This window comes from Acidovorax sp. Root217, assembly GCF_001428645.1.
GTDB lineage: Bacteria > Pseudomonadota > Gammaproteobacteria > Burkholderiales > Burkholderiaceae_C > Acidovorax.
The window spans coordinates 44,718-98,869 of record NZ_LMIH01000015.1 but is presented as its reverse complement, the minus strand read 5'-3'; the positions used below and the strand labels follow the sequence as shown (position 1 = coordinate 98,869).

The following is a 54,152-nucleotide window of genomic DNA, read 5'->3' as shown; positions in this document are numbered from 1 at the left end:
TACGCCGTACGAGTACCTGCGGCTGAAGTCCACGGCAGAACTGGCGGGGATTCTCGAACCCATCCTCGATCGCACCATCACGACCACCGCGGGCGGTACATTCAGCGGGCTGGTCGGGGCCACGGACGTGTTCAAGTCCACCATTCCAGCCCTCAACGGGACGACCATCACCGGCGATGCCTCGGACAACGATGTCCTGACCCTGACCACCGCCGGCACGGTCACCATCAACAACGGCAGCACCGGCGGCACCATCAGTGGAATCAAGGTGCTGAACCTGGCCGATGGCACCAACACCATCACCTACAACACCTCAGCGGGCTTCACCACCATCAATGGCGGGACGGGCGATGACACCTTCATGCCGAACACGGCCCTGTTCCCCATCACGGTCAAGGGCGGCTCCGGCACCGACACCATCGTCCTGGCGGCAGCCTATGCCGCAACCGCCTCCGGCAGCGGCGCCTTTGCCAGCAGGGTCACGGGTTTCGAGAAGCTGGTCCTCACCAGCGCGACCAGCCAGACCATCGACCTGCAGACCCTGGGCAACTACAGCGATGTGACTTTCTCCGGCGCGAACGGTCTCACACTGAGCAATCTGCCAAGCAACGGCAAGATCACGCTGACGGGCGCCGGCACCGCGTTCACCATTTCCAATGCGGCGTTTGTCGGCGGGGTTAATGACGTCATCAACCTCACGCTCACCGACGGCAGCACCTCCGGCGTAGCGTTCGCCACCACGGGGATCACGGCCAGCGGTGTCGAGACCGTGAATATCAGTGTCAAAGACACCCAGGCCACACCCACTGGTGTTTTCAACAACAACATGACCTGGCTGGGCAACTCGGTCAAAACCTTCAACGTCAGCGGCAACGCCGGTTTGACCCTGTCGTCCAGCAGCACCTCGCTGACCACGGTGGATGCCAGTGGCATCACCCTGGGCGGCTTCACCTGGACGGCCAGCGCCCTGACCGGCACGGCCACCGTCAAGGGCAGCGCCACGGGCACCAACACGGTCAACATGAACTCCGCAACGGCGGGCGTCAACTACACCGGCGGCTCCGGCAACGACAACGTCACCATCAATGCCACCGTCTCCAGCACGGCAGCACTGGGCAATGGCAACAACTCGCTGGCCCTGAACGGCGTCACCATCCTGGGCACCTACACTGCGGGCACGGGCACCGACAGCCTGGCGTTCTTTTCCTCCGTGCCGGACCTGAGCAATGCCGCCATCACCGGCTTCGAGAACCTGACGGTGACCAACAATGCCAACATCACCGCCACGATCGCACAGATGTCGCAGTTCACCGGCACCGTCAATGCGGCAGGCACCGAAACCCTGAACCTGACCACCGCCGGCACCTTCAACGCTTTCAGCACGATTGAAAAGTACAACCTTGCCAACGGCACCAACAACTTCACGTCGGCCAATGTCGCCGTGAGCGTGATTGGTGGGTCCGGTGCCGATACCCTGAATTTCACGACCAACCAGATCATCAACTTCCTGACGACGGTTGATGGCGGCAACGGCACCGACACCCTGAACATCGGCGCCACCACCACCCAGAACATCGACCTGAGCACCAAGGTCGCCAGTATCGAGATCATCAACATCGCAGGCAGCATCGGTACGGCGAGTGTCATCAACCTCAACGGTGCGGGTGTCACCCTCAACTACACCAAGAGCACCGGTGACAACACGATCACCCTCGGGACTGGCGGGCAGACCTTGAACCTCCTGGGCTCCAGCTCTGCCGCCACAACGGTCACGGGTGGAGCTGCGGTCGATGTGATCAATCTGCAATCTTCAGGCTCCGGGTCGGAGACGTTGATAGCCACAGGCGCCAACATGTCGAACCGGACGCAGGTCGACGTCGTGGGCAACTTCAATGCCACCGGGACTGACTATTTCAAGACCGGCGTGAATGCCGCAACCCTCTCGTCAAGGACGTTTGTCAATCTCAACACCGGCGCTTACCTGACCGCTATCGAAGCCGATCTGACTGCGCTTCTCAACAGCTCCGATCAGGCTTTCTTCATCACGATCTCGGGCGGCTCGGCCGCAGGCACCTACCTGGTCCAGAACACGGGCTCGGACACCAGCCAGTTCGATGACACCGACTTCTTCGTCCAGTTGACAGGAACTGTCGGCACCATCACTGTCGGCAACCTCATTGCATAAGAGGCTCATTCCCGAGGCCGCCCGAAGTCCGCTTTCAGGCATCAAGACGCCAGGGTTCAAGAAAATTGGGCTAAAGATCGGGTGATCGCATGGCCCGCAAGGCTGCATTGATTCGATCGGCGGTGTCCGCAGAGGTCGCCATCGGACTGAGCGCCGACACATGCGCTCGCCCGATGTTGCCCAGGGGCAGGCGCTGCAGCAGGTGCCCCAGCGGCACCAGCGCCAAGCGCAGCAGCTGGCCGAGCACCTCATTCCCGTCGTGCAACTGCAGAGCGTAGCGCAGCATCGCGGTGTGCGAGCGCCAGTGCAGGCCCAGCCGCGTCTGGCCCAGCACGTGGGCCGCCTCCAGCCAGGGCCAGCGCGTGGCCGGCGGCTCGCCTGCGCTGGCGTCGAAGCGGGCCAGGAGATGGTCGAACGCCTGGCGCTGCAGCGCGGGCGCCTGGGGTGGGTGGTCGCTCATGCGCATGCACCGGGGCCTTGCGCGCTGGGCTGGCGCAGCGCCAGTTTCAGCCACCTGCGCTGCCGATGGCGATAGAACACCCAGGCAAAGGCGGCGCTGATTGGCGTCATCACCCACGGCAGGTAGCGTGCCCGCACGAAGACCTCGTCGGTGTAGCAGGTGCGCCCAGGGGTCCCCGGCAAGCTGTGCACCGTGATGCGGTGGTCCCACACGCGCATGAGCTGGCCGGTACCGTTGTCGCGCAGCAGGGGCCAGGCGCCGGGTATGCCGTCGCAGGGGTGCAGGCTGATGCGTGCAGTCTGCCGGCCCATGGGCACGAGGCCAAAGAGTGCGAAGCGCAGCTCGGTGTCGCCCAGGGGCCAGTGCGTGGGCCAGGGGCCCTGCACGGTGGCAAATTGCAGCAGCGGGGCGGTGATGTAGCGAAACAGGGCCGTGGTCTGCAGCTGTGTGGCCACCCAATCGGCAGTGGCGGGCAGGGTGGTTGTCAGGCGGATGCGCACGCTGCCGGGTGGTCGCGGCAGGGTGCTGGCGGGTGGCCCCATCTCGGCGATGCCCATGGCTGCGGCCACGGCGACATCGGAGGTGGAGGAGGAGGTGGTGGCGATTGCGTCGCTGCTCATGCCTGGTTGCCCTGTGCAATCGCGGCCTTGCTGCCCAGCTCGGGCCGCAGCATGCGCAGGCCGTTGGCCACCACCAGCAGGCTGGCGCCCATGTCGGCAAACACCGCCATCCACATGGTGGCCTGGCCCGTGAGCGCCAGGCCGAAGAACACCGCCTTGATGCCCAGCGCGAGCGTGATGTTCTGCACCAGCACGGTGTGCGTGCGGCGCGACAGGCGCACCGTCTCGGCCACGCGGCGCAGGTCGTCGTTCATGATCACCACATCGGCCGTCTCCATGGCCACGTCGGTGCCCGCAGCGCCCATGGCAAAGCCGATGTCGGCCTTGGCCAGGGCCGGGGCGTCGTTGATGCCGTCGCCGGCCATGGCCGTCATGCCGTGCTTTTGCTGCAGCGCGGCGATGGCGGCCAGCTTGTGCTCGGGCAGCAGGCTGGCCTGCACCTCGGCAATGCCGGCCTCCTGCGCAGCGGCCTGGGCGGCAGCGGCGTGGTCGCCGGTAAGCATCACCGGCACGATGCCCAGGGCCTTGAGGTCGGCCACGGCCTGCACGGCCTGGGGGCGCAGCGTGTCGGCCACGGCGAACAGGGCGCGCACGGCACCGGTGTCGGCCAGCAGGGTCACGCTGCGGCCCTGCGCCTCGTGCGCGGCGGCGGCGGCCTCGACCGCATCGGTCCACAAATTGCGCTCCTGCATGGAGCGGCGGTTGCCCAGGTGCCAGGTGCTACCGCCAATGCGGCCCTGCACACCGCGCCCGGCCAGGGCCGTGAAGTCTTCCACCTCGGGCAGCGATGCCTCGGTTTCACCCAGGCCGGCCACGATGGCCTTCGATACCGGGTGGTCCGAGCGGCCCGCCAGCGCGCGCGCCACGTCGGTGGCGGCATCGTCGCCAAACTGCGCCTGCCCCACCAGCACCGGGCGGCCGGCGGTGATGGTGCCGGTCTTGTCGAAGGCCACGGCGCGGATGCCGCGCGCCTGCTCCAGCCAGGCCCCGCCCTTGACCAGGATGCCGCGCCGCGCGGCAGCCGCCAGCCCGCTGACCACGGTGACCGGCGTGGAGATCACCAGCGCGCAGGGGCAGGCAATGACCAGCAGCACCAGAGCGCGGTAGATGGCATCGAGCCAGCCCCAGCCCAGCAGCAGTGGCGCGCCCACGGCCACCACCACGGCCAGCACGAAGACGGCGGGGGTGTAGATGGCGGCAAAGCGGTCCACGAAGCGCTGGGTGGGCGCTCGGCTGGCCTGGGCTTCTTCCACCGAGCGGATGATGCGGTCCAGCGTGGTGTTGCCGGCGGCCGAGGTCACCTGCATCAGCAGCTCGGCCTGGGCGTTCAGCGTGCCGGCGTACAGGCGGTCGCCGGGGGCCTTGTCCACGGCCAGGCTTTCGCCGGTGACGCTGGATTCGTCCACCGCGCCGCGCCCGCTGGTCACCGTGCCGTCCAGCGGCACCCGGCCGCCGGGGCGCACACGCACCGTGGCACCCAGCGCCACCTCGGCCGCGTGTACGCTGCGCCACTGGCCATCGGGCTGCTGCACATCGGCCTGCTCCGGGCTCAGCGCCAGCAGCGAGCCGATGGCGTTGCGCGCGCGGCCCGCGGCCCCTTCCTCGATGCGCTCGGCCAGGGCATACAGGGCCATCACCATGGCCGCTTCGGGCCACTGGCCGATGGCAAAGGCGCCCGTGACGGCCACCGCCATCAGCGCACTGATGCCCAACTGCCCACGCAGCAGCGAGCGCATGCCGCTCTTGTACACCCCCAGGCCCGCCAGCAGGATGGCCGCTGCCGCCAGCGCCATGCCCGCGCCGTGCCAGATGGGCGTATCGGGGCCGAGCAGGTGGGCCAGCTCGGCCCCGGTGGCCGCCACCAGCGCCGCGCCAATGCGGCCCCAGCCGGGCAGGGCGCCGTGGTCGTGGCCTTCATGCCCGCCGCCATGCCCTTCCTGGTCGGCATGCGCCTTGTGGTCGTGGCCTTCGTGGCTGTGCGGCGCGGCAGGGGCCTTGGCCGGTGCCGCATCGCCAGAGCAACTGCTGCCGGGTGCGCAGCACGAGACATTGATCTGCGGCGCGCGGCGCGCAGTGCCCGCCTTGGGCATGGGCAGGGCCACGGGCGCTGGGCTACCGGGCTCGGGCGGGCCCTGGGATATGGTGGATCGGCTGGTTTCTGTCATGGCTTTTTCCTTTGCGGGGGCGGATTGCGATCCGCCATGCCATGATTGGAATCCTTGAAGTCACTTGAAGGTCAAGCGCATGCCAGCAGACACAGCCAGGTTACGCATCGGCGAGGCCGCCCAGCGCTCGGGCGTCTCCACCGCCAACATCCGTTACTACGAAAAGGAAGCGCTGCTCGCCGCCGGCCCGCGCAGCGAAAGCAGCTACCGCCTCTACACCGATGCCGACATCCACCAGTTGCGCTTCATCCGCCTGTGCCGGGCGATGGACATGTCGCTGGACGAGGTACGCACCCTGCTGGCGCTGGACCGATCGGCCGCCGGGGCCGACCACACGGCCTGCGACACGCTGGACGAGCACCTCACGCACGTGCGCATCCGCCTGCAGGAATTGAAGACCCTGGAGCGCGACCTGATCGCCCTGCGCCGCCGCTGCGATGGCACCGACGGCCACTGCCATGTGATCGACGCGCTGCACGAGCGCGCCGATGCCGAGCCCGTGGCGCCGCCAGGGCCGGCGCCGGCCAAGCGGCATGTGTGATGAGACGGCCAGGGACTGACTCAGCGCACGGTCGCCCGTGAAACTGGCTTGGCGTGCGCTCGCAAGTGGTTGCAGACTTTGTTCAGGTCACTTTTCGGGTCAGGCTTGCCTCGCGACAGGGCGCGCTCGGTTTGCACCACCATGTCCTCGAAGCGCGGGTTGGAGGCAAGGTACGCCAGGATCAGCCGGGAGTAGCCGGTGTCGCCATCGAAATGGCATTGCGTGGCCTCTCCCATCGCGCTGCCAGAGGGTGGGTGGCCGTTGACCAGCGCCTCCAGCGCCACCAGGTCGTGCAGCCGGGCCAGCCATGGCGAGAACGCGCTCTGGAGTTGTGATCGGCATGCGGCCACTTCGGCGGGGGTTGTCAGTGCACTGTCCCCATCCAATGCGCCTGACCAGCGCAGCACCGCCGTCTGCGTGGCGTGCAGCTGCGGCACCGCCTGGTGCATCAATCCGTCCACATACCGGTTGCACACTTCGGCGCGCACGTCGAAGTACATGACTCCTATTTCCGGCGTCGTCGAGTGGCGCAGGTACACCTGGATCCGTTCATGCTCGGTGGTCTTGGTGAAAAGACCGGGGCGGCTGGCGTCCTCTTGCACGTAGCCTGCGGCCTGCAGCACAGCCGACGCAGCGCGCACGAGTTCGCCCAGTGTGGCATCGATGTCCGCGAATTTCCGGTCGAGCCGTGTGAACACGGGTGCAGGCCCGTTTTGCCGCCCACCGTGCCGAAAACCGCACACCTCTTCAGCAAGCGCTGCAGGGACGCCGAAGACGGCATCGTGGCCGTGCTCTGCACGCGATTGGAGCGCTGCCTGCAGCAAGGGCGCCAGCGCCCTGGGCGCAACGCCTTCGATGCCGAGGTGGTCGCCGCCCTCCGACAGGACATGGGAGACCGTCCACACCCGCGCCCCATCGCGGCAGAGAAACGCCATCGAGGCGTTGGTGCTCTCGTCCTCGGCGCACCCGACGACGATGCAGTTCAGCGACAGGACTTTCATCAACAGCGGATCGATCATCGGATGAAAGAACTCGCTGAACACGATGACGTACGTGCCGTTGGCCAAATGTGCGCCCGCCAGGGGCACGGTACCCGGCTGCACAGGCTGTGCACTGTCGGTCAAACCCAGCTCGGCAAGAACGTCCGCGCCGGCCTTCGCTGCCACGCTGATCCAAGAAACCCTGTAACCCATCGCCACCCCCTGGCACTGCTGCTGGACATGCGGCGAGTTTGCACTCTTTTTTTCAGTGCCCGATCAATGTCCGCCGAACACGTCCACAGGGGGCGGGGACACATGCCGCCGCAGTTGGCCGTCGGCGACTTCGAGTGCCTCCGGGTAGCTGGCCCAGGGCCCCCTCACGGTGAGGACCGGGGAGCCTTCTTCGTCGAAGATGAAGATGCTGTGGGGCACCGGCGCGCGCTGCCGCAAAGTGACGGGCCTCACCATGTAGACAGAACCATGAAGTTCGATGTTGGGAGGCCAAGGGGTGTTCATGCCGGCACCTGTTGCAAATGTTTCAACTGCGGCCATGCTATGCCCAGAAGCGCCATCTGGGTGATCGCTAGCCCGGGTGAGCGTGATGTACTGCACGGATGCAGTCCGCATGTTGCAGTGCTCTCTACACCACCGATCAATCCCCATCCCCCACCACCAGCACCCCATTCAACCGGACCAGGCCATCCTGGCTGCCCAGCACCGCCGTGGCGTCGTTCACCAGAATGTAGGTGTTGCCGCCGTAGCCAAAGGCAATGGCCTTGTTCGCGCCGGCCGTACTGGCGGCCAGGGCGGCCGGCCTTGCCTGCCATGTGCACGTCGCCCCCGTGCACGATGGCCATGATGACAGGTGCAGGTCCCAGGGCGTCAGCAGGTACTCATGGCGAACAGGCGCCTCTTGGTCCGCATGTGGGGGCGGGCCGCCGTGCACGCTGCGCGCTAAAATTGTATGATACGTATCATGCGAAATAGCAAGACCACTGCCAGAAGCGCTGCCAAGGAGGCCACGCACGAGCGCATCGTGTCCGTGGCGGCGCGCGCCATTCGCCGCAGTGGCTACGACGGCACGGGGGTCGCGGACATCATGAAGGAGGCGGGCCTCACGCATGGCGCCTTCTATGCGCACTTCGATTCCCGCGAGGCCATGCTGGCCGAAGCTGCGGCGAAGGCATGCGCGGAGTCCGCAGCCGCTGCCGCCAATGTGGTGGCCAGCGTGCCGCCAGGCGCGGCCCTGGCGTCCATGCTCGCCAGCTACCTCTCCCGGGGGCATGTGGAACAGGTGGAGCTCGGCTGTCCCCTGGCCGCGCTGGGTTCCGAAACCGTGCGCCAGGCGCCCGAGGTGCGGCGGGTCGCCACCCGGCACATCAAGGAAGTGGTCGATCTGATCGCCCGCCAGTCACCGGACTGGGGGCAGCCCGCCGCCCACGAGCGCGCATTGGCCACCGTGGCCACGATGGTGGGGGCCTTGCTGCTGGCGCGTGCGGTGGACGAGCCCGCGCTGTCGGACGGGCTGCGCGAAGCTGCGCTCAAGCACCTGGCGCCTTCCGCGCCCTGAACCGCACGTGCAGGCCGTGCGCCTTTTTTTGCCATTTAATATGATGATCATCATTCGAAATACGCCAACCCGCAAGGACACACCATGAAAGCCTTCCTTCTTGAGCGCTACGGCAAACAGCGCGCATTGCGCCTGGCTGACGTGCCCCGGCCGCAATTGCGCGATGACGAGGTGCTGGTGGAGGTGCATGCGGCGGGGGTGAACCTGCTGGACGCCAAGATCCGCAATGGGGAGTTCAAACCCATCCTGCCCTACCGCCTGCCGCTGGTGCTGGGCCACGACGTGGCTGGGGTGGTGGTGGAGGTCGGCCCGCAGGTGCGCCAGTTCAAGGTCGGCGACGAGGTCTATGCCCGGGCCGATGATTTCCGCATCGGCACCTTCGCCGAATTCGTGCCGGTCAAGGAATCTTCACTGGCACCCAAGCCCGCAGGCCTGTCCATGGTGGAGGCCGCTTCCATCCCCCTGGTGGGGCTCACGGCATGGCAGGCCCTGGTGGAGCGGGGTGGGCTCCAGCGCGGGCAGAAGGTCTTCATCCAGGCGGGCTCCGGGGGTGTGGGCACCTTCGCCATCCAGTTGGCCAAACACCTGGGCGCCAGCGTTGCGACCACCGCCGGCGCAGCCAGTGCACAGGCCATGAAAAGCCTGGGCGCCGACCTCGCCATCGACTACCGCACGCAGGACTTTGAAGCCTTGCTGCGCGGCTATGACCTCGTTCTGCACAGCCAGGACGGCAAGGCCCTTGAAAAATCCCTGCGCGTGCTCAAGCCGGGCGGCAAGCTCATTTCCATCTCCGGCCCGCCGGACCCGGCATTCGCCAAGGGCAGCAAGGCGCCCGGCATCGTGCGGCTGCTGCTGCGCCTGATCAGCGCCGGCGTGCGGCGGCGGGCGAAAGGCCTGGGCGTCGGCTATTCCTTCCTGTTCATGCGGGCCGAGGGCGGGCAACTGCGGGAGATCACCCGCCTCATCGACACCGGAACCATCCGCCCGGTGATCGACAAGGTGTTCCCGTTCGACGCTACCAACGAGGCGCTGGCGTATGTCGAATCGGGCCGCGCCAAAGGCAAGGTCGTCATCCAGCTCAAGTGATACGGACTTGCCTTCAACCGTCTAGCGTCGTTGGTTCGCCTTGCCGTGCCGCAGCACTGTCTGCGGCTACCGCCTAGCTAGCCGATTGAATGCAATTCCGAATGAGCCCTTTCGCATCCATCCCTGGAGTTCCCATGAAAATCGAAAATGCCGTCGTCCTCATCACCGGTGCCAATCGCGGCATCGGCCTGGCCTTTGCCCGTGAGCTGCTTGCCCGCGGTGCGCGCAAGGTGTATGCCGGTGCGCGCGATCCTGCCAGCATCACCCCCCAGGCGGGCGTGCAGGCCCTGCGGCTGGACGTCAACCACCCGGGCGAGGTGGCGGCAGCCGCAGCGCAGGCGCAGGACGTCACCCTGGTCATCAACAATGCCGGCATCGCCCAGCCCGGCGGCTTTCTGGCGCCCGACAGCGAAGAGCTCGCGCGGCGCATCTTCGAGACCAACTTCTTTGGCGTGCTGCGCGTGAGCCAGGCCTTCGCGCCCATCCTGTCGGCCAACGGCGGCGGCGCCTTGCTCAATGTGCTGTCGGTCGCTTCCTGGGTGAATGGCGGCGAGCTGGCCGCCTACTCGGCCAGCAAATCGGCGGCCTGGTCGCTGACCAATGCCCTGCGCCACGAGCTGGCGGGGCAGAAGACGCAGGTACTGGGCCTGCACATGGCCTATGTCGATACCGACCTCACGCGCGGCTTCGACGTGCCCAAGACCAGCCCCGAGCAGATCGTCAAGCGCGCGCTGAACGGCCTGGAGTCGGGCCTGGACGAGGTGTTGGCCGATGAGCTCACCCAGCACGTCAAGATTGGGCTGACGGCGCCCCGGCCGAGCTACCTGCCGCAGGCGGCCTGAACTGCCCCAATCCAGTTGCGGCTCTGTGCCGTGGCGCGGGTCTCCTGCGGCGCGAGGAGCTTGCGCGACCGGTTCGGGATGCCGGACCGGCGTTTCGCCGGGTGCCATCCCGGCCAATCGGCCGTCCCGGTTGCCTTCGATGAAGAAGCGGGCCGAAAGGCGGCCCTGGGCCGCACCGGTTACCCAGCACCCGTGGTCCCCTGAACGGGTCGAATTGCCAGCCCCACGTTCTCGACGAGTGCGACCACCGATCTTTGATCCCCCTGGACGAACTTGCTGCGCCTGGGCAGGGCAACCCTGAACAGGCCTTGCCCTGGGCCACCCGTCAACCCGTTATAAGTTCGTTGATCAAACTATGTCGGGTTTGTCCCGATGTATTGCACAAACTGGGGCTTCCATAATTTGTTCGTCGTCCGCACTAAATGACTTCATGCCCTGAAGAGGCTGCCTGGGCAAGCTGGGCGCACAGGTCCTGCGGGAGGGCCGGCGGCACGACAAGCATGAACGCCAGATTCAGCAACCAAGGCCCGCACGAGGCCAATCACGGAGACAAAGATGAAACTGAAGACAACGTTGACGGCCCTGGCGCTTGGCTTGGCCAGCGTCGGCGCTTTCGCCCAGGTCGTGGGCGTGAGCTGGTCCAACTTCCAGGAAGAGCGTTGGAAGACCGACGAGAAGGCCATCAAAGACCAACTGGCCAAGCTGGGTGCAAGCTACATCAGCGCGGATGCGGGCGGATCGCCGGAAAAGCAGCTCTCCGACGTGGATTCGCTGATCGCCAAAGGCGCCAAGGTGCTGATCGTGCTGGCGATGGACAAGGACGCGATCCTGCCGGCCGTCAACAAGGCCGCGCAGCAGAAGATCCCGGTGGTGGCGTATGACCGCCTGATCGAGGCGGCCGGGGTGTTCTACATCACCTTCGACAACGTCGAGGTGGGCCGCATGCAGGCGCGCGCGGTGTTCGAAGCCAGGCCCAAGGGCAATTACGTGATGGTCAAGGGCTCGCCCACCGACCCGAACGCCAACTTTCTGCGCGCCGGGCAGCAGGAAGTGATCGAGGCGGCCATCACCAAGGGCGACATCAAGATCGTTGGCGAGGAATACACCGAAGGCTGGAAGCCCGAGGTGGCGCAAAAGAACATGGAGCAGATCATCACCAAGACCGGCGGCAAGATCGACGCCGTGGTGGCCTCCAACGACGGCACCGCCGGTGGCGTGGTGGCGGCGCTGACGGCCAAGGGCATCAAGGGCATTCCGGTGTCGGGCCAGGACGGCGACCACGCCGCGCTCAACCGCGTGGCCCAGGGCTCGCAGACGGTGTCGGTCTGGAAGGATGCACGCGACCTGGGCCGCGATGCCGCATCGGCCGCTGTCTCCTTGGCCAAGGGCCAGAAGATTGCCGGCGCGCAGGCCTGGAACGGGGGTGAGAAGAAGGTGTCCTTGCAGGCGCAGTTCCTCAAGCCCGTGCCGATCACGGCGAAAAACCTGGACCTCGTGGTCAAGGCGGGCTGGATCAAGAAGAGCGACCTGTGCAAGGGCGTGGACGCCGCCAAGGGGCCCGAGGCGTGCAAATGATGGCGTTGCCTGCCTGACGGCTGAAGGCTCCCGGACCGTGAGCCGCCCTGGCTTGCGGTCCCTTTTTGTTTCTGGTGGAGTGCGCTTGTGAGTCCTGTTCCCAATGCCCTCAGGCAGTTGGCCATCGATTGGCGGCTGGTGCTGATGGGGGTGGTCCTGGTGGCCACGGCCATCGTGTTCAACATCCTCTCCGGCGGCCTGTTCCTGTCGCCCGAGAATCTCTACAACATTGCCCAGCAGACCGCGGTGGTCGGCATCGTGGCCACGGTGGTGGTGCTGGTCATCGTCGCACGCCACATCGACCTGTCGGTCGGCTCCGTCATGGGGTTTGTGGGTGTGCTGATCGCCACGCTGATGTACACCGCCGGCTGGCACTGGGTCGAGGCCTCCCTCGCCGGGCTGGCCGTCGCCATCGGCGTATCGCTTTACCAGGGTGCGCTCACGGCAATGCTGGGGGTGCCGTCTTTCGTGGTCACGCTGGGTGGGCTGATGTCGTTTCGCGGCGCGGCCTTTCTGGTGGCCGATGGCAAGACCCAACCGGTCAGCGACGCATTCTTTCAAAGGCTGGGCGGTGGCTTTGATGGCGCCATCGGCGTGCAGGCCAGCTGGTGGCTGGCGCTGGCGCTGGTCGTGGCCATGGGGGTCAAGACCTGGCTGCGGCGCCGGGCCAAGGCTGCGTATGGTGTGCCCAGCCCGCCGCTGTGGCTGGATGCCCTGGTGGCCGCCGTGCCAGCGTTGATTGCCGTGGTCTTTGTCGCCACGATGAACGCCTACCAGATCCCCACCAAGGACGCGCCCCAGGGCGTGCCGATCCCCGTGCTGATCTGGGGCGGCGTGGCCGTGGTGCTGTCGTTCATAGTGCGCCGCACACGTTTTGGCCGCTATGTGTTTGCCATGGGGGGCAACCCGGAGGCCGCCGCGCTGGTCGGTATTCCGGTGCGTCGCGTCACCCTGATGCTGTTTGCTCTGATGGGGGTTTTCATCACCATCGCGGCCATGGTCTCGATTGCACGGCTGAACGCGGGCACCAATTCACTGGGCACCGGCATGGAGCTGTTTGTGATCGCAGCGGCCGTGATCGGCGGCACGGCGCTCTCCGGCGGCAGTGGTTCCATTCTGGGATCGGTACTGGGCGCGCTCATCATGCAAAGCATCGACAGCGGCCTGTTGTTGCTGGACATCTCGATTGGCCTGCGCTACGTGATCATCGGCCAGGTCCTGATTGCCGCCGTGGTGTTCGACGTGGTCTATCGCCGCTTGACCGGAGACGCGGCATGAACGCGCCCCTGGTGGAAATGCGCCACATCGGCAAGTCGTTTGGCGGCGTGAAGGCGGTGGACGGTGTCAGCCTGAACCTGCACCCGGGCGAGGTGGTCGCCTTGCTGGGGCACAACGGTGCAGGCAAGTCCACGCTGATGAAGATGCTGGCGGGCGCCTACCCGATCGACAGCGGAGAGGTGCTGGTGCAGGGGCAGAAATCCCACATCCGTACGCCCGTCGATGCCCAGCGCCTCGGCATCGAATCGATCTACCAGACGCTGGCGCTGGCCGACAACCTGGACGCGGTGGCCAACCTGTTCCTGGGGCGTGAGCTGCTCACACCCTGGCGCACGCTGGACGACCACCGCATGGACGCCGAAGCGCGCAAGGTATTCGAGCGCCTGAATAAGAACTTTCGCAACGTGCGCACGCCGGTGCGGCGCCTGTCGGGCGGCCAGCGCCAGGTGGTGGCGATCTCGCGCGCCATCTACTTCAACGCACGCATCCTGATCATGGACGAGCCCACTGCCGCGCTCGGTCCTGAGGAAACCGCGATGGTGGGCAACCTGGTGCGCCAGCTCAAGGCCGAGGGCGTGGGTATCTTCCTGATCACCCACGACATGCCCGACGTGTTCGGGCTCAGCGACCGCCTGGCGGTGATGAAGAACGGGCGCCTGGTGGGCACCTACCGCACGGCCGAGGTTACCGAGGACGAGGTTCTGGGCATGATCATCGCCGGCAAACAACCCGAGGGAAAAGCGCAGGCCCACAGCCTTTGAAAACCGGCGCTCCGAAGACCACACCATGAAAACCACCGGCGACCAGCAACTTGTCAAACGCATCAACCGCAGCGTGCTCCTGCGGTTGCTGCGCCAGCGGGGCGGCCTGTCTCGCGCGCAACTGGCCAGCGAGAGCGGCCTGACCAAGTCGACCGTGAGCCTGCTGGTGCGCGAGTTGATCGAAGAGGGCTGGATCACCGAAACCAGCCTGGCGCCCGCGCAGGGCCTTGGCCGCCCCTCCACACCCTTGCAGCTGGACGGCAGCCGCCGCGCCATGCTGGGCGTGGAGATCGGGGTCGAGTCGCTGCGCGTGGTGGGTGTGTCGCTCACTGGCGAGGTACTGTGGTCTGCAGAGGAGCCCCTGGCCGACCGCGCGCCTGGAGCGGTGTGCGGCCAGGTTGCGGCCCTGGTGGTGCGCGCACATGGCGAGCTTGCGGCCAGGCCGGTGCTGGTCTCTGGCATGGGCATCGGTGTGCCCGGCGCGTTCGACGAGGCCACCGGCACCATCCGCTTCGCGCCCAACCTGGGCTGGCGCGATGTGGCCTTCCAGCCGCTGATGGCACGCGCCCTGGCCGAGGCTGGCTGCCCGTCGGTGGCAATGCACGTGCAAAACGAAGCCGACACCGCAGCGCTCAGCGAATACGAGTTTGCCGGCGGTGAGGCGACGGATTCGCTGATCTTCGTGACCTGCGGCGTGGGCGTGGGCGCTGGCATCGTGCTCAACGACCGTCTGTTCACCGGGCTGCAGGGCATGGCTGGCGAAATCGGCCACAGCATTTTGCAGATCGACGGACCGGCGTGCTCCTGCGGACGCAAGGGGTGTGCCGAAACCTTTCTTGGCGCCCGCGCTCTGGAGCGGCAGGCCGAGCCAGCGCGCGGCGGTGTCTACCTGGGCGTGGTGCTGCAAAACCTGTGGACCACCTTCAACCCGGGTGCACTGGTCGTCGGTGGACCGTCTTGCGAGCGCTATCCCGGCATCCTGCGCGTGGCCCGAGAAACGCTGGAGGGCTATGCGGCCAGCGCAGGCATGGCCGCGCCCAGGGTGCGCTCGGCCCGCTACGGGTTGCTGGCCTCGGCCGTCGGCGCAGCCGCACTGGTGCTGCACCACGAGCTTCGGCCCATGCATGCGCCTGCGGTCACCGCGCCACCGGACGAGTCCGAAGACCGGCAGGGCGAAGCAGCGCCCCAATTCCTTCACTGATTGATTGCAGCAACCCATGTACCTCGGCATCGACATTGGCACCTCCGAAGTCAAGGCCCTGCTGCTGGGGCCTGACCAGCGCGTGGTGGGCTCGGCGGGCGTGGCCCTCACGGTGTCGCGGCCCCACCCGGGCCACAGCGAGCAGGACCCCGCTGACTGGTGGGGCGCCACGCAGGCGGCCCTGGCCAGCCTGCAGGCGGCGCACCCGGGCGAGTATGCGGCGACGCAAGCCATCGGCCTTTCTGGCCAGATGCATGGCGCCGTGCTGCTGGATGCGCAAGACCGCGCACTGCGGCCCGCAATCCTCTGGAACGACACGCGCAGCGCCGCAGAGTGCAGCGAGATGATGCACGAGCTTGCGGCCCTGAGCGATCTGGGCGGCAGCCTGGCGATGCCGGGCTTCACCGCGCCCAAGCTGCGCTGGGTCGCGCGCCACGAGCCCGAGGTGTTCCGGCGCGTGGCCAAGGTGTTACTGCCCAAGGACCATGTGCGCCTGATGCTCACAGGGGAACACGCCAGCGACATGTCGGACGCCAGCGGCACGCTCTGGCTGGATGTGCAGCGCCGTGACTGGTCCGACCCACTTCTGGCGCTGACCGGCCTTGCGCGCCGGCACATGCCCCGGCTCGTCGAAGGCAGCGAGGTCAGCGGGCGGCTGCGGACCGAGGTCGCGCAGTCGCTGGGCCTGCCGCCTGGCACCGTGGTGGCGGGTGGTGCGGGCGACAACGCGGCCAGCGCCGTGGGCATGGGCGCGGTGCAGCCAGGCCAGGGCTTCCTGTCGCTGGGCACCAGCGGCGTGCTGTTCGTGGTCACGCCCACTTACCAGCCCAATGCCGCCAGCGCCACGCACGCTTTCTGCCATGCCGTGCCCGGTCGCTGGCACCAGATGAGTGTGATGCTCGCGGCGGCCAGCGCGCTGCAGTGGGTCGCCAAGCTGCTGGGTACGCCCCACGTCGCAGACGTGGCGGCACGCGCGGCGGCGCTGGATGCCGCGGGTCGAGAGGCCGCGCCGCTGTTCCTGCCGTACCTCAGCGGCGAGCGCACGCCCCACAACGACGCCGCTGTGCGGGGCAGCTTCCACGGCCTGGACTTCGATACCGATGCCGCGCGCCTGGGCTACGCGGTGATGGAAGGCGTGGGCTTTGGCTTGCGCGATGGCCTGGCCGCATTGAACGCCGCTGGCAGCGAGGTCACGCGCCTGTCGCTGGTGGGCGGTGGCGCCCGCAGCGCCTTCTGGGCCCAGATGCTGGCCAGCGCGCTTGGTGTGGAGATCGTCACCCACGGTGGTTCAGCCGTCGGCGGCGCCCTGGGCGCCGCCCGCCTGGGCGCCCTGAGCGCGGGGGCCCCGATGGCCTCTACCTGCCTGCCTCCCCCCGTGGACACCGTCTACCAGCCCGACCCGGGCGAGAGCGCGCTGCTGGCGCCTCGCCACGCCCTGTTCCGCAGCCTGTACCGCAGGCCCTGACGTCCTTAGCCGAGAAACCCATGAGCACCTATTTTTCCGACATTGCCCCCATCGCCTACGAAGGCCCTGAGTCTTCCAACCCGCTGGCCTTCAAGTGGTACGACAAAGACCGCCTGGTGCTGGGCAAGCGCATGGAGGAGCACCTGCGTTTTGCCGTCTGCTACTGGCACAGCTTCTGCTGGAACGGGTTCGACCCTTTCGGCTACGACGGCACCTTCGAGCGTCCTTGGCAGCGCACGGCCGACCCCATGGCCGCTGCGCGCATGAAGGCCGATGCGGCGTTTGACTTCTTTGTGCGCCTGGGCGCGCCGTACTACTGCTTTCACGACCGCGACGTGGCGCCCGAGGGCAGCACACCCCGCGAAAGCGTGAACCACCTGCACGAGATGGTCGATGTGCTGCAGGCCAAGCAGGCCGAGACGGGCATGAAGCTGCTGTGGGGAACGGCCAACCTGTTCAGCCACCGCCGCTTCATGTCCGGCGCCTCGACCAATCCCGACCCCGAAATCTTTGCCCTGGCTGCCCTGCAGGTGAAAGAGGCGATGGACGCGACGCTCAAGCTGGGCGGGGAGAACTATGTGCTGTGGGGTGGCCGCGAGGGCTATGAGACCCTGCTCAACACCCGCGTGGGCCACGAGCTGGACCAGATGGGCCGCTTCTTGAACATGGTGGTGGAGTACAAGCACAAGATCGGCTTCAAGGGCCCGATCCTGATCGAGCCCAAGCCGCGTGAACCCTCCAAGCACCAGTACGACTTTGACACCGCCACGGTCTATGGCTTCCTGGCCCGCTATGGGCTGGACAAGGAGATCAAGGTCAACATCGAGGCCAACCACGCCACGCTGTCGGGCCACAGCTTCGAGCACGAGATCGCCACCGCCATTGACCTGGGCATTTTCGGCTCGATCGACATGAACCGCGGCGACATGCAGTGCGGCTGGGACACCGACCAATTCCCCAACAACATCCCCGAGACGGCCCTGGCCCTGTACCTGATCCTTCAGGCCGGCGGTTTCACCACCGGGGGCCTGAACTTCGACGCCAAGGTGCGGCGACAGTCGCTGGACGCCGAGGACATGTTCCACGGCCACATCGGCGGCATGGATGTCTCGGCCCGGGCGCTGCTGATTGCCGAGAAAATGATCACCGACGGGCGCCTGGCCCGCCATGTCGATGCCCGCTACGCCGGCTGGGGTGATGCGTTTGGCCAGGACCTGCTGGCCGGCCGGCTGGGGCTGGACGAGGTGGCGGCCCGTGCGCTGCAGCGCAACCAGGACACGCGGCCGGTTTCCGGGCGGCAGGAGCTGCTCGAGAATCTGCTCAACAGCTATCTTTGACCCGCCGTTGTGAACGGGGAGTGCCCATGAAACCCGTGGTGTGGGGTGTTCTGAGTACGGCCAGGATCGGCATCCAGCATGTGATTCCCGCCATGCGGGCCAGCCCGCTGGTCGAGCTGCGCGCCATCGCTTCGCGCTCGCTGTCCGCTGCCGAGGAGGCCGCGCGATCGCTGGGCATTGCCCAGGCCTACGGTAGCTACGAGGAACTGCTGGCCGACCCGGCCATCGAGGCGATCTACAACCCCCTGCCCAACCACCTGCACGTGCCGCTGACCCTGCAGGCGGCGGCCGCTGGCAAGCATGTGCTGTGCGAGAAGCCGGTGGCGCTCAGCGCTGCAGAGGCCGAATTACTCCGGGCCGCCAGCCGCCGCGTGCACATCGAGGAGGCCTTCATGGTGCGCCACCACCCGCAGTGGCTGCGCGCCCGCGAACTGGTGCGCGCGGGGCGCATTGGCAAGCCGCAAGCGGTACAGGTGTTCTTCTCGTACTTCAACGACGATCCGGGCAACATCCGCAACCAGCCCGGCATCGGCGGTGGGGCGCTGTTCGACATTGGTTGCTATGCGGTTCTGGCGGGACGCTATCTGTTCGAGTGCGAGCCTTTGCGCGCCGTTTCGCTGGTAGACCGCGACCCGCAACTGGGGACCGACCGGCTCACCAGCGCACTGCTGGATTTTGGCTCCGGCAGGCAGGTGGCATTCACGGTCTCGACGCAGAGCGCCCGGTTTCAAAGGGTGCAGGTGGTGGGCACGCGCGGACGCATCGAACTTTTCATCCCCTTCAATGCGGTGCGGGGCGGCGAGATGCGCTTGGCGGTGGACGACGGCGGGCAGCTCGATGGCAGCGGCACCATCGTCGAAACCCTGCCGGCCTGCGACCAGTACCGGCTGCAGGTGGAGGCTTTTTCCCGCCGGGTACGCGACGCAGCGGGGCCGCAGCCCGATGGCCTTGATGACGCGGTGGCCCAGGCGCGGGTGATCGATGCCCTGTGGCTGTCCGAGCGCACGGGGCGCTGGGAGCCGGTAGCCTGAGGCGCATCGGCTGCAACGCCCGATAGGCCGGTGTTGCCGGGTTTTACCTCCGACCTGCGGGGGAGCACCCTGCGTCTATCGGTACTGCGGAATGTCCCGTCCCCTGCGCAAATGCCCGGTGGGCCGCGCGGGCCATCGGCACTCCGGCTTACTCCGGCTGAATCCCCGCCTCCTTGACCACCTTGCCCCACTTGGCCAGGTCCGACTTGATCAGCGCCGCATACTCCTGCGGCGTGCCGCCCTGGATCTCGATGCCGGCGGCCTCCAGCTTGCTGCGCACGTCGGGCAGCTTCAGCGCCGCGTTGATCTCGGCGTTGAGCTTGGCGACGAAGGCCTTGGGCGTGCCGGCCGGTGCGAGAAAGCCGCCGTTGGTGTTGGCGTCGTAGCCCTTGAGGCCCTGTTCGTCGGCCGTGGGCACGTCGGGCAGGGCGCTGGAGCGCTTGCGGGTGGACACGGCCACGGCGCGCACGTTGCCGCCCTTGACCTGCGGCAGGATGGCGCTGATGGTGTCGATGTACAGCGCAGTGCGCCCGGCCAGCAGGTCGGGGTGCGCGGCCGACGAGCCCTTGTAGGGCACCAGCAGCATCTGAGCGCCGCTGGCCATGCGGAACATCTCGGCGGCCATTTCCTGGGCGCTGCCCCGGCCCGAGGTGGCAACCTTGGCCTGGTCGGGGTTGGCCTTCATCCAGGCCACGAATTCGGGCAGCGTCTTCGCAGGGATCTGCGGGTAGATGGCGAAGACCAGTGGCACCTCGTGGGTGTAGACGATGGGCTCGAAGCTCTTTTCCGGGTCCCAGCCCAGGTTCTTGAACAGGTACTTGTTGATGTTGTGGCTGCCGCCCACGATGCCGATGGTGTAGCCGTCGGGCGCCGCCTTGGCCAGCACGTCGGTGCCCAGGTTGTTCGAGGCGCCGGGCCGGTTGTCGACGATGACCGCCTGGCCCAGGGACGTGGCCAGCTTGTCGCCGACCACGCGGGCAATGGTGTCGATGGCGCCGCCGGGCGGCGCGGGCACGATGATCTTGATGGCGCGCGTGGGGTAGGCGGCCGCCTGGGCAGATGCCAGTTGCGGCGCTGCGGCCAGCAGGGCCAGCACCGCCGTACGGGCCAGCGCCTTGATGCTTGTGGATGGGGTTTGCATGGTGTTTGTCTCCTTTGTGGTCTTGTGGAATCGGGTCGTCGCCAGGCCTCAGCCGCGCCCGACGAAGGGCATGGCGCTGGCCATGATGGTCATGTTCAGCACGTTGGCCGACAGCGGCAGCGCGGCGATGTGGCGCACCGCATCGGCCACATGGGTGGCGTCCATCATGGGCTCGGGCGCCACCGTGCCGTTGGCCTGCAGCACCCCCCGGGTCATGCGTTCGGACAGCTCGGTGAGCGCATTGCCGATGTCGATCTGGCTGGCCACGATGCCGAAGGGGCGGCCATCGAGCGCCAGCGCCTTGGTCAGGCCCGTCACCGCGTGCTTGCTCAGGGTGTAGGGGGCCGTGAAGGGGCGCGGCGTGTGCGCCGAGATCGAGCCGTTGTTGATGATGCGCCCGCCTTGCGGCACCTGGCGGCGCATGAGCCCGAAGGCCGCGCGTGCGCACAGGAACACGCCGCCCACGTTGGTGTTGAGCACACTCAGCCACTTCTCCAGCGGCAGCTCGTCCATGGGCACGGCCGGGGCGTTCACCCCGGCGTTGTTGAACAGCAGGTCCAGCCGGCCAAAGCGCTGCTCGATGGCGTCGAAGAGGGCCTGCACGCTGGCCGGGTCGGTCACGTCGGTGGGCACGGCCACAGCCGACTGGCCGCGCGCGGCGGCCTCGTCCGCCAGGGCCTGCAGTGGTTCGGCGCGGCGGCCCGCCAGCACCACAGTCCAGCCGTCGCCCAGCAGGCCGAGCGCGGTGGTGCGGCCAATGCCGCTGCCCGCCCCGGTGACCAGGGCGATGCGAGGGGGTGAAAGGGTGTTCATGCTCAAGGTCTGTCTCCGTCAAATGGGAGAAATCGCCGATGGGCCAGCGCCCACCGCCATGGAAAGTTCGCCGATGCCCTGCACGCCTGCGCGCACCGCATCGCCCGGTTGCAGCGGGCCTACCCCGGCCGGTGTGCCGGTGTAGACCAGGTCCCCAGGCGCGAGCGTGACGGAGCGCGACAGCATGGCCACCAGCTCCGGCACCGTCCACAGCAGGCCGGCCAGGTCCGCCCGCTGGCGGTCCTGGCCATTCACCGTGAGCCAGATGGCGCCTTGGCGGGGGTGGCCGCACACGGCGGCGGGAACGATGGGGGTGCAGGGGGCGGACTGGTCGAAGGCCTTGGCGGGCTCCCAGGGGCCACCCGCCTGCTTGGCCTGTTGCTGCAGGTCGCGCCGTGTCATGTCCAGCCCGGCGGCATAGCCCCAGATGTGCTCTGCCTCTACGCGCTCCGGGGCAAGGTCACGGCCGCCCCGGCCGATGGCAACCACCAGCTCGATCTCGTGGCAGAAGTCGCTGGTTTGCGCAGGGTAGGGCAGCACACCCTGGGCCGGCACCACGGCGCTGGCGGGCTTCATGAACCAGGCGGGCATGTGCGTGGGCCTGGTTTCATCGGGCGCCCAGCGGTAGTTGCGGCCGATGCAGAACACCCGGCCCACGGGGAAGAGGGAGCTGCTGCCTGCCACCGGCAGGGTGGTGGCAGCGGATGGGGGAAACGCGAAGTCCGGCATGGTGGCTCACTCGATGGTGATCTTGCGGCTGCGGATGATCTGCGCGTAGCGCGCCTTGTCGGCCGCTATCAGCTTGCCGAACTCCTGCGGCGAGGTGGCACGCGGCACGCCGCCCAGCCCGGCAAAGCGCGCCTTCACGGCTTCGTCCGCCAGCACGGCGCGCACGTCGGCCGCCACCTTGTCCACTACGTCCGGCGGGGTGCCGGCCGGTGCCAGCAGGCCGATCCACGAAATGGCGTTGAAACCAGGCAGTGCCCCCTCGCCCAGCGTGGGTACCTCGGGCAATGCGGGCAGGCGCTTGTCGCCGGTGACGGCCAGGGCGCGCAGCTTGCCGGCCTTGATGTGGCCCGAGGCTTCCAGCGCGGTCATGAACGACAGCTGCACGTGGCCCGCCAGCAGGTCGGCAATCGCAGGGCCGCCGCCCCGGTAGGGCACGTGCAGGATGAAGGTGCCCGTCTGGTCCTTGAACATCTCGGCCGCCAGGTGTGGCGCGCCGCCGGCCCCCGAACTGCTGTAGCTCAGCTTGCCCGGCTGCGCCTTCGCCAGGGCGATGAACTCTGCCGGTGTCTTTGCCGCCACGGCCGGGTTGACCATCATCGCCAGCGGCAACTCGGCCACCAGCGAGATGGGGGCGAAGGCCTTGTCCGCGTCGTAAGGCAGCTTGGCGTACAGCGAGGGGTTGATGGCCTGCGTGCCAATGTTGCCCAGGAGCAGGGTGTAGCCGTCGGCCCTGGACTTGGCCACGTAGTCGGCTCCGATCTGCCCGGCCGCGCCGCCCTTGTTCTCCACCACCACGGGCTGGCCCCAGCGCCGGGCCAATTGCTCGGCGATGACACGGCCTCCGGTGTCGGTGCCGCCCCCGGGCGGGAAGGGCACGACCAGGGTCACCGGGCGATTGGGAAAGCCTTGTGCGAGGGCCGGGCCCGCCAGGGCGGCGGTGCCAATAGCGATGGCCAGGGCGAATGCTGCGCGTCGTGTGGACGTCATGGTGTCTTGTCTCCGTTGTGGTTCTGAAATCGTGGGAAATGCCGCGGGGCCGTCGGAATCAGCTCATGTCGTCAAGCTCATTGCCGGCCGCTCGCCGGCCAGCGCCTGGGCCACGCTGTCCAGCACCATCTGGCCCATGGCCGCGCGCGTCTCCCAGGTGGCACTGGCGCGGTGGGCCTGCAGCACGGTGCGCTCGCTCTGGCGCAGCGCCAGGGGCACGCGCGGCTCGTCCACGAAGACGTCCAACCCGGCCCCTGCAATCCGACCCGCGGCCACGGCCTCGGCCAGGTCGTTCTCGTTGAGCAGGCGGCCGCGCGCCACGTTGACCAGGTAGCCGCGCGGGCCCAGTGCATCGAGCACGGCCGCATCGACGATGCCTTCGGCGCTGTCGGCCGCGGCGCACAGCACCAGCGCATCCGAGCCGCGGGCCAGGTCGAGCAGACCCGGCACGAAGCGGTGCGCCACATCGTCCATGGCGTAGAGGTCGGTGTAGGCGACGGGGCAGCCAAAGGCCGTGGCGCGCACCGCCACGGCGCGGCCCACGCGGCCCATGCCGACGATGCCCACGCGCATGCCGGAAAAGCGCCGTGCCAGTGGAATGGCGCTGGGCTGCGGAAAATGTTCCCACTGGCCGTCGCGCACGAAGCGGTCGCCGGTGCAGATGTTGCGGCAGGCCGCGATCAGAAGGCCGATGGCCAGGTCTGCCACGTCCTCGGTCAGCGCGCCCAGGGTGGCGGTGACGGGCAGGGCGCGGCCACGGCAGTAGGCCAGGTCCACCGCGTCGGTGCCCACGCCGTTCACGGCCACCACCTTCAGGGCGGGCAATTGCTCCAGCATGGCGTGCGAGATGCCCGTGTGCCCGCCGGTGATCACCGCGCCGATGCCAGCGCCGTGCGCTCGCAGCCAGGCCGCGCCGTCGGCCATCTCGAAGTATTTGTGCACCGTGTACAGCGAGGCGAGCGTGTCGTTCACCGACGGAATCAGGATGGGGTTGAGTTGCAGAACCTGGGGCTTTGTCATGTCGGTATGCGGAACAGGTTGGAATGGAGTGCATCGTAGTTTTGTGTTGATGCAGTGGTCAATCTTGACGTGTAAAATCAATGTATAGACTCAACAAACACGACCGCCATGGCTTCCTGGATTTCGATGACCGAGGCCTGCCAGCTCCTCGGCGTGCAACCGCAGACCATCTATGCCTACGTGAGCCGCGGCAAGCTCGAGGTCATGCCCGACCCTGCCGACACGCGCAAAAGCCTGTACCGCGCCGAGGACCTGAGCGGCCTGGCCCGGCGCAAGAAGGCCGGCAGCAAGCGCGAGACGCTGGCCACCAACACGCTGTTCGGGGCCGAGCCCAGCATCCCGACGGCGCTGTCGGCCTTCTTCCGCGAGCGCCCTCACTACCGGGGTGAAGACGCCATCGTGCTGGCGCGCACCGCCACGCTCGAAGACGCGGCCCAACTGCTGTGGGCGGCCGAGCAGGCAGTGGACTTCGCCTGCGATGCGCCGGCCGGCACCGCGGCGCCGGGGCGGGGCGCCGCGTTCACGGTGCTCGCCGGGCTGGCCGCCACGGGGCATTCCACCAGCGGGCGGCTCACGCGCGTTCTGCATGCCGAGGGCCAGGCCCTGGTGGGCCAACTGGCCAATGCCTTCGGTGCGCAGCCCGGCAAGGGCCCGCTGCACCTGCGGTTTGCCAAGGGCTGGAAGCAGCGCGCGCCCGTGGCCGAGCTGCTGCGCACGGCGCTGGTGCTGCTGGCCGACCACGAGCTCACGAGCTCGGCCTTTGCCACGCGCATCGCTGCGTCCACCGGGGCCTCGCTGCCGGCCTGCGTGCTGGCGGGGCTGAGCACCCTGTCGGGGCCCCTGCACGGCGATGCCTCGGGCCGCGTGCAGGCGTTGTTCAGCGAGGTGGAGCGGCTGGGCGAGGACAAGGTGCTGGCCCACTACCTTTCCACCGGCCTGCCGCTGGCCGGCTTCGGCCACCACATCTACCCCGATGGCGACCCGCGTGCGGCGGCCCTGCTCGCGATGTTCGAGCCGCCCGAGGTGATTGCGCGCTTCATCCACAAGGCGACCGAGTTGACCGGCCTGCAGCCCAACATCGACGTGGCCCTGGCCGCGCTGGTGGCCCACCATCGCCTGCCTGCCGACGCGGCGTTTGCCCTGTTCGCCACCGCGCGCAGCGTGGGGCTGCTGGCCCACAGCCTGGAGCAGCGCGGCGTGGCGCAGGTGATCCGCCCGCGCGGGCGTTATGTGGGGCGCATGCCGGTGGCGCCGCAGAACGCCCGCAAATAGGCAGGGTGTGAGCGCATGTATCGTCTGCTATGCAATGCATAGCTGCATCTCCATGCAGCACAAGCCGCGGCTGCTGCAAATGCCCGATGCATTCAGCGGGCCTTCCGCTTGGGAACGCAAGCCCCGGCGGCTATGATCAATTCATGATCAACCGCCTTCCCGGCCTGTCCCTGCCCGAGCGTGCCTGGAGCACGGTACGCCGCTGGGCCGTGGCGTGGTGGCGCATCCTGTACCTGGGGGCGGTGGTGCTGGTGCTGGTGCTCTCGCCGTCGAGCTACGGGCGCGCCACGCGCCGTTCGCTGGCGCGCCACCTGTACCTGGACACAGCACCGGTGCTGCTGGGTTTCACCGTGCTGGCCGCGCTGATCAGCCTGGTGCTCACGCGCATCGTGGTGGTCACGGCGCTCAGCTACGGGCTCTCGCGCTACGCCATGGAGATGGTGATCCGCGTGCTGGTGCTGGAGCTGATCCCGCTCACCGCCGCACTCTTCGTGGCCATGCGCGCCACCATCCCCAACGGCACGCAACTGGCCCTGCTGCGCCAGTCGGGCCGCTTCGACGAGCTGCGCGCCCAGGGGTCGGATCCGGTGCGCGTGGAGCTGCTGCCGCGCGTGGTGGCCGGGGTGTTCGCCAGCATCACCCTGGCCGCGCTCAGCTGCGTGGTGGCGCTGGTCATGGGCTACCTGGGCGTGTACGGCTTCAACCTGGCCGAGGCGGGGGGCTACACACGCATGTTCGGGCGCGTATTCACCCCCAGCGTGACCACCTTGTTCGCGCTCAAGACGCTGTTCTTCAGCCTCACCGTGGCGCTGATCCCCATGGCCGCCGGTTTGTACGACGCCGAGGGCCGGGACCAGCCCGACTCGGAGCTCGGTGGCCTGGCGCGCATGTTCGCGGTGCTGCTGCTGATCGAAGTGGCCTCGCTGATGGGCAACTACTACTGACCCACAACAACAACACACCCATGACCGACCGCACTCCACCTCCGGCACCGCCGCCGACCGAAGGCTCCACGCAGGAGATGCTGCGCCCCGTGGCCTACCTGGAGATCAAGGCCGCGGCACTGCTGATGTTCACGCTGGCGCTCATCGTCGGCTCGGGCCTGTTCCTCATGTATGCGCGCGGCGTGTTCGAGCCCACGCAGACCCTGGTGCTCACGGCCGACGATTCCGAGGGTGTGGTGGTGGGCATGGACATGACGTTCTCGGGCTTTCCCATTGGGCGGGTGCGCCGCATCGAGCTGGCCAACGAGGGCAATGCCCGCATCACCATCGAGGTGCCGAGCAAGGATGCGCACTGGCTGCGCAGCTCCAGCGTGTTCACCCTGGTGCGCGGCATCGTGGGCGGCACCAACATCCGCGCCTACAGCGGCATCCTCACCGACCCGCCGCTGGAGAATGGCGCGGTGCGCCCGGTGCTGCGCGGCGATGCCACGGCCGAGATCCCGCAGCTCATGGCCTCGGCGCGCGAGCTGCTGGGCAACCTGAACAACCTGACCGCGCAGGACGCGGCCCTGGGCAGCACCCTGAGCAACGTGCAGCAACTGACCGAGCGCCTGAACGGCCCGGGCGGCGTGCTCGGCGCCCTCATGGGCAGCGAGAGCGATGCCAAGAAGCTCGTGACCACGCTGGACCGCACCAACACCCTGCTGGCGCGCCTGGATACCCTGGCCACGCGCGCGGACCGCCAGGTCTTCGGCGCCGACGGCAACAAGGATGCGCTGGTGCCCGAACTGCGTGCCGCCGTCGGCCAGGTCAACGACCTGCTGGCCGACACCCGCACCAGCCTCAAGAAGGTGGACGCCGTGCTGGTCGAGGCCCAGGCCGTGGGCGCCAATGCCCGCGAGGCCACCAACGACCTGGGTGCCCTGCGCGCCGAGGTGGAAAGCAACCTGCGCAAGATCGACAGCCTGGTCACCGAGATCAACCGCAAATGGCCGTTTGCACGCGACCGGGAGATCAAGCTGCCATGACCCACAAGACCATGCCCATTGTGCGAAGTTTGTTTGCCGCTACCCTGATCGGCAGCTTGCTTGCCGGCTGCGCGAACAAGCCGCCCGAACCCGAGTGGGAGATGAACGCCCAGGGCTCGTCGCAGAAGGCGCTCGACGCCTACCTCTCGGGCAACGCCCGCGTCGAAAGACTCGAATGGGAGCGCGCCCGCGCCGAGGTGGCCCGCACCGCCCGCCCGGACCTGCTGGCCCGGCTGGAACTGCTGCGCTGCGCCGCCCAGGTGGCCAGCCTGGCGGTGGAGCCCTGCACCGCCTTCGAGGCGCTGCGCCAGGATGCTGCCGCACCCGAGCGCGCTTATGCCGATTACCTGGCCGGCAAGCCGCTGGCAGCGCCCGACGTGGCGCTGCTGCCCGCCGCCCAGCGCGCCGTGGCCGCGCCAGGATCGGGCGGGGCTGCGCTGGCCGCCATCGAAGACCCGCTCTCGCGCCTGGTGGCCGCCGGCGTGCTGCTGCAGGCCGGCCGGGCGGACCCGGCGGCCATCGCCACCGCGACCGACACCGCCTCCGCCCAGGGCTGGCGCCGCCCGCTCATGGCCTGGCTGCTGCTGCAGGTGCAGCGCGCCGAGGCGGCGGGGGACAAGGACGCGGCGGAGCGCCTGCGCCGGCGCGTGGCGGTGGTGGAGCAGGCGGGCGCCAGCAAGTAGGCTGCCGGGAGGGCCGCAGGGCCAAACCCTTCGGTTTGGCCGGGACGCACCGCTGGGGTACATTGCAGCCGTGCGAAGATTCCTTGCCATCTGCTTGCTGTTGCTGGGCAGTGCTTTCCTCACCCAGACGGTGTCGGCCAGCATGTCGGGCTACGACCATTGCTGCATTGCCGACTGCGGCAGTGCCGATGCCTGCGGTACTGCCGATGCCTGCGGCATGGCCGGCTGCCAGCCTTGTGGCACGCCGTTGATGGGCGCCCCGGATGCTCCATGGCACGGGGTTTCACGGGCCTCGATGCACGCCATCGGGGCCGGTCGGCAGTGGGTGTCCTGGGATGCCCCGGTGTGGAGGCCGCCCGATTGAGGTCTGGATGATTTCTTGTTTCCCGTTTTCTATCCAATCCATTCATTTCTCAATCAGGAATTTCCCAATGAAAAAACAACTCTTCAAATTCGGCGTGGCCGCTGTCTTGCTGTCGATGGCCGGCATGGCCATGGCCCAGTCGGGCTGCTGCACGGAACTGGCCGAATGCTGCCTGGAAATGCTGGGCTGCTGCGATTGATCGGCTGAACCCGGCTGAATGACGGCGGGCCGGTACCCCTGGGTGCCGGCCCGCCTCTTTTGGGGCCTACCTGAGCGAAAGCCGCAGCGCCAGCGCCGCCAGGGTGACCAGCAGCACGGGCAGGGTGATGACCGCCCCCACGCGAAAGTAATACCCCCAGCCAATGCGGATGCCCTTGCGCTGCAGCACATGCAGCCACAGCAGCGTGGCCAGCGAGCCAATGGGTGTGATCTTGGGCCCCAGGTCGCTGCCGATGACGTTGGCGTAAATCATCGCTTCCTTGACCACTCCGGTGGCGGCGGATGCGTCGATGGACAGCGCACCCACCAGCACGGTGGGCATGTTGTTCATCAGGGATGACAGAATCGCCGTCAGCACACCGGTCCCCATGGCAGCACCCCAGATGCCGTAGCCGGCAAAGGCGTTGAGCCACTGGCTGATGTACGCAGTCAGCCCCTGGTTGCGCAGCCCGTAGACCACCAGGTACATGCCCAGCGAGAAGACGACGATCTGCCAGGGCGCCTCGCGCAGCACCTTCTTTGTGCTGATCATGTGGCCCCGGCCCGCCACGGCCAGCAGCAGCACGGCGCCTGAGGCTGCGGTGGCGCTGACCGGCACGCCCAGCGGTTCCAGCCCGAAAAAGCCGACCAGCAGCAGCACCAGGACAACCCACCCCGTCTTGAAGGTGGCCGGGTCGCGGATGGCAGCGGCCGGCAGCTTGAGCTGGTCCTGGTTGTAGGTTGCCGGAATCTCCTTGCGAAAGTACAGCAGCAACACCGCCAGCGAGGCCGCCACCGAGGCGATGTTCACCGGCACCATGACCGAGGCGTATTCATTGAACCCGATGCGAAAGAAGTCGGCCGAGACGATGTTCACCAGGTTGGACACCACCAGCGGCAGGCTGGCCGCGTCAGCAATGAAGCCTGCCGCCATCACGAACGCCAGGGTGGCGCCGGGGCTGAACCCCAGGGCCACCAGCATGGCGATCACGATGGGGGTGAGGATCAGTGCCGCGCCGTCGTTGGCGAACACCGCCGCAACCGCCGCGCCCAGCAGCACGATGAGCGCGAACAGCATGCGGCCGCTGCCGCGCCCCCAGCGCGCCACGTGCAGGGCCGCCCACTCGAAGAAGCCCGCCTCGTCGAGCAGCAGGCTGACGATGATGATGGCGATGAAGGCGGCCGTGGCGTTCCACACGATCTGCCAGACCACCGCGATGTCGGACACCTGCACGACGCCGGTGAGCAGCGCCACGGCGGCGCCCGCGCTGGCGCTCCAGCCAATGCCCAGCCCGCGCGGCTGCCAGATGACCAGCGCGATGGTGGCGACGAATATCGACAGAGCCAGAAGCATCTGTTCCCTCTTTCTTGGTGGTGGTTTCGACGGATGCGGCCCGCAGCCGCTCGCGAGAGGGGGCAATGCAACGGGCGCTTGAATATTTCAATAATAGTTGTATTATTGATGCTATGCAAGCTTCCACCGACCACACCATCTTCCACAACCCGGCCTGTGGAACGTCGCGCAACGTGCTCGCGATGATCCGCCACGCCGGCATCGAGCCCACCGTCGTCGAATACCTCAAGACGCCGCCCAGCCGCGAAAAGCTCACCGAACTGATCGCCGCCATGGGCATCCCCGTGCGCGCGCTGCTGCGGCAAAAGGGCACCCCGCATGACGAGCTGGGCCTGCAAGACCCCGCGCTGTCCGATGGGCAACTGCTCGACGCCATGCTGGCCCACCCGATCCTCATCAACCGGCCCATCGTCGCCACGCCCGCCGGCACCCGCCTGTGCCGCCCCTCCGAGGCGGTGCTGGACCTGCTGCCCGCGCTGCCCGGCCCGTTCGCCAAGGAAGATGGCGAGCTGGTCATCGACGCGCAGGGCCGCAGGGTCGCTTGATTCCCTGGGCCTGTGCCGCCATCCAACCGCTCTTGTATAGTCAGTCCGTGCAAAAAACCGCCGCCACCGCCGTCTTCGAATCGCTGTCCTCCCCGGTGCGGCTCGACGTGTTCCGCCTGCTCGTGCGGCAGGGGCCCGGCGGCATGGTGGCCGGTGAGATCTCGGCGGCGCTGGACGTGCCGCCCACCAATCTGTCCTTTCACCTCAAGGGCATGACGCACGCCTCGCTGCTCACCGTGGAGCAGGAGGGCCGCTACCAGCGCTACCGGGCCAACCTGGCGCTGATGGTGGATCTGATCGGCTATCTGACCGAAGAGTGCTGCGCGGGCAATCCGGGCCTGTGTGCCGAATTGCCCGTCAAGGCTGGCTGCGCGCCAGCTTCGGTCGTTGGCAAGAAGCGCCCCAAGGCCACTGCTGCGGCCTGATAGGCCGATCCATTGTCTGTCGTTTCATGGTCATTATTTCAATATTTAATGAAATGTTGAAATTAAACGTTCAACCCGCCGCCGTCGCCACTTCCTGGAGTCTTTCCCCATGACTGAAAAAACCTACAACGTGCTCTTCATCTGCACGCAGAACTCTGCCCGTTCCATCCTGGCCGAGGCCTTGCTCAACCATTTCGGAGGAGGGCGCTTTCGGGGGCACTCGGCCGGCAGCTTTCCCAGCGGCACCGTCAACCCGCTGGCCCTGGCCACGCTGGAGCGGCTGCATGTGCCGTCCACAGGCGCGCGCAGCAAGAACTGGGACGAGTTTGCCCAGGCCGGCGCGCCCGAGATGGACTTCGTGTTCACCGTCTGCGACAACGCCGCCGGCGAGGTCTGCCCCGTCTGGCCGGGCCAGCCGATGAGCGCGCACTGGGGCGTGCCCGACCCCTCGGCCGCCGAGGGCACGCCCGAAGCGGTGGACAAGGCGTTCCGCGACACGGCGCTGATCCTCAAGCGGCGCATCGAGCTGCTGCTGGCGCTGCCTTTGGAGAAGCTCGACTCCCTGGCGATCAAGCGCCAGGTGCAGGACATCGGGCAGGCGTGAACCCCACCCGGGCCCCGTCACTTTTTCATTCCCTTCCACGACCATGACCACCCACATCCTCATCCTGTGCACGCACAACTCCGCGCGCAGCGTGCTGGCCGAAGGCATGCTCAACCACCTGGCCAAGGTCCGCGGCCTGGACGTGCAGGCCCACAGCGCCGGCAGCGCCCCGAGCGGCCGCATCAACCCCCTGGCGCTCGAAGCGCTGGCCAGTGCGGGCGTCAGGACGGACGCCTTTCGCAGCAAGAGCTGGGACGAGTTCACCGCCGCCGATGCACCGGTGATGCGCATCGTCATCACCGTCTGCGACAGTGCGGCCAGCGAGGTCTGCCCGTACTGGCCGGGCACCCCCATCCAGATGCACTGGGGCTACCCCGACCCCTCCAACGCCCAGGGCGGCGACGAGGCCAAACGCCAGGCCTTCGAGATCACCCGCCAGGCCATCGGCTACCGCATGCTGCAATTGCTGGAGCTGCCCCTGGCCGACCTGAGCGACGCCGACCTGCAGACCCAGCTGAACCGAATCGCACACAGCTGAGCAACCACCATTACCGCACCACGGCCTGCCCCATGCTTTATGACCTGCCCCACATCGACGCGCAACTGCTGCAGGTGCCCGACGCCGCGCGTTTGTCCGCACCGCTGGCGTCCACCCATCCCGCGCGCATCCTCATGCTCTACGGCTCCCTGCGCGAGCGCTCGTTCAGCCGCCTGGCCACCGAGGAGGGCGCGCGCATCCTCACGGCGCTGGGGGCCGAGGTGAAGATCTTCAACCCCGAGGGCCTGCCCCTGGCCGACGGCGCCCCGGACACGCACCCCAAGGTGGTGGAATTGCGCGCGCTGGCCGCCTGGTCCGAGGGCATGGTCTGGTGCTCGCCCGAACGCCATGGCGCCATGACCGGCATCCTCAAGACCCAGATCGACTGGATCCCGCTGGCCCAGGGGGCCGTGCGTCCCACACAGGGCAAGACCCTGGCGGTGATGCAGGTGTGCGGCGGCTCGCAGTCGTTCAACGCGGTCAACCAGATGCGCGTGCTCGGCCGCTGGATGCGCATGCTCACGATCCCCAACCAGTCCTCGGTGGCCAAGGCCTTCCAGGAGTTCGGCGACGACAACCGCATGAAGCCCTCGGCCTACTACGACCGCATCGTGGACGTGATGGAAGAACTCATGAAGTTCACCCTGCTCACGCGCGACGTGTCGCCGTACCTGGTGGACCGCTACAGCGAGCGCAAGGAGTCGGGTGAGGCGCTGATGCGCCGGGTGAACCAGGCATCGATCTGAGCCCTGTCCCGCAAGGGTCCGGCTCGCCCATGAAGTTGCTATTGACAACTAACTGTGCGGTGCTTAACCTGTTGCCATTTAGTTGCTGTACACACCCAAATGACCGCTGCCGATTCCGGAGCCCTGCTGCGCGAAGTGGCCCGCATGTACACCCGCGCCCAGCGCGTGGTGGCCGAGTGCAGCCACACCACCAACACGCAGTGCCACCTGCTGACCGAGCTGGGGCGCTCGGGCCCGTTGCCGTTGTCCGAACTGGGCGCGCGCGTGAGCCTGGAAAAGAGCTGGGTCTCGCGCGCGGTGGAGGCCATGGCCGCGCGCGGCCTGGTGACCAAGGAGCCCAACCCGGCGGATGCCCGCAGCTGGCTGGTCACGCTCACCGCCGAGGGGGAGGGCAGGGTCCGCGAACTGAACAGCACCCTGGACGCCCACGCGGCGCAGTTGCTCGGGTGCCTGAGCGAGCGCGACCGCGCCGCCGTCGAGAAGTCGCTGCAGTTGCTCATGAAGGCGCTGCGGCAAGACCAGGCCGTGCCTTGCTGCACCTTGCCGCGCCCGCCCAAGGACGCGGACCTTGCTGCTGAACAGCGCCGTGCTCTTTCTTCACCCCGTACCACCAGACGCTGACCCATGACCATCCGCATCGCCACCCCCGCCGACGCTGAAGCCATTGCCGCAATCTACGCGCCCATCGTGCAGCACACCAGCATCTCGTTCGAGCTGGAGGTGCCCACCGTGGAGCAGATGCGCGAGCGCATGGCCCAGACCCTGCAGACCTTGCCCTGGCTGGTCAGCGAAGACGCGCAGGGCCGGGTCAACGGCTATGTGTACGCCAGCAGGCACCGCGAGCGCTTGGCCTACCAGTGGTCCGTGGACACCACGGCCTACATCCGCGAGGACGCGCGGGGGCAGGGCATCGGCAAGAAGCTGTATGGCGAGCTCAAGCGCATCCTGGTCGGCCTCGGCTACTGCCAGGCATTTGCCGGCATTGCCTTGCCCAACCAGGCCAGCGTGGCGCTGCACGAGTCCGTGGGCTTCGAGGCGCTGGGCGTGTACCGCCAGGTCGGCTTCAAGCACGGGCAGTGGCACGACGTGGGCTGGTGGCAGTGCAGCCTGCAGTCGCCGGCGCAGCCCGCCGTCCCGCAGAAGTTCGATGCCCTGGCGTACCACACCGACGCGTTCCAGGCCTGACCACGAAAAGACCGACCATGCCCGTCTTCTTGTCCCGCCATCTCCTGGTTCTGGTCGCTGTGGCCAGTCTCGGTGCGTTCGCCGCCGTCCGCGCTGCCGGGGGCCCGCTGGAGCCGGTGGTGCTGCTCGCCTCGGTTTTGACGCTGCTGCTGGCCAGCGTGCTGGAGCGCTATTTCCCCTACCGGACCCGCTGGAACCAGCCGAACGGAGACCGCGCCACCGACTGGGCCAGCGCAGCCACCCTGGTCGCCGTGGTGGAGCCGCTGCTCAAGCTGCTGGGCACGCTGGCGCTGCTCGCGGTCTACGGGCACGGCGGGCCCGGCAATACAGGCAGCTCGGCGTGGTTGCAAAGCCTGCCCTTTGCACTACAGGTCCTTCTGGCAGCGCTCTTCATCGAGTTCGGCAAGTACTGGGCGCACCGGCTGCACCACAGGCTGGCGCCGCTGTGGTGGCTGCACGCGATGCACCACGGCAGCGAGCGCCTGTACGCGCTCAACAACCTGCGCTTCCATCCGCTCAACCACTCCCTCAACTTCGCACTGTCGATGCTGCCGGCCCTGCTGCTGGGCTTTTCGGCCGAGGCGATCCTGTGCTACCTCGCCATCTCCCAACCGGTGCTCATGCTGCAGCACGCCAACCTCGATCTGCGCAGCGGCTGGGCCAACTACGTGTTCAGTACCAATGAAGTACATCGCTGGCACCACTCCACCGAAAGCAGCGAGGGTGACTCCAACTTCGGCAGCGCCTTCGTGTTGTGGGACCAGGTCTTCGGCACCTTCCGCTACACGCCCGCAGGCAACGACCCGGCGAGGGTGGGCCTGTTTGCTGCCAGCGCGCTCTATCCGGCGCGTGCGGGCTACTGGGGCCAGTTGAAGTCGATGTTTCTGCCGGGGTGCTGCAGGGCGTGAAGACGGTCTCCCTGGCCCGCCTTGCTCCCCTCGCCGCGCGGATGACGTGCTCCCCATGGCGGTCCAGGTGCAGCCTCCGTTCTCCTGGTGCACCAGGCCACCTAGGTTCGCTGGCGCACAGAGGCAAGGCACCCATGGGCCTATCCTCCCTCCAGGCGTTCACACGGGAGTTGACCCAGATCAGCCCCCTTGCCTAGCGGGCGGAGCCCAATGGCGGTGCCATGTCGCCCCGTAGATGCTTGGCCGCCACTGCCCACGCGCTCCCATCCCTTTATCAGCACACTCCACCAAGGCCGCACCCATGCAAATCAAAGTTCTGGGACCGGGCTGCAGCAAATGCCACAGCACGGTCGGCACCATTGAACGGGCCGCACGGGATGCGGGGGTCGAGGTGGAGATCCTTCACATACAGGACATGGCAGAAATCCGGCGCGCCGGTGTCATGGCCACCCCCGCCGTCATGATCGACGGCCTGGTGGTGCACAGCGGCGGGGTTCCATCGCACCAGCAGGTGCAGGCCTGGCTGAAGCCCATGGGGTTTTTGAGCCATCCCACCCGGCACCTGTTCTTTACCGGCAAGGGTGGGGTTGGAAAGACATCGCTGTCCACGGCCGCTGCGCTGGCGCTGGCCGATGGTGGCAAGAAGGTGTTGCTGGTCAGCACCGATGCCGCGTCGAACCTGGACGAAATGCTCGGCATCGCGCTGCGCAACATCCCCACGCCGGTGCCCGGCGCGCCGCGGTTGTCGGTGCTGAACATCGACCCCGACACGGCGGCAGAGTCCTACCGCCAGCGCGTGCTGGTGCAGATGGGCACTGGCGCCAGCGATGCCGAGCGCGCGACGGTGCGCGAGCAGCTGTCGGGCGCCTGCACCACCGAGATCGCTTCGTTCGACGAGTTCGCCTCCCTGCTGTCGGGCGAGGGCGGGGCGTTCGAGCACATCGTATTCGACACCGCACCGACGGGGCACACCCTGCGGCTTCTGAGCCTGCCCAAGGCATGGAGTGGCTTTCTGGACGGCAATGACCGCGGGGCCTCGTGCCTGGGCCCGCACTCGGGCCTGAAGATGCAGGAGGCCCGCTTCAAGGCGGCCCTCGACGCCCTGAGCGACCCCGCCAGGACCACGGTGGTTCTGGTGGCCCGGCCGGACAAGGGCGCCATCGCCGAGGCGGCGCGCACCTGCGAGGAACTGCATGCGCTGGGGCTGAACAACCAGCGGCTCGTGGTCAACGGCGTGTTCCACGCCAGCGAGCGCACGGACGGGGTGGCCGCCGCCATCGAGAGCCTGGGGCAGCAGGCCCTGGCCGAAATGCCCGACGCCTTGCGCGCCTTGCCCCAGGACCAGGTACCGCTGCGCAGCTTCGACACGGTCGGCCTTCCCGCCTTGCGGGCGCTGCTGTCTACGGAAGTGCACCACGCTGCGCCCCGCCCGGCGCCGGCCATCGAGCGCACCGCCCCCCTGCCGGGTCTGTCCGCCCTGGCCGATGAACTGGCCGCTGCCGGCCACGGGCTGATCATGGTGATGGGCAAGGGCGGCGTGGGCAAGACCACCGTGGCCGCCGCCCTGGCGCTGGGGCTGGTGCAGCGCGGCAAGACCGTGCACCTGAGCACCACCGATCCGGCCGCCCACCTGCAGGGCACGCTCGATGGCCAGGTGCCGGGCCTGCGCGTCGACCGGATCGACCCCAAGGTCGAGACGCAGCGCTACGTGGACAAGATCATGGCCGCCAAATCACCCGGTCTGGACGCCCAGGAACAGGCGCTGCTGCTGGAAGACCTGCGCTCGCCGTGCACCGAAGAGGTCGCTGTCTTCCACGCCTTCTCGCGCATCGTCAGCGAGGCGCGCAGCGCCTTCGTCGTGCTGGACACCGCGCCCACCGGGCATTCCCTGCTGCTGATGGATGCCACGGGCGCCTACCACCGCCAGATGGTGCGCGAGTTCGAAGGGCATGGCGCGGGCCGGCTCGTCACGCCCTTGATGCGGCTGCAGGACGCGGCATACACCAGGATCATCCTGGTGGCCCTGCCCGAGGTCACGCCGGTGTCGCAGGCCGCAGCGCTGCAGGAGGACCTTCGGCGCGCCGGCATCGAGCCCTATGCATGGGTGCTCAACAAGAGCGTTCTGGCGGCGGGCACGCGCGACCCTCTGCTTGCGGCCCGACTCGATGGCGAGCGCAGGCAGATGGCACGCATGGCCGACGGCCTGGCCCAGCGCACCTTCACCATTCCCTGGCTGACCCGTGCGCCGGTGGGCATTGCCGAACTGTCCAGACTGGTCGTTTCGGCTTTGCCTGTTCAGCACCCTTGACATGGTTGATCCAAAGATCGATCATTCGTAAAAATACGAATGAGAAGAGCCGCCCATGTCCTGCTGCCCTGGTGAAGAAGTGGACGTCCTGGTCCTGCTCGATGATGACCGCACGGCCGAGCTGGCCATGCTGCTGAAGGCGCTGGCCCACCCGGCCCGCATCCAGCTGCTGCGCCACCTGTCGAGCTATGGCCAGTGCTACTTCGGCAGCCTGGCCGATGTGGTGGGCTTGGCGCCGTCCACCACTTCACAGCACGTGAAGGTGCTCAAGGAGGCGGGGTTGATCCTGGGCTCCGCCGAGGAACAGCGCACCTGCTACTGCATCAACCCTGCGCGGCTCGCCGAGCTCAAGCAACTGGTCCAGTCCCTTTGAGGAGGCCGAGGCCTCTTCTTTTTGTCATGAGTGTTCGTTAATCTACGAAATACGAAGAAGATTTCCATGGCTGATTCCATATCCCGCTCTTCATTCACGGTGGCCGTGATCGGTGCCGGCCCCATCGGGCTGGCCGCCGCCGCCCACCTCGTCGGGCGCGGCCTTGCGGTGGAGGTCTTCGAGGCTGGAGCCGGCGTCGCCGACCATCTGCAGTCGTATGGCCATGTGCGCCTGTTCTCGCCCTGGCGCTACAACGTGGACACGGCGGCGCGTGCGCTGCTGGAAAGCACCGGCTGGGCCATGCCCGATCTCGATGGCCTGCCCACGGCCGGCGAATTGGTGGAGCGCTATCTGGGGCCGCTGGCGGCGCACAGGGCGCTTGCGCCGCACATCCATTTCGGCTATCAGGTGCTGGGCATTTCGCGCGCGGGCTTCGACAAGGTCAAGACGGCCGGACGGGAACATGCGGACTTCGTGCTGGTGGTGCAGGCTGCCGAGGGGGTAAAAGAGATCCGGGCCCATGCCGTGATCGACGCGTCGGGCACCTGGGGCCAGCCCAATCCCATGGGCATCCATGGCTTTGCGGCCCTGGGCGAGCGCGCTGCCGGGCCGCACATTGCCTATGGCATGCCGGACATCCTCGGGGCTGCCCGTGGGCGGTATGCAGGTCGCTCGGTGATGGTGGTGGGTGCGGGCCATTCCGCTGCCGGCAACCTGCTGGCGCTGGCCGCATTGGCACAGGAAGATCCTGGCACCCGTGTGCACTGGGCGGTGCGGGGCAAGGACCTGCGCAAGGTCTTCGGCGGCGGCAGTGCGGACGGGCTGCCGGCGCGCGGCGCCCTGGGCACCCGGCTGCGAGATCTGGTCGAACAGCAGCGCATCGTCCTGCACCTGGGCTTTGGCGTGCAGGCCGTCGAGCTGCTCGCGGACCGCATGACCGTGCGCGCCATCGACCCGGTCCTGGCCCCCGTGGAGGGCGTCGACGAGATCATCGTGGCCGCGGGCTCGCGCCCTGATCTGTCGCTGGCGCGCGAACTGCGCACGCGCCTGGATCCCTGGATCGAGAGCACCGAGGCGCTGGCCGACCTGATCGACCCCAACCTGCACAGCTGCGGCACCGTGCGGCCCCACGGCCACAAGGAACTGGCCCACCCGGAGCCCGGCTTCTATGCCATTGGCGCCAAGAGCTACGGGCGTGCGCCCAACTTCCTGATGGCCACGGGCTATGAGCAGGCGCGCTCGGTGGTGGCCGCCATTGCCGGCGACTGGGTGGCGGCCAACCAGGTACAGCTCGACCTGCCGCAGACGGGCGTGTGCTCGGTGGACCTTGCCGAACCGCCAACGGGGCAGGTTTCGGCTGCCTCGGGTTGCTGCGGTGGCCCCGCAGTGCAGGACACATCGGCCTGCTGCGCGCTGGATGAGGCGCAGAAGGCCCAAGGCAGCGCGGGGTGTGGCTGTAGCTCGGCGGTGGCGCTCGCAGCGACCAAGGGCGCACCCTTGCCGCAGGTGGCGCCTGCCAGGGCGCCATGCTGCGGCTGATGTCCATCTTGGCCGTGGCATAAGAAAGAGGAAATCCATTGCAACGCCTTCAATCAGCAACCACCGTCGCCCGCTTGGGCACGGCCCAGACCCTGGCCTGGGCCTCGACCTACTACCTGCCGGCCATCCTGGCCTTGCCCATGGCACGGGAGCTTGGGGTGTCGGTGGCCATGGTGTTTGCGGCCTTCTCCTGCGCACTCGTCGTCTCTGCGCTCCTGGGGCCGTATGCGGGCCGCAGCATCGACCGCTGGGGTGGCCGGCCGGTGCTGATGGCCACGAGTGGCGTGTTTGCGCTCGGGCTGGTCGCTCTGGCCATGGCCCAGGGCCCGTGGAGCCTGTTTGCCGCCTGGGTGCTGCTCGGCATCGGCATGGGCAGCGGGCTGTACGAGGCCGCGTTTGCCGCACTGGTACACCTGCACGGCAAGAATGCGCGCAACTCGATCACCGGCATCACCTTGATCGCCGGCTTTGCCAGCACGGTAGGCTGGCCGCTGTCGATGTGGATGGAGTCGCAATGGGGCTGGCGCGGTGCCTGCTGGGCATGGGCTGCACTGCACCTGGTGGTGGGGCTACCCCTCAATGCATGGACGCCGCGCAGGGCGGTGGCCGAGGCAGCCCCCGTGGGCACGGCAGCCGGCGTCGCAGCGCCTGTTGCCGATGCGGCGCCTGCCCACGCCCGGCGCGCCACGGTGTTGCTGGCCTTTGTCTTTGCCGCCACCTGGTTCACCAGCACTGCCATGGCGGCGCACCTGCCGCGCCTGCTGCAGGAGGGCGGCGCCACGCTGGCCACCGCCGTGGCCGTGGGTGCACTGGTGGGGCCGGCGCAGGTGGCGGGGCGCCTGCTGGAGTTCGGCCTGCTGCGCCATGTGCACCCGCTGCTGTCCGCGCGCCTGGCAGCGCTCATGCACCCGCTGGGCGCCGGGCTGCTGGCCGTGGCCGGCGCACCGGTGGCAGTGGTGTTCGCGCTGTTCCATGGCGCAGGCAACGGCATCCTGACGATTGCCAAGGGCACGCTGCCGCTGGTGCTGTTCGGCCCGGCGGGCTATGGGCACCGGCAGGGGGTGCTCATGGTGCCGGCGCGCATCGCGCAGGCGGCGTCCCCATGGCTGTTCGGCCTGTGCCTGGACCGGCTGGGGGCCGGTGCGCTGTGGGTGTCTGCCGGGCTGGGTGTCGCGGCCTTTCTGGCGCTGCTGGCGGTGGCATCACCGGCCGGTGCGCCGACAATGAGCATGCACAAAGCTCGCAAGGGATGAAGGAAGCCCTCGGGATCGAGGCGGCACGGCATGATGGTGTGGCTCTTCGCACCGTGTTCTGATGAGATGCCATTGGCCGCCGCGCTTCATCCTCGCGGGGCCGGGGCCTGACAGGGCAAGCTCAGCGCAGGCGCGCTTCGAGCTGCGTTTCGATGTGCTCGCGTTCTGTGTTGAACTGCAGGGCGGTGATTTCGCTGGACTCGTATTTGCGCGCGGTGGAGAGCAGCAGCACGGTGTTCTCCAGCCGCGTGTCCTGCTGCATGGAGGGGGGCAGGGCGGTCAGCCGGTCGAAGCTCTGCTTGTAGAACTCGCTCCACATCAGCGCGCCGGCCTGGGCTTGCGCCTTGGCCTTGTCGTGCCAGCGGGCAAATTCGTCGAGAGAGCCTTCGCGGGGGCTGGAGCAGCCTGCCAGCAGGGCCGACAGGGAGACCGCCAGGGCGGCAACCAGAACGGCAGGGCTCTTGCCATCAGGGGTCAGGAAACGTGGGTTCACGGTATTCCTCCTACGGGTGTGCAGCGCCGGAAAGTCCGGTGTGCGCGCCAGATGGTACTCTCGTGCTCCTCTTTTTGCCAGCAGGCTCCGCACCGGCGTTGCGTTGGCGCCCTATTTGGGGGTTATTTGCGCGTGCCGGACGCGCGATAGGGCCAGAAAGGCCCATCACGAAGGCTGTTGGACACAAAGGGGGGAGGGAAAGCCTGCGGCGAATGCGCAGGCAGGGGATCAGCAAATCGCCGGGAAGACCAGGGCACTCGCAGGGCTCCCGTCCGCACGGTGCGCGCAAACTTACTCGGGGAATCCTTGCGTGAGGATCTGCTCCACACCGCCGGGCAGGCGGACCATGGAGTCCACCGACTGCACCGTGATGTCGGGCATCAGGACGGTTGCCGCCGCCAGGAAGGCCAGCACGACGGTCACCACAAACGCGGCAACGGCACGCGCGCGGGGAGGCAGGTGATGGAACTTCATGGCACTACTCCTGTTGGGTAAAAACAATCCTGGGCAGGGGCCTCAATGACCCCCGAATCAGCCTCAATGGCCGATGGGTAGATTTCAGCAAAGTGTCCGAGTTCCGCGTGTAAGACAACAGCGATAAATGGGCTTCGTGACCGCTGTTACGGGTGGTTGCGTGTGAGCGCGCAGACCACCAGCGGGGCGCGACTACGAGGCGTGTTGTCACCCACCGTAAAAGCCTGCAGCAGGCCATGCGCAGCGTGTGTTGCAGATGCTTGCAAATCGTGCTCTGCCACGCCTCCACGGCGATGCAAGGCAGCCCTGAATGGCCGCCGATGCGCCGCTATGTAACGCCATGCTTCATGCGAGCTTGAACGCGACGGCAAAGCGGCAAAAGGGTGAAAAGAAAGCGTGCCACGCGCAGCGCGTGCAGGCACGCAGCGTGGCACCGGTGTTCGCCAGAAAGGGGGTGGCGACGGCACCTTCTCTGGTCAGCGGACAGCTGGTACAGCTGCGGCCTGCCAGGTCAGCAGTGGATGCGGGGGTTGATGATGATCGCGGGGAAAAAAAGCATGGCTGCCGGGTTACGGGTGGCTAGCAAAAAAAGACCCTTCGAGACCGAGGTCCCGGGAGTCTCCCCACGATGAAACCTATTTCGTCAGAATCAGCTTTCCGAGCTTGGTGGTCTTGAGCTGGTAGACCGAACCGTTGTGCAGGATGTTCACGACCTTGGCCGTGCCCAGCATGGTGGCGCTGTTGATGCTGCGCAGAAAACCTGCGGCAGTCGACTCGGCCGGCGCCTGCGCCAGAGCATCATCGGCAACTGCCGACGCGCGTGGCGCCGCGGGGCGCTGCAGTCGAAGGACGGGGCGAGGCATGGCAAGTGTCGACATGGTGTGCAGGAATCGGTTGGTTGGTGGACTGGGTGCTGTCTCTGCGGTATGGATGAAGTATAGGGCAACAAATGAGAATGTGTCTCATTATCCTTTGAAACAATAGGTAATTCTGCGAAGGCGGCGCGGGGGGCGCGCGGATGCATTGAAGGGGTTACGCGGATGCCTTGCGCAACGCCCCCAGACCATAGGCTTCGCTGAACTGCTGCGCGGACATGGGCCGGGCGAAGAGATAGCCCTGGGCCTCGCCGCATCGCTCGCTGTGCAGGCGCTCGCGTTGGGCCTCGGTCTCCACGCCTTCGGCAATGGTCTTGAGGTCGAAGCTGCGCGCCATGTCCAGGATGGCGCGCACCACTGAGGCTTCGCGCCGCGAGCCCAGCATGCCCTGCACGAAGCTGCGGTCTATCTTGATGCGCGTGAGCGGGTAGCTGGTGAGCAGGCTCAGCGACGCATAGCCGGTGCCGAAGTCGTCGAAGGCGATGCCCACGCCCTGGTCGCGCAGGCGGCGCAGCATGCCGGGCACCACGTCGTCGTGGTCGAGCACGATGTTCTCGGTGATCTCCAGCTCCAGCGCATCGGGTGGCAGGCCATGGCGCGCCAGGGTGGCCATGACCTCGGTGGCCAGGTCGCCCACGCGGAACTGCACGCCAAACAGGTTCACGCCCATGCGCAGGGTGGGCGCGCCGTTGCGCCGCCAGTAGGCCGCCTGCGCGCAGGCCTCGTCCAGGATCCATGAGCCCACGATGGCGGCAAGGGGGCCACCCTCCAGCGCGGGCAGAAAGGCGGCCGGCGCCAGCAGGCCACGCTGCGGGTGCTGCCAGCGAATCAGCGCTTCGGCACCCGAGAGCGAGCCATCTTCCAGGTGCACCTGGGGCTGGTAGAACAGCACCAGCTCGCCCTTGTCCACCGCGCGGTTCAGCTCCATGCCATACAGGCGCCGGGCCACCGCCGCCATGCGCAGGGCAGGCACAAAGACGGAGCTGCGCCCGCGCCCCTCGGTCTTGGCCTGCGACAAGGCCAGATCGGCATTGCCCACCAGCTCCAGCGCCTCGTGGGCCTGCAGGGGCGCGACGGAAACCCCGCAACTGGCGCCCACGCGCACCTCATGCCCGCCGATGGCAATGGGCTGGTGGATGGCGCTGACGGCACGCTGGGCAAACTGGTTGGCGGCATCGGCATCGCCCACGCCGGGCAACAGCAGGGCGAATTCGTCACCTCCCAGCCGCGCAGCGATGGGCCCCCGGCTCTGGTGGGCCTCGAACAGCGCGTGGCCTGCCAGCCGGGCCAGCCGCTGCGCCACCTCCCGCAGGATGCCATCGCCCACGGCGTGACCCAGCGTGTCGTTCACATCCCTGAAACCGTCAAGGTCCAGCATCAGCACGGCGGCAGCGGCATCCGGCAAAGGGCTGAGCAGAGCCTCCTGCACGCGGCGGTAAAAGCAGGCGCGGTTGGCCAGGCCGGTCAGCGGGTCGCTGCTGGCCTGGCGGCGCAGGTCGTCCTCTTCGCGCCGCTGCGCCGTGAGGTCCTTGAGCACCGCCTCGAAGCGCAGGCGCCCGTTGTGGCGCCAGATGAACAGCGCAATCCCCAGCATGAAATGCGTAAAGTCCTTGCGCCGCCCGCACACTTCGGTGGGGATCTGCAGGTCCTGCATCGAGGCCGCCGCTACCGCGCGCGCAATCCCTTCGCGCAGGGTGGCATGCTCCTGCTCGGCCAGCAGCAGATCCAGCGGCTGGCCCACGCATTCGGCCGGGTGGTAGCCGTGCAGCGCGGCGGCGGCGGTGTTGATCGCCACCACGCGCCGCTGCTCGTCGAACCAGACCACCGGCGTGGTGGAGTTGCCCGCGTACTCGTCGAACGAGGGCCGCGTGCGCTCGGACGAGGTCTCGATGCGGTGCAGCTCCAGCCGGTCAGAGGCCATGCGCGCCAGCTCGCGCAGGCGCTCTTGGTCTTCCGGGCCGAAATCGTCGTGCGGGCGGTCATCGAGCACGCACAGCGCGCCCATGGCGTGGCCTTCGGGCGAGAGCAGGGGCACGCCGGCATAAAAGCGCACGTTGGATGGCCCGGTGACCAGGGGGTTGTCGTGAAAGCGCTCGTCCTGCAGCGTGTCGGGCACCACCATCACCCCGCCTTGCGCAATGGCATGGGCGCAGAAGGAGACGTCGCGGCCCATGTCGAGTTCGCCGACGCCAACACTGGCAGCAAAAAACACGTGGTCGCTGCCGACCATGTTCACGGCCGACACGGGCATGCCGAACATGCGCGCTGCAATGCGCACCACCGGGTCCAGGCTGGGCAGCGCTTGCTCGCCTTCAAGGCCATGGTCTGCCAAGGCCTGCAGCCGCGCCTCCTCGCTCTGCAGGGTAGGGGGGCACTTCATGTGAGCCTCCAGGTAGGGTGGCCAAGTCTCCGCCCCCGAAGACGCATGCCACGTCCCCAAAATAACCGCTTGTCGTGGGCCGCGCTGTAAGACGGCGCTGACAGAACCGGCCGGTTCCGGGAAAGGTAGTGATCTGCCTGAACTTCTACCACGGGCCGTCCAAAACGCCGCCATGTTTATTGCCACGCAGGGTTGCGGTGGCTTACGAGTTCCACGCCGATATCACGAACCGCAATTGCCCGCGCACGCCGGGGTGTGCCGGCTTTTGCGTGCCCCGGCCGTCCACCGTGTAGCTGTCGAACGGGATCACCACTTCCACGCGGCCGTCGCCCAGCGGCTGCACATCGAGCACCGTCTGTGCCTGCACCATGCCCGTGCCCTGCCAGGAATACTTCACCTTCCAGGGCGTGGCGTCGTTGGGCGGGGGCTCCATCTCCAGGATCAGCGCGTTGCGAAACAGGTAGCCGCCCTCGTAGTGCTCGTTGATCCACAGGCGCTTCTCGATCTCGTAGTCGGGCGCGCGCACGCCGAACTCCAGCCCGTAGGCCAGCGAGCGGCGGCGCGGGTTCACGCGTGCGCTGTTGGCGAGGAACACGCTGGACAGGTAGTGGTGGTTGTCGCTCTGCCAATTGGCGTGGGCCATGCAGGCCACCGAGTCCTCCTCGGCCGTGCGCCGGGTCAGGTACCACAGCTTGCCGCGCGGCGAGGCGCGCAGCTCCATCTGGTAGAGCGCGTTGACCTTGTGGCCTGCGTCCACCTGGGCCTGCACGGGCGTGGGCAGGCGGATCTCGTCGATGTCCGCCCACAGGTCCACCCGCACGTCGCCAAACAGAAAGCGCGCCAGGTTCTGAAACGCCTCTTCGCTGTTCACGATGCCGTAGAAGCCCGAGTGCGCGCGGTAGGCAAACGCCTTGGCGCAGGGCTCGCCCACGCTGTCGTCGGCGTTCAGGCCGTGCAGCGTGGCGTTCTCGATGCGCACCAGCCCGTCGCTGCCGTTGCCCACGAAGGTGCGCGACAGACCCGCCGCCGTCTCGTAGTCCAGCCGGTTGGTGCCCACCATGCAGAAGACGCGGCGCGACGGAAACAGCGCTTCGGGCAGCAGGTCCACGCGCTGGTGCGTGGAATACGCGGACGCCAGGTCCAGGTACTGCACCATGCGCTTGCCGCGGTTGAAGTTGCTGATGTCCATGGCAGAGAGCCAGGCCGGCGCGTTGATGCCCGCCACATCGATGCCGTTGTGCGGCGTGGCGTAGGTGAAGAACTTGTCCACCTGGGGCCGCATGCCTTCAGGGTCCAGCGCCGGGTTCTGCAGCATGGCGCGGCACACCAGCCCGCCCATGGAGTGCGCCACCAGGTAGCAGCGAAAGTCCGCAGGCGCCACCGCGTTCGCGGCATTGGCGCAGACCAGGTCGCGCACTCGGGCCAAAAGCCGGCTCAGCTCCTTCGCAAAGTCCTCGATGCCTGGCGTGTTGCCGTCGCCCAGCAGGGTCGAGGCGCTGTCGTAGTAGCGAAAGATGATGATGCTCTGCCCCGTCAGCACATTGCCCGTGGGCTTGCCGTCGGCCGTGGTTTCCCACTCGGGGTCCACGATGTCGTAGCCGTCCTCGTACACGTCGGTGTAGCCGTGGTCCGACGCCAGCCGCACCAGCGGCGACTCGAACACGTGCTTGCGCGGCTTGCTGCGCCTGTCGGGCACGGCCCGGTGCACGGTCGACCCTGCGTTGAACCCGCAGAACGGGTCGGCCGTGGTCTGGTCGATCTCGCCCTGCGTCATGGCGTAGCCACGCACATAGATGATGGGAAAGTAGGGGGCCTTGAAGGTGGCTGCAGGCATGTTGGTTGCGCTCCCGGTGGTGCAGCCGCTGCGGGCGGTGGCTCGGGGCGGGGGGCTGCAAGTGCGCGATGGTCTGGGGGCGCGCTCGGGGCGTCAAGTGAAATAGTGGTGCAGAACGTGTCGCCAGAGCCGTGCAATTCAAAACTAGCCAAGCACCCCCTGTTTCGAATAATGCGAGCAACACCCAACAAACGGGAGGGAACCACCATGGCAGCACGGCGCAAGAAAACCAGCCCCCTGGAGGACATGATGGACCTCGTCGCCCTGTTGCCCTGGTGGGCTGGCGTGGGGCTGGCGGTGGTGTTCTACCTTGTGCTCAGCCCACTGGCCGCGTCGTTCAGCCAGCCGGCGCCGGTCAAGCCCGGCCAGATCGGAGCGATGGTGCAGGGCGCGCTGCTCGGCGGCCTGGCCATGGTGGGCCAGTACGTGGCGCCCATGGTCTGCCTGGCAGGGGCGGCTCTGTCTGGCTGGCGGCGCCGGCTGCGCCGGGCCCTGGTGGACGAGGTGGCGCAGGCCCCCGCAGCCAGCACCATCGACGGCATGTCCTGGCCCGAGTTCGAGATGCTGGTGGGCGAGGCCTACCGGCTGCAGGGTTTTCAGGTGACCGAGACGGGCGGTGGTGGGCCCGACGGCGGGGTGGACCTGGTGCTGACCCGGGGCGGTGAGAAGTTCTTCGTGCAGTGCAAGCACTGGAAGGCCTTCAAGGTGGGCGTGGAGACGGTGCGCGAACTCTACGGCGTGATGGCCGCGCGGGGCGCCACGGGCGGCTTCGTGGTGACATCGGGGCGCTTCACCAACGACGCGAGGCTCTTCACCCAGGGGCGCAACCTGCAACTGGTAGACGGGCCGCGCCTGCTGGCCATGCTCCAGCAGGCGCAGCAATCCCGGTCGGCGGTGGCGGCGGTCATCGCTGTCCATGGCGGGGTGCACCACGAACCGCCGGCACCCCCATCCGTGCCATCGGGGCAGGCCGCCGCAGTCGCCCCGGCCGATGCCCCTGCGAGCGCCCAGCCAGGCTGCCCCAAGTGCGGCTGCGGAATGGTTCGCCGCATCGCGCGCACCGGCAACAACGCGGGGAACTCATTCTGGGGCTGCTCCACCTTCCCGGCGTGCCGCGGGGTGCGGCAGGTGGACTAAGACTGGCCCGAGCGGTCCGGCTGGGCCGGTGCTGAAATGTCGGACAGGGACGCGGCCACGTCCAGCGCCTCACCGCGTTCCTTCACCGCCACGTCGCCCAGCGACAGAATGCCCACCAGGCGCTGGTCGCCGTCCAGCACCGGCAGGCGGCGGATCTGTGTGCGCGACATCTGCTGCAGCGCGTCATCGATCGATTCGCCCTCGCGGGTCGATTGCACGTCGGTGCTCATCACGTCCTTGAGCTGCGTGGTCCCGGCATTGCGGTCCTGCGCCACCGAGCGCAGCACGATGTCGCGGTCGGTCACCATGCCCACCAGCCTGTCGCCTTCACAGACGGGGATGGCTCCCACGTTGAGCTCTTGCATGGCCTGGGCTGCCAGCAGCACGCTGTCGGTAGGCGCCAGGCTGCGCACGCCACGGGTCATCACTTCGGATACGGTTGTCATGGTGGTTTTCCTTGAGGGCAAAGGGTCCAATCTATGCCGGCGCTCCGGTGGCGTATGTAGGAGCACAAGCTTTTCTTCCGCGCCCTGCAAGGCTGCTGCACGAACCCTGCGAGGGCGCATACAGGTTCTTCGCCGGGTGGGGGCTGGCGCGCATCCGTCCTCGCAGGCCGAACAGGCTCTGGGGTTGCGCCAGGCGCCCCGGCCTACACGCAGGGGTCTTGTCCGCATGTACAAATGGCCCAGACTCAGCACCTGCCCGCCATGAACTTCTCCACCCTGTTCGACATCTCCAAAAAGACCGCCATGGCCTGGGTGGACGACTACGCCCCCAGCATGGGGGCCGCCATCTCGTACTACACGGCCTTCTCCATCGCGCCGCTGCTGGTCATCGTGATCGCCATTGCGGGCTACGTGTTTGGCGAGGAGGCCGTGCGCGGTGCGCTGCAGGGCCAGATATCGGGCCTGGTGGGCAGCGATGGCGCGGCCGCCATCCAGGGCCTGGTCAGCAGCGCGCGGGAGCCGACCGAGGGCCTGGTCGCCAGCGGCATCAGCATCGTCTTTCTGGTGATTGGTGCGACCACGGTGTTCGCCGAGATCCAGAGCGCGCTCGACCGCATCTGGCATGTGCCCGAGAAGGCCAAGCCCAGTGGCCTGTGGGGCCTGCTGCGGGCGCGCTTCCTGTCGTTCGGGCTGATCCTGGGGCTGGCCTTCCTGCTCATGGCATCGCTGGCTGTGAGCGCGGCGGTGGCGGCGCTGGGCACCTGGTTCTCGGCGCTGCTGCCGGGCTGGGAGATCGTGCTGCAGGTGCTCAACATGGCGCTTTCGGTGGTGGTGGAGACCTTGCTGTTCGCCATGATCTTCAAGCTCATGCCCTCCACGCGCATTGCCTGGAGCGACGTGTGGGTGGGCGCCGCCGTGACGGCGGCGCTGTTCGAGCTGGGCAAGGTGCTGATCGGGCTGTATGTGGGCAAGGCCGGCATCAGCTCCACCTATGCTGCGGCTGGCTCCATCGCCATCATCCTGATCTGGGTGTACTACGCGGCGCAGATCTTTCTGCTGGGCGCCGAGTTCACCAAGGTGTATGCCACCGAATACGGTTCGCACCGCGGTGCGCCCAAGACCCAGGCACCCGAAACCCCGGTGAAGAGCGAGGACCCCGTGCCTGAAGTGCCACCCCAGCCTGTGAGGTGGCCTGGCGACCCGGCCGGGGGCGCTGCGCGGCGGGGCGGCGATGGTGAAGACCTGCCGCTGGTCACGCGCATCGCCCTGGTCGCCGTGGTCGGGGGGCTGTTTGCTGCGCGCGTTGCCGTTGTGCAATGGATCGGTGGCAGAAAGCGGCGCGTGCGCCAACGCTGACGCTGCAGCCGCGGGCGCCTGAGCCCGGCGATCACTCGGTGAGTTTCGGGAATTCCAACGGAACGAAATGCTGCCGAAAGCGCCGTGGCAATTCCCGCAAGGTGTCTTCCCGCGAGAGCGGCCACTGCGCATGCACGAAGACGCTCACGATCCGCCCCTCGACATACCGGCCAATCAACCGATAGGCGCCTGCGCCGCCTGGCCCAATGCCGTGGGGTGTGGCTGCCGGGCAGTCGGGCAACTGCCGGGTCTGGCCATCGAGAGGGCCGCCAACGTACAAAGCGGTGATCATGGTGTACGCAAATGGATGGGGGAGCGGGGGCTTCGGTCCGCCGTGGCCCGGCTGCAGACAACAGCGCTTACGCCCGTTTTGTTGCAGTAGTGCGCATGCGCCAGTACCAGCACTCGCGCAGCAACCGGCGGTCGGGACCGGGCAGGTCACCGGGCACCGCATCCCCGGGCTCGAATTCGACTTCGATTTCCACGCTGCAGTACTCGGGTACGGTCAGGTACTCCTCTGCGGCATCCAGCGCATCGGCCCAGACCTGCGCCGCGCGGATCTCCGTGTCCGAGAATGCCCATCCTGGGATAAGCAGCCCGGAGTTCACCATGGAGTGGTCGCGCCACGCCATGTAGGGATGCTCTTGCGCCTCGTCGCACACCCTGCGCGCCGCTGCGAGGGAGGCATCGGCCATTTCCTGGTTTTTGGCATCTTCCGGATAGGTCAGTATCAGGCGCATCCACGGACTCCGGTGAAGGGGTGGCTGAGCAGCCGAGGCAGGCGGCGCGAGGCGGGGCGCCGCCTGCCCCGATCAAGGGGCCCGAAGGCCCCTCAGGCAACGATCAGGCGGGCGCGAGCTCCGCCTCCATCAGCTCGGCCTTGCGCGCTTCCAGCGCATCGCGCATGGCCACCAGGTCGAGCTTCTTGGCGGCACGGGCCTTGGGGAACATCTCGTTGCGCTCTTCCTTCACGTGGTGGTCGATGTACTCGCCCAGTACGATGACCTTGGCATCGAACTGTTCGTCGACCTCGGTGGCTGCCTCGATCTGCGCGATCAGGTCCTTGGCGGTCTGGTGTTCCACCTCGGCTTCGGCCAGCAGGTCGGTTTCCTTGATGGCGGCGCGCACTGCGGGGTAGAAAATCTCTTCCTCGATCTGGGCGTGCACGGTCAATTCCTTGCAGATGTGCATGGCCAGGTCCAGGCGCTTTTGTTTGGCAGCGCGGGCCTTCGATTCCATGAGCTCCTCGAACTCCTTGAACATCTTCTTGACGGCCTTATGGTCTGCATCGAGCAGGTCGCAGGCATCTTTTTCGCGGCGGGCTGGGGTGGTGGTGGGCATCGTGGGCTCCGTAGGTAGTGGGGCCTTGATCATTGGGCGGCGCGCGTGCGGGCACTGTAGGCGCAGCCTCGCAGCGGGCGTAGGAGCAGCAGCAATCGGGCGCGCGTAGGCTGCGGCGTCTGGCTTGCGTGCCAGATTGGGAGTGCGTCCTACAGCCCAGCTGCGGCGTGGCTTTACGCTCGGTGGTTGCCTGTTCTGGCCCTCCCATCCCTTTACCCATATGAAATCGCTACCCTCGCTCGCACCCGATATCCGCCTGTTTGGCAACGTCAACGAAGCCATGCTGTCCGAGTTCTTTCGGCAGCAATCCGAAGCGAGGGCCGGCGCCCCCATCGTGTTCGAGCTGAGCACCTCCGGCGGCGATGCCGAGTCGGGCCGCCGCATCGCCGAAGAACTGCGCCTGTGGCAGAAAGCGGGCACCGAGATATTCTTCCTGGGCAAGACCTACGTGTTCTCCGCCGGCATCACCATCATGTCTGCCATCCCCCGCAGCCACCGGTTCCTGACGCGCGATTGCGAGCTGCTCATCCATGAGCGCAAGATGACCAAGCAGATCACGCTGGATGGCGCCTTGCGCAGTTGCCGCGCCAAGATCAACGATGTGCTGGCCGAGATCGAGTCGGGCCAGCGGCTGCAGACCGAAGGCTTTGCGCAGCTGGTGCATGGCTGTTCCCTGACCGTCCAGGATGTGGAAAAGAAGGTGCTGGAGAAAGACTGGTACCTCACTGCGCAGGAGGCGCTCGACCATGGCCTCGTCGGTGGAGTGGTCTGATCCGCGCGTTTGCGCAGCAGCGGTCGCGCTGCCCGGCTGGTGGCTACCATGGCAAAAACCCGAAGCAGCGCCATCCTTTCTAGGCCTTTAAACTGTAGTGATGCTGTCCCTACCCACCGTCAATCCTCGTTTCCCCACCGACTTCATCCCGCTGGAAGGCTCGCGGCAGGACTGTGAAGACTGCGGCAAAGGGGAGAAGCTGGGGTTTCAGTTCGACTACGCCTACCAGCCCATCGTGGATCTGGAGCGGCGCACGGTGTTCGCGCACGAAGCCCTGGTGCGCGGGCCCGCAGGCGAGGGCGCCATGACCGTGCTGTCCCAGGTCAACGACGGCAACCGCTACCGCTTCGACCAAGCCTGCCGTGTCAAGGCCATCAAGGGGGCGAGCGAGCTGGGCATACGCGAGCCGGTCTCCATCAACTTTTTGCCCAACGCCATCTACAAACCCGAGGTGTGCATTCGCACGACGCTGGAGGCCGCCCGCACCCACCACTTTCCGCTCGACCAGATCATCTTCGAGGTGACCGAAGGCGAGCGCGTGCAGGACGGGCCCTGGTTCGCCTCCATCTTGCGCGAGTACAAGCGCTGCGGGTTCAAGACCGCCATCGACGACTTCGGCGCGGGGTATGCAGGCATGAAGCTGCTGTCCGACTTCCAGCCCGACATCATCAAGATCGACATGGACCTGATCCGCAACGTGGACGCCAACCGTGCGCGCCAGGCCATCGTGCGCAGCCTGGTGTCCCTGTGCAAGGACATGGACATAGAGGTGGTTGCCGAAGGCATCGAGACGCCCGCTGAGCGCGATTTTCTGCGCGATGCAGGCATCCACCTCATGCAGGGCTATCTGTTTGCCCGGCCGGCCTTTCGCTCCATCGCGCAGGTGGATACCTCGCTGTTCAGCGCCCGGTCTTGAATTTCCGGCGGCGATTTCCTATCATTTCACCGGCCTCGCGCCACCCCCCGCCACGAGCAATCGGCTCACCTTCCAAGAAAGGAGTTTGACCATGAATTCGCATTCCCCATCTCCCTCTTCGGGAACAGACCGTGCCACCCGTGGTGCGGGCCGGCGCAGCGGCTCATCAATGCGCTACCTGTCGCAGCTGCAGACCGACGCCTACCTCCTCGCGCGCGAGGCGCTGCGGCGGGTGCAGCGCACGTCCACACTCCTTGCAGCGGGCTTGGGCTCGCCCGAGCGAGCCGGCGCCCGCGCAGACGGGCGCCATCTGCACTGAAAAAGCGCAAGCCTGCACCACACCCGTGAGCGGCGGCGCCATGAAAATCGCCCGGACGAAGCCGGGCGATTCGTTGTGCCGCAAGGGCGGCGCAGGCAGGCCTCAGGCCAGGTGCAACGCAATGGCCCGGCCCCGCACCGCCTCGGACTTGGGCAGCTCGATGCGCAGCACCCCATCGCGGTAGATGGCCTTGCTGTTGCAGGCATCCACCGCCGTTGCAAGCGGCAGGTCGCGGCGCAAGGGTCCATACGCATACCGGGCGATGTGCCAGCGGCCCACCGCGCCGGGCTGGTGGGCGCGCTTTTCGCCCCACACGGTGAGCACATGGCCATTGAGCTCGATACGCAGGTCCTCACGGCGCATGCCGGGGGCCTCGACGCGCACGACCACCTTGCTGGGGCCGTCGAAAACGTGGGCTGCCGTGAAGGCCCAACCCCTCAGTCGCGGCACTGTGCTGAGCGGCGCTGGCGGCGTGCGCCGTCCGGTTGGGGTGCGCGCTGGCCACAGGCGCGCGAGGGCGCGTCTGGCCCGGCTGGCAAGGCCGTTCCACACCTGCCAGAGCGAAGCGCTGGCCTGGTCAGCCCCTGGGCCGGCTTGTTCTGCAATGGGGTTCATGTTTCCGCCTTTCTGCACAAAGATCTCATTGCAACCCGCATCAGCCGCGCGCTCAACCAGCCACCACGACGATCCGGCGCGGTTGCGCATGGGCCTGCTTGGGAATGCGCAGGCTCAGCACTCCGTCTTTCAGGCTGGCCTCGATGCGCGCCGTGTCCAGCTCGCGGCTGAGCGTAAAGCTGCGGCGGTAGCGGGGCACCCGTACCTCTGCGTAGATGGCCTCCAGGCCGTCGGCGGCATGGGGCCGCACGCTGCCTTCGATCAACAGCGATTCGCCTTCCACCTTCAGCTCCAGCTGCTCCTTGGGCACGCCGGGCATGTCGGCCAGCAGCGTGATGCCGCCGCTGTCCTCGAACACGTCCACGGCAGGGAGCAGTGCGCGCTGCGGGTCTCGGTCGGCCGCAGCCGAGGCGGACGCAGCCGAAGAGGTGGTGGCCATTTGTTTTTGTTCGCTCATGATGGGTTCTCCTTGGGATGCGATGCGGGTCATTGCACGGTGATGCGCTTGGGCTGGGCCGACTCGCGCCGCGCAATGCTGACCTGCAGCACGCCGTCGCGGTAGCTGGCATGCACCTGGGCCGGGTCCACGTCGTCCGGCAAAGACACCGTGCGGGTGAACGAACCCACGCTGCGCTCGCTGGCATACACCTGCACCTTGCGGTCGGCGGCGGGGATGGCGGACGCGCGCTCACCGGCAATGCGCAGCACGCCCCGGTCCAGGCTCACGTCGATCTTCGAGGCGTCCAGCCCCGGCGCGAAGGCATACACCTCCACGCTCGTGGGGGTGCGCCCCACATTGATCGCTGGCAGCGTGCCCGCATTGACCGAGCGGATGCTGCTGGGCAGCCCCGTGGCACCGAAAACATCATCCAGTTCGCGGCGAAGCCGCTCGAATTGACCGAACAGGCTGCCCGGTTGACTCAACAACGATACATACATGGTGTGTCCTCCGTTGGGTTGAATGACACCGGTCGGAGACCCGCCCCCTCCGGTTCGATTGCAAAAATAGAGGCGGCCAAAACAGTTTCAAGAGGGATTTTTGAGGACGTTTTGCAGGCATTTTTTGCCCGCAAGCAGACCTCCTGCATGCCCGAAAGTGGAAGCCGGGACGAAAAAAAACCGGCTCGAAAGAGCCGGCTT

The 54,152-nt window shown here is 67.4% G+C and carries 60 protein-coding genes (1 of these 60 only partly in view); 36 read left to right on the top strand and 24 right to left on the bottom strand.

Annotated elements, in window-relative coordinates:
• Positions 1 to 2,185, top strand: partial view of a hypothetical protein gene (locus ASE31_RS16775; protein ID WP_157412533.1) — the 3' portion only. The gene continues 326 nt to the left of window position 1, outside the view; only the last 2,185 of its 2,511 coding nucleotides appear in the window; its start codon lies off the left edge, out of view; the stop codon is at positions 2,183 to 2,185.
• Positions 2,186 to 2,255: 70 nt separating this feature from the next.
• Here ASE31_RS16775 and ASE31_RS16770 read toward each other — a convergent pair whose 3' ends face one another.
• The 3 genes from ASE31_RS16770 to ASE31_RS16760 are packed head-to-tail and all read right to left on the bottom strand — an operon-like array spanning position 2,256 to position 5,430.
• Complete coding sequence (locus tag ASE31_RS16770; protein WP_082604208.1) at positions 2,256 to 2,645, bottom strand: DUF3703 domain-containing protein; 390 nt, start codon at positions 2,643 to 2,645, stop codon at positions 2,256 to 2,258.
• Positions 2,642 to 3,265: a hypothetical protein gene (locus ASE31_RS16765; RefSeq protein ID WP_057202961.1), complete on the bottom strand. Its 624-nt coding sequence runs from the start codon at positions 3,263 to 3,265 to the stop codon at positions 2,642 to 2,644. Before ASE31_RS16765 ends, ASE31_RS16770 begins: the two co-directional genes overlap by 4 nt.
• Positions 3,262 to 5,430: a heavy metal translocating P-type ATPase gene (locus tag ASE31_RS16760; RefSeq protein ID WP_057202960.1), complete on the bottom strand. Its 2,169-nt coding sequence runs from the start codon at positions 5,428 to 5,430 to the stop codon at positions 3,262 to 3,264. Before ASE31_RS16760 ends, ASE31_RS16765 begins: the two co-directional genes overlap by 4 nt.
• Positions 5,431 to 5,509: 79 nt before the next feature.
• Between ASE31_RS16760 and ASE31_RS16755 the strand changes: the two genes are divergently transcribed.
• A complete protein-coding gene (locus ASE31_RS16755) occupies positions 5,510 to 5,971 on the top strand; it encodes a MerR family transcriptional regulator (RefSeq protein WP_057202974.1) in 462 nt (153 codons plus the stop codon).
• Positions 5,972 to 5,991: 20 nt separating this feature from the next.
• Here the strand turns inward: ASE31_RS16755 and ASE31_RS16750 are convergent, their stop codons facing one another.
• The 3 genes from ASE31_RS16750 to ASE31_RS33140 form a co-directional block, all read right to left on the bottom strand.
• Entirely contained in the window at positions 5,992 to 7,137 is a 1,146-nt protein-coding gene (locus tag ASE31_RS16750) for a hypothetical protein (protein WP_157412532.1), read from the bottom strand.
• A 90-nt stretch (positions 7,138 to 7,227) separates the two neighbouring features.
• On the bottom strand, positions 7,228 to 7,467 hold the full coding sequence (locus ASE31_RS16745) for a hypothetical protein (protein ID WP_082604203.1): 240 nt from the start codon (positions 7,465 to 7,467) through the stop codon (positions 7,228 to 7,230).
• 136 nt (positions 7,468 to 7,603) lie between these two features.
• Positions 7,604 to 7,897, bottom strand: coding sequence for a bluetail domain-containing putative surface protein (locus tag ASE31_RS33140; protein ID WP_057202957.1), 294 nt, complete (start codon positions 7,895 to 7,897; stop codon positions 7,604 to 7,606).
• An 18-nt stretch (positions 7,898 to 7,915) separates the two neighbouring features.
• Between ASE31_RS33140 and ASE31_RS16735 the strand changes: the two genes are divergently transcribed.
• The 10 genes from ASE31_RS16735 (at position 7,916) to ASE31_RS16690 (ending at position 19,097) form a co-directional block, all read left to right on the top strand.
• Positions 7,916 to 8,521, top strand: a complete 606-nt coding sequence (locus tag ASE31_RS16735; RefSeq protein WP_057202956.1) for a TetR/AcrR family transcriptional regulator — start codon at positions 7,916 to 7,918, stop codon at positions 8,519 to 8,521.
• 84 nt (positions 8,522 to 8,605) lie between these two features.
• Positions 8,606 to 9,607: an NADP-dependent oxidoreductase gene (locus tag ASE31_RS16730; RefSeq protein ID WP_057202955.1), complete on the top strand. Its 1,002-nt coding sequence runs from the start codon at positions 8,606 to 8,608 to the stop codon at positions 9,605 to 9,607.
• A gap of 134 nt (positions 9,608 to 9,741) precedes the next feature.
• On the top strand, positions 9,742 to 10,449 hold the full coding sequence (locus ASE31_RS16725) for an SDR family oxidoreductase (protein WP_057202954.1): 708 nt from the start codon (positions 9,742 to 9,744) through the stop codon (positions 10,447 to 10,449).
• Between the two features lie 555 nt (positions 10,450 to 11,004).
• On the top strand, positions 11,005 to 12,024 hold the full coding sequence (gene xylF / locus ASE31_RS16720) for a D-xylose ABC transporter substrate-binding protein (protein ID WP_057202953.1): 1,020 nt from the start codon (positions 11,005 to 11,007) through the stop codon (positions 12,022 to 12,024).
• 144 nt (positions 12,025 to 12,168) lie between these two features.
• Positions 12,169 to 13,302, top strand: a complete 1,134-nt coding sequence (locus ASE31_RS16715; RefSeq protein WP_057202973.1) for a sugar ABC transporter permease — start codon at positions 12,169 to 12,171, stop codon at positions 13,300 to 13,302.
• Complete coding sequence (locus ASE31_RS16710; protein ID WP_057202952.1) at positions 13,299 to 14,063, top strand: ATP-binding cassette domain-containing protein; 765 nt, start codon at positions 13,299 to 13,301, stop codon at positions 14,061 to 14,063. Before ASE31_RS16715 ends, ASE31_RS16710 begins: the two co-directional genes overlap by 4 nt.
• Positions 14,064 to 14,088: 25 nt before the next feature.
• The gene (locus tag ASE31_RS16705; RefSeq protein ID WP_057202951.1) at positions 14,089 to 15,264 is read left to right on the top strand and encodes an ROK family transcriptional regulator; all 1,176 of its coding nucleotides are present in this window, start codon (positions 14,089 to 14,091) and stop codon (positions 15,262 to 15,264) included.
• A gap of 16 nt (positions 15,265 to 15,280) precedes the next feature.
• Positions 15,281 to 16,729: a xylulokinase gene (gene xylB, locus ASE31_RS16700; RefSeq protein ID WP_057202950.1), complete on the top strand. Its 1,449-nt coding sequence runs from the start codon at positions 15,281 to 15,283 to the stop codon at positions 16,727 to 16,729.
• A 20-nt stretch (positions 16,730 to 16,749) separates the two neighbouring features.
• Complete coding sequence (xylA, locus tag ASE31_RS16695) at positions 16,750 to 18,066, top strand: xylose isomerase (protein WP_057202949.1); 1,317 nt, start codon at positions 16,750 to 16,752, stop codon at positions 18,064 to 18,066.
• 26 nt (positions 18,067 to 18,092) lie between these two features.
• Positions 18,093 to 19,097 carry a Gfo/Idh/MocA family protein gene (locus ASE31_RS16690; protein ID WP_057202948.1) on the top strand — a complete coding sequence of 335 codons (1,005 nt, stop codon included), beginning with the start codon at positions 18,093 to 18,095 and terminating at the stop codon, positions 19,095 to 19,097.
• A 148-nt stretch (positions 19,098 to 19,245) separates the two neighbouring features.
• Here ASE31_RS16690 and ASE31_RS16685 read toward each other — a convergent pair whose 3' ends face one another.
• The 5 genes from ASE31_RS16685 to ASE31_RS16665 all read right to left on the bottom strand — a co-directional run bounded on the left by ASE31_RS16685 (position 19,246) and on the right by ASE31_RS16665 (position 23,787).
• Positions 19,246 to 20,238, bottom strand: a complete 993-nt coding sequence (locus ASE31_RS16685) for a tripartite tricarboxylate transporter substrate binding protein (protein ID WP_057202947.1) — start codon at positions 20,236 to 20,238, stop codon at positions 19,246 to 19,248.
• A gap of 48 nt (positions 20,239 to 20,286) precedes the next feature.
• Complete coding sequence (locus ASE31_RS16680) at positions 20,287 to 21,051, bottom strand: SDR family oxidoreductase (RefSeq protein WP_057202946.1); 765 nt, start codon at positions 21,049 to 21,051, stop codon at positions 20,287 to 20,289.
• 18 nt (positions 21,052 to 21,069) lie between these two features.
• Positions 21,070 to 21,780 (bottom strand): fumarylacetoacetate hydrolase family protein, encoded by a 711-nt coding sequence (locus ASE31_RS16675; protein ID WP_057202945.1) that lies wholly within the window; start codon positions 21,778 to 21,780, stop codon positions 21,070 to 21,072.
• Positions 21,781 to 21,786: 6 nt separating this feature from the next.
• Positions 21,787 to 22,767 (bottom strand): tripartite tricarboxylate transporter substrate binding protein, encoded by a 981-nt coding sequence (locus tag ASE31_RS16670; RefSeq protein ID WP_057202944.1) that lies wholly within the window; start codon positions 22,765 to 22,767, stop codon positions 21,787 to 21,789.
• A 63-nt stretch (positions 22,768 to 22,830) separates the two neighbouring features.
• The gene (locus ASE31_RS16665; RefSeq protein WP_057202943.1) at positions 22,831 to 23,787 is read right to left on the bottom strand and encodes a 2-hydroxyacid dehydrogenase; all 957 of its coding nucleotides are present in this window, start codon (positions 23,785 to 23,787) and stop codon (positions 22,831 to 22,833) included.
• A 108-nt stretch (positions 23,788 to 23,895) separates the two neighbouring features.
• On the opposite strand from ASE31_RS16665, the gene ASE31_RS16660 reads away from it, so the two are divergent.
• The 6 genes from ASE31_RS16660 (at position 23,896) to ASE31_RS32955 (ending at position 28,277) form a co-directional block, all read left to right on the top strand.
• Positions 23,896 to 25,059: a citrate synthase family protein gene (locus ASE31_RS16660; protein ID WP_057202942.1), complete on the top strand. Its 1,164-nt coding sequence runs from the start codon at positions 23,896 to 23,898 to the stop codon at positions 25,057 to 25,059.
• A gap of 143 nt (positions 25,060 to 25,202) precedes the next feature.
• Complete coding sequence (locus ASE31_RS16655; RefSeq protein ID WP_057202941.1) at positions 25,203 to 26,003, top strand: ABC transporter permease; 801 nt, start codon at positions 25,203 to 25,205, stop codon at positions 26,001 to 26,003.
• A 20-nt stretch (positions 26,004 to 26,023) separates the two neighbouring features.
• Positions 26,024 to 27,031 (top strand): MlaD family protein, encoded by a 1,008-nt coding sequence (locus tag ASE31_RS16650; RefSeq protein ID WP_057202940.1) that lies wholly within the window; start codon positions 26,024 to 26,026, stop codon positions 27,029 to 27,031.
• Complete coding sequence (locus ASE31_RS16645; RefSeq protein ID WP_235514576.1) at positions 27,028 to 27,714, top strand: hypothetical protein; 687 nt, start codon at positions 27,028 to 27,030, stop codon at positions 27,712 to 27,714. The genes ASE31_RS16650 and ASE31_RS16645 overlap by 4 nt, the downstream gene beginning before the upstream one ends.
• 70 nt (positions 27,715 to 27,784) lie before the next feature.
• A complete protein-coding gene (locus ASE31_RS31715; RefSeq protein ID WP_157412531.1) occupies positions 27,785 to 28,078 on the top strand; it encodes a hypothetical protein in 294 nt (97 codons plus the stop codon).
• A 67-nt stretch (positions 28,079 to 28,145) separates the two neighbouring features.
• Positions 28,146 to 28,277 carry a hypothetical protein gene (locus ASE31_RS32955; RefSeq protein WP_255357682.1) on the top strand — a complete coding sequence of 44 codons (132 nt, stop codon included), beginning with the start codon at positions 28,146 to 28,148 and terminating at the stop codon, positions 28,275 to 28,277.
• Positions 28,278 to 28,343: 66 nt separating this feature from the next.
• Here the strand turns inward: ASE31_RS32955 and ASE31_RS16640 are convergent, their stop codons facing one another.
• Positions 28,344 to 29,630, bottom strand: a complete 1,287-nt coding sequence (locus ASE31_RS16640; RefSeq protein ID WP_057202939.1) for an arsenic transporter — start codon at positions 29,628 to 29,630, stop codon at positions 28,344 to 28,346.
• 113 nt (positions 29,631 to 29,743) lie between these two features.
• Here ASE31_RS16640 and arsC point away from each other — a divergent pair, with 113 nt between their 5' ends.
• From arsC to ASE31_RS16580, 12 genes are all read left to right on the top strand, one after another.
• Entirely contained in the window at positions 29,744 to 30,175 is a 432-nt protein-coding gene (gene arsC, locus ASE31_RS16635; protein ID WP_057202938.1) for an arsenate reductase (glutaredoxin), read from the top strand.
• A 47-nt stretch (positions 30,176 to 30,222) separates the two neighbouring features.
• Positions 30,223 to 30,600 (top strand): helix-turn-helix transcriptional regulator, encoded by a 378-nt coding sequence (locus tag ASE31_RS16630; RefSeq protein WP_057202937.1) that lies wholly within the window; start codon positions 30,223 to 30,225, stop codon positions 30,598 to 30,600.
• 109 nt (positions 30,601 to 30,709) lie between these two features.
• Complete coding sequence (locus ASE31_RS16625) at positions 30,710 to 31,204, top strand: arsenate reductase ArsC (protein ID WP_057202936.1); 495 nt, start codon at positions 30,710 to 30,712, stop codon at positions 31,202 to 31,204.
• 43 nt (positions 31,205 to 31,247) lie between these two features.
• Complete coding sequence (locus ASE31_RS16620) at positions 31,248 to 31,742, top strand: arsenate reductase ArsC (RefSeq protein WP_057202935.1); 495 nt, start codon at positions 31,248 to 31,250, stop codon at positions 31,740 to 31,742.
• Positions 31,743 to 31,774: 32 nt separating this feature from the next.
• Positions 31,775 to 32,488 (top strand): arsenical resistance protein ArsH, encoded by a 714-nt coding sequence (gene arsH / locus ASE31_RS16615; RefSeq protein ID WP_057202934.1) that lies wholly within the window; start codon positions 31,775 to 31,777, stop codon positions 32,486 to 32,488.
• A gap of 99 nt (positions 32,489 to 32,587) precedes the next feature.
• Positions 32,588 to 33,109: a MarR family winged helix-turn-helix transcriptional regulator gene (locus tag ASE31_RS16610; RefSeq protein WP_057202933.1), complete on the top strand. Its 522-nt coding sequence runs from the start codon at positions 32,588 to 32,590 to the stop codon at positions 33,107 to 33,109.
• Positions 33,110 to 33,112: 3 nt separating this feature from the next.
• Positions 33,113 to 33,673 (top strand): arsinothricin resistance N-acetyltransferase ArsN1 family B, encoded by a 561-nt coding sequence (locus tag ASE31_RS16605; protein ID WP_057202932.1) that lies wholly within the window; start codon positions 33,113 to 33,115, stop codon positions 33,671 to 33,673.
• A gap of 17 nt (positions 33,674 to 33,690) precedes the next feature.
• Entirely contained in the window at positions 33,691 to 34,581 is an 891-nt protein-coding gene (locus ASE31_RS16600; protein WP_057202931.1) for a sterol desaturase family protein, read from the top strand.
• Positions 34,582 to 34,882: 301 nt separating this feature from the next.
• The gene (gene arsA / locus ASE31_RS16595; protein ID WP_082604202.1) at positions 34,883 to 36,889 is read left to right on the top strand and encodes an arsenical pump-driving ATPase; all 2,007 of its coding nucleotides are present in this window, start codon (positions 34,883 to 34,885) and stop codon (positions 36,887 to 36,889) included.
• 55 nt (positions 36,890 to 36,944) lie between these two features.
• A complete protein-coding gene (locus ASE31_RS16590) occupies positions 36,945 to 37,262 on the top strand; it encodes a helix-turn-helix transcriptional regulator (protein WP_057202930.1) in 318 nt (105 codons plus the stop codon).
• Between the two features lie 66 nt (positions 37,263 to 37,328).
• Complete coding sequence (locus ASE31_RS16585; protein ID WP_057202929.1) at positions 37,329 to 38,801, top strand: NAD(P)-binding domain-containing protein; 1,473 nt, start codon at positions 37,329 to 37,331, stop codon at positions 38,799 to 38,801.
• 38 nt (positions 38,802 to 38,839) lie between these two features.
• A complete protein-coding gene (locus tag ASE31_RS16580) occupies positions 38,840 to 40,054 on the top strand; it encodes an MFS transporter (RefSeq protein ID WP_057202928.1) in 1,215 nt (404 codons plus the stop codon).
• 121 nt (positions 40,055 to 40,175) lie between these two features.
• Here ASE31_RS16580 and ASE31_RS16575 read toward each other — a convergent pair whose 3' ends face one another.
• From ASE31_RS16575 to ASE31_RS16555, 5 genes are all read right to left on the bottom strand, one after another.
• The gene (locus tag ASE31_RS16575) at positions 40,176 to 40,547 is read right to left on the bottom strand and encodes a hypothetical protein (RefSeq protein ID WP_082604201.1); all 372 of its coding nucleotides are present in this window, start codon (positions 40,545 to 40,547) and stop codon (positions 40,176 to 40,178) included.
• 291 nt (positions 40,548 to 40,838) lie between these two features.
• Entirely contained in the window at positions 40,839 to 41,021 is a 183-nt protein-coding gene (locus ASE31_RS16570; RefSeq protein WP_057202927.1) for a hypothetical protein, read from the bottom strand.
• Positions 41,022 to 41,656: 635 nt separating this feature from the next.
• Positions 41,657 to 41,899, bottom strand: coding sequence for a hemin uptake protein HemP (gene hemP, locus ASE31_RS16565; RefSeq protein WP_082604200.1), 243 nt, complete (start codon positions 41,897 to 41,899; stop codon positions 41,657 to 41,659).
• Between the two features lie 154 nt (positions 41,900 to 42,053).
• Entirely contained in the window at positions 42,054 to 44,276 is a 2,223-nt protein-coding gene (locus tag ASE31_RS16560; protein WP_057202925.1) for a bifunctional diguanylate cyclase/phosphodiesterase, read from the bottom strand.
• A gap of 202 nt (positions 44,277 to 44,478) precedes the next feature.
• A complete protein-coding gene (locus ASE31_RS16555; protein WP_057202924.1) occupies positions 44,479 to 46,110 on the bottom strand; it encodes a triacylglycerol lipase in 1,632 nt (543 codons plus the stop codon).
• A 207-nt stretch (positions 46,111 to 46,317) separates the two neighbouring features.
• On the opposite strand from ASE31_RS16555, the gene ASE31_RS16550 reads away from it, so the two are divergent.
• Complete coding sequence (locus ASE31_RS16550) at positions 46,318 to 47,247, top strand: restriction endonuclease (protein WP_057202923.1); 930 nt, start codon at positions 46,318 to 46,320, stop codon at positions 47,245 to 47,247.
• Here the strand turns inward: ASE31_RS16550 and ASE31_RS16545 are convergent.
• Positions 47,244 to 47,693: a CBS domain-containing protein gene (locus ASE31_RS16545; RefSeq protein WP_057202922.1), complete on the bottom strand. Its 450-nt coding sequence runs from the start codon at positions 47,691 to 47,693 to the stop codon at positions 47,244 to 47,246. The genes ASE31_RS16550 and ASE31_RS16545 overlap by 4 nt on opposite strands.
• Before the next feature lie 261 nt (positions 47,694 to 47,954).
• Here ASE31_RS16545 and ASE31_RS16540 point away from each other — a divergent pair, with 261 nt between their 5' ends.
• A complete protein-coding gene (locus tag ASE31_RS16540; RefSeq protein WP_082604199.1) occupies positions 47,955 to 49,049 on the top strand; it encodes a YihY/virulence factor BrkB family protein in 1,095 nt (364 codons plus the stop codon).
• Between the two features lie 31 nt (positions 49,050 to 49,080).
• On the opposite strand, the gene ASE31_RS16535 is transcribed toward ASE31_RS16540, so the two are convergent.
• The 3 genes from ASE31_RS16535 to ASE31_RS16525 form a co-directional block, all read right to left on the bottom strand.
• On the bottom strand, positions 49,081 to 49,341 hold the full coding sequence (locus ASE31_RS16535) for a hypothetical protein (protein WP_057202920.1): 261 nt from the start codon (positions 49,339 to 49,341) through the stop codon (positions 49,081 to 49,083).
• Positions 49,342 to 49,408: 67 nt separating this feature from the next.
• Positions 49,409 to 49,789: a hypothetical protein gene (locus tag ASE31_RS16530; RefSeq protein ID WP_057202919.1), complete on the bottom strand. Its 381-nt coding sequence runs from the start codon at positions 49,787 to 49,789 to the stop codon at positions 49,409 to 49,411.
• Positions 49,790 to 49,892: 103 nt separating this feature from the next.
• Complete coding sequence (locus ASE31_RS16525) at positions 49,893 to 50,390, bottom strand: hemerythrin domain-containing protein (RefSeq protein WP_057202918.1); 498 nt, start codon at positions 50,388 to 50,390, stop codon at positions 49,893 to 49,895.
• A 220-nt stretch (positions 50,391 to 50,610) separates the two neighbouring features.
• Here ASE31_RS16525 and ASE31_RS16520 point away from each other — a divergent pair, with 220 nt between their 5' ends.
• The 3 genes from ASE31_RS16520 (at position 50,611) to ASE31_RS31710 (ending at position 52,397) form a co-directional block, all read left to right on the top strand.
• On the top strand, positions 50,611 to 51,162 hold the full coding sequence (locus tag ASE31_RS16520; RefSeq protein WP_057202917.1) for an ATP-dependent Clp protease proteolytic subunit: 552 nt from the start codon (positions 50,611 to 50,613) through the stop codon (positions 51,160 to 51,162).
• Positions 51,163 to 51,262: 100 nt separating this feature from the next.
• Positions 51,263 to 52,078 carry an EAL domain-containing protein gene (locus ASE31_RS16515; protein ID WP_057202916.1) on the top strand — a complete coding sequence of 272 codons (816 nt, stop codon included), beginning with the start codon at positions 51,263 to 51,265 and terminating at the stop codon, positions 52,076 to 52,078.
• A 91-nt stretch (positions 52,079 to 52,169) separates the two neighbouring features.
• Positions 52,170 to 52,397 carry a hypothetical protein gene (locus tag ASE31_RS31710; protein ID WP_157412530.1) on the top strand — a complete coding sequence of 76 codons (228 nt, stop codon included), beginning with the start codon at positions 52,170 to 52,172 and terminating at the stop codon, positions 52,395 to 52,397.
• A gap of 102 nt (positions 52,398 to 52,499) precedes the next feature.
• Here ASE31_RS31710 and ASE31_RS16510 read toward each other — a convergent pair whose 3' ends face one another.
• The 3 genes from ASE31_RS16510 to ASE31_RS16500 are packed head-to-tail and all read right to left on the bottom strand — an operon-like array spanning position 52,500 to position 53,951.
• A complete protein-coding gene (locus tag ASE31_RS16510) occupies positions 52,500 to 53,012 on the bottom strand; it encodes an Hsp20/alpha crystallin family protein (RefSeq protein ID WP_057202915.1) in 513 nt (170 codons plus the stop codon).
• Positions 53,013 to 53,064: 52 nt separating this feature from the next.
• The gene (locus ASE31_RS16505) at positions 53,065 to 53,469 is read right to left on the bottom strand and encodes an Hsp20/alpha crystallin family protein (RefSeq protein ID WP_082604207.1); all 405 of its coding nucleotides are present in this window, start codon (positions 53,467 to 53,469) and stop codon (positions 53,065 to 53,067) included.
• 29 nt (positions 53,470 to 53,498) lie between these two features.
• Complete coding sequence (locus ASE31_RS16500; protein WP_057202913.1) at positions 53,499 to 53,951, bottom strand: Hsp20/alpha crystallin family protein; 453 nt, start codon at positions 53,949 to 53,951, stop codon at positions 53,499 to 53,501.
• A 3-nt stretch (positions 53,952 to 53,954) separates the two neighbouring features.
• Between ASE31_RS16500 and ASE31_RS32665 the strand changes: the two genes are divergently transcribed.
• The coding region (locus ASE31_RS32665) for a hypothetical protein (protein WP_235514574.1) at positions 53,955 to 54,152 on the top strand (198 nt) is incomplete at its 3' end.

Bases quoted from the DNA above. Each gene is read 5' to 3' on its own strand.
- ASE31_RS16715 (WP_057202973.1), top strand. From the start codon at position 12,169: ATGGGGGTGGTCCTGGTGGCCACGGCCATCGTGTTCAACATCCTCTCC.
- ASE31_RS16590 (WP_057202930.1), top strand. From the start codon at position 36,945: ATGTCCTGCTGCCCTGGTGAAGAAGTGGACGTCCTGGTCCTGCTCGAT.
- ASE31_RS16655 (WP_057202941.1), top strand. From the start codon at position 25,203: ATGATCAACCGCCTTCCCGGCCTGTCCCTGCCCGAGCGTGCCTGGAGC.
- xylF (WP_057202953.1), top strand. From the start codon at position 11,005: ATGAAACTGAAGACAACGTTGACGGCCCTGGCGCTTGGCTTGGCCAGC.
- ASE31_RS16570 (WP_057202927.1), bottom strand. From the start codon at position 41,021: ATGAAGTTCCATCACCTGCCTCCCCGCGCGCGTGCCGTTGCCGCGTTT.
- ASE31_RS16665 (WP_057202943.1), bottom strand. From the start codon at position 23,787: ATGACAAAGCCCCAGGTTCTGCAACTCAACCCCATCCTGATTCCGTCG.
- ASE31_RS16640 (WP_057202939.1), bottom strand. From the start codon at position 29,630: ATGCTTCTGGCTCTGTCGATATTCGTCGCCACCATCGCGCTGGTCATC.
- ASE31_RS16560 (WP_057202925.1), bottom strand. From the start codon at position 44,276: ATGAAGTGCCCCCCTACCCTGCAGAGCGAGGAGGCGCGGCTGCAGGCC.
- ASE31_RS16690 (WP_057202948.1), top strand. From the start codon at position 18,093: ATGAAACCCGTGGTGTGGGGTGTTCTGAGTACGGCCAGGATCGGCATC.
- arsC (WP_057202938.1), top strand. From the start codon at position 29,744: ATGCAAGCTTCCACCGACCACACCATCTTCCACAACCCGGCCTGTGGA.
- ASE31_RS16545 (WP_057202922.1), bottom strand. From the start codon at position 47,693: ATGACAACCGTATCCGAAGTGATGACCCGTGGCGTGCGCAGCCTGGCG.
- ASE31_RS16650 (WP_057202940.1), top strand. From the start codon at position 26,024: ATGACCGACCGCACTCCACCTCCGGCACCGCCGCCGACCGAAGGCTCC.
- arsA (WP_082604202.1), top strand. From the start codon at position 34,883: ATGCAAATCAAAGTTCTGGGACCGGGCTGCAGCAAATGCCACAGCACG.
- ASE31_RS16725 (WP_057202954.1), top strand. From the start codon at position 9,742: ATGAAAATCGAAAATGCCGTCGTCCTCATCACCGGTGCCAATCGCGGC.
- ASE31_RS16755 (WP_057202974.1), top strand. From the start codon at position 5,510: ATGCCAGCAGACACAGCCAGGTTACGCATCGGCGAGGCCGCCCAGCGC.
- ASE31_RS16605 (WP_057202932.1), top strand. From the start codon at position 33,113: ATGACCATCCGCATCGCCACCCCCGCCGACGCTGAAGCCATTGCCGCA.
- ASE31_RS31710 (WP_157412530.1), top strand. From the start codon at position 52,170: ATGAATTCGCATTCCCCATCTCCCTCTTCGGGAACAGACCGTGCCACC.
- ASE31_RS16670 (WP_057202944.1), bottom strand. From the start codon at position 22,767: ATGACGTCCACACGACGCGCAGCATTCGCCCTGGCCATCGCTATTGGC.
- ASE31_RS16610 (WP_057202933.1), top strand. From the start codon at position 32,588: ATGACCGCTGCCGATTCCGGAGCCCTGCTGCGCGAAGTGGCCCGCATG.
- ASE31_RS16735 (WP_057202956.1), top strand. From the start codon at position 7,916: ATGATACGTATCATGCGAAATAGCAAGACCACTGCCAGAAGCGCTGCC.
- ASE31_RS16730 (WP_057202955.1), top strand. From the start codon at position 8,606: ATGAAAGCCTTCCTTCTTGAGCGCTACGGCAAACAGCGCGCATTGCGC.
- ASE31_RS16510 (WP_057202915.1), bottom strand. From the start codon at position 53,012: ATGAACCCCATTGCAGAACAAGCCGGCCCAGGGGCTGACCAGGCCAGC.
- ASE31_RS16625 (WP_057202936.1), top strand. From the start codon at position 30,710: ATGACTGAAAAAACCTACAACGTGCTCTTCATCTGCACGCAGAACTCT.
- ASE31_RS16675 (WP_057202945.1), bottom strand. From the start codon at position 21,780: ATGCCGGACTTCGCGTTTCCCCCATCCGCTGCCACCACCCTGCCGGTG.
- ASE31_RS16765 (WP_057202961.1), bottom strand. From the start codon at position 3,265: ATGAGCAGCGACGCAATCGCCACCACCTCCTCCTCCACCTCCGATGTC.
- ASE31_RS16505 (WP_082604207.1), bottom strand. From the start codon at position 53,469: ATGAGCGAACAAAAACAAATGGCCACCACCTCTTCGGCTGCGTCCGCC.
- xylA (WP_057202949.1), top strand. From the start codon at position 16,750: ATGAGCACCTATTTTTCCGACATTGCCCCCATCGCCTACGAAGGCCCT.
- ASE31_RS16770 (WP_082604208.1), bottom strand. From the start codon at position 2,645: ATGAGCGACCACCCACCCCAGGCGCCCGCGCTGCAGCGCCAGGCGTTC.
- ASE31_RS16500 (WP_057202913.1), bottom strand. From the start codon at position 53,951: ATGTATGTATCGTTGTTGAGTCAACCGGGCAGCCTGTTCGGTCAATTC.
- ASE31_RS16550 (WP_057202923.1), top strand. From the start codon at position 46,318: ATGGCAGCACGGCGCAAGAAAACCAGCCCCCTGGAGGACATGATGGAC.
- ASE31_RS16530 (WP_057202919.1), bottom strand. From the start codon at position 49,789: ATGCGCCTGATACTGACCTATCCGGAAGATGCCAAAAACCAGGAAATG.
- xylB (WP_057202950.1), top strand. From the start codon at position 15,281: ATGTACCTCGGCATCGACATTGGCACCTCCGAAGTCAAGGCCCTGCTG.
- ASE31_RS16540 (WP_082604199.1), top strand. From the start codon at position 47,955: ATGAACTTCTCCACCCTGTTCGACATCTCCAAAAAGACCGCCATGGCC.
- ASE31_RS16520 (WP_057202917.1), top strand. From the start codon at position 50,611: ATGAAATCGCTACCCTCGCTCGCACCCGATATCCGCCTGTTTGGCAAC.
- hemP (WP_082604200.1), bottom strand. From the start codon at position 41,899: ATGTCGACACTTGCCATGCCTCGCCCCGTCCTTCGACTGCAGCGCCCC.
- ASE31_RS16620 (WP_057202935.1), top strand. From the start codon at position 31,248: ATGACCACCCACATCCTCATCCTGTGCACGCACAACTCCGCGCGCAGC.
- ASE31_RS16680 (WP_057202946.1), bottom strand. From the start codon at position 21,051: ATGAACACCCTTTCACCCCCTCGCATCGCCCTGGTCACCGGGGCGGGC.
- ASE31_RS16710 (WP_057202952.1), top strand. From the start codon at position 13,299: ATGAACGCGCCCCTGGTGGAAATGCGCCACATCGGCAAGTCGTTTGGC.
- ASE31_RS16660 (WP_057202942.1), top strand. From the start codon at position 23,896: ATGGCTTCCTGGATTTCGATGACCGAGGCCTGCCAGCTCCTCGGCGTG.
- ASE31_RS16745 (WP_082604203.1), bottom strand. From the start codon at position 7,467: ATGAACACCCCTTGGCCTCCCAACATCGAACTTCATGGTTCTGTCTAC.
- ASE31_RS16535 (WP_057202920.1), bottom strand. From the start codon at position 49,341: ATGATCACCGCTTTGTACGTTGGCGGCCCTCTCGATGGCCAGACCCGG.
- ASE31_RS32955 (WP_255357682.1), top strand. From the start codon at position 28,146: ATGAAAAAACAACTCTTCAAATTCGGCGTGGCCGCTGTCTTGCTGTCG.
- ASE31_RS16645 (WP_235514576.1), top strand. From the start codon at position 27,028: ATGACCCACAAGACCATGCCCATTGTGCGAAGTTTGTTTGCCGCTACC.
- ASE31_RS16685 (WP_057202947.1), bottom strand. From the start codon at position 20,238: ATGCAAACCCCATCCACAAGCATCAAGGCGCTGGCCCGTACGGCGGTG.
- ASE31_RS16600 (WP_057202931.1), top strand. From the start codon at position 33,691: ATGCCCGTCTTCTTGTCCCGCCATCTCCTGGTTCTGGTCGCTGTGGCC.
- ASE31_RS16515 (WP_057202916.1), top strand. From the start codon at position 51,263: ATGCTGTCCCTACCCACCGTCAATCCTCGTTTCCCCACCGACTTCATC.
- ASE31_RS16760 (WP_057202960.1), bottom strand. From the start codon at position 5,430: ATGACAGAAACCAGCCGATCCACCATATCCCAGGGCCCGCCCGAGCCC.
- ASE31_RS16585 (WP_057202929.1), top strand. From the start codon at position 37,329: ATGGCTGATTCCATATCCCGCTCTTCATTCACGGTGGCCGTGATCGGT.
- ASE31_RS16705 (WP_057202951.1), top strand. From the start codon at position 14,089: ATGAAAACCACCGGCGACCAGCAACTTGTCAAACGCATCAACCGCAGC.
- ASE31_RS16525 (WP_057202918.1), bottom strand. From the start codon at position 50,390: ATGCCCACCACCACCCCAGCCCGCCGCGAAAAAGATGCCTGCGACCTG.
- ASE31_RS16555 (WP_057202924.1), bottom strand. From the start codon at position 46,110: ATGCCTGCAGCCACCTTCAAGGCCCCCTACTTTCCCATCATCTATGTG.
- arsH (WP_057202934.1), top strand. From the start codon at position 31,775: ATGCTTTATGACCTGCCCCACATCGACGCGCAACTGCTGCAGGTGCCC.